The following is a 48,996-nucleotide window of genomic DNA, read 5'->3' on the forward strand; positions in this document are numbered from 1 at the left end:
CCACCCGGCAAAAACGTCGCAAAAGCCGCCTCCGGGCGGCTTTTTTAATGGCGAAATCTGGAGAGTGGCACGCAAAAGTGGTATAACAAATCATTCGCCGTACCCTGCCTGGAGCGCATATGGAAATCACCGAATCACGTCGTTTATATCAACAACTTGCCGCCGAGCTGAAAGATCGCATCGAGCAAGGGGTCTATCTTGTCGGTGATAAACTTCCCGCTGAGCGTTTTATTGCGGATGAAAAAAGCGTCAGCCGCACGGTGGTCCGCGAAGCCATCATCATGCTGGAAGTTGAAGGGTATGTTGAGGTACGCAAAGGTTCCGGTATTCACGTGATTTCCAGCCAGGCGAAACACTCCCCCACGCCGGACGAAAGTCTGGAATTTGCCAGCTACGGTCCGTTTGAGCTTCTCCAGGCTCGCCAGCTGATTGAAAGCAATATCGCAGAATTCGCAGCGACGCAGGTCACCAAGCAGGACATCATGAAGCTGATGGAAATCCAGGATCATGCGCGTAAAGAAAAATGTTTCCGCGATTCCGAATGGGACCTGCAATTCCACGTCCAGGTCGCCCTTGCGACTCAAAACACGGCGCTGGCGGCAATCGTTGAAAAAATGTGGACTCAGCGCGTTCACAACCCGTACTGGAAGAAACTGCACGATCACATTGATTCCCGCACGGTAGACAACTGGTGTGACGACCACGACCAGATTCTTAAGGCCCTGATTCGTAAAGATCCGCATGCGGCGAAACTGGCAATGTGGCAGCATCTGGAGAACACTAAACAGATGCTTTTTAATGAAACGAGTGATGACTTTGAATTTAACGCTGACCGCTATCTTTTTGCTGATAATCCGGTGGTTCACCTCGATACCGCGACCAATGTCGCAAAATAACCTCCTGAACTGCTGGCAGGCGCACCGCCGCGCCTTCCGGCCAGACAGGGTAAGAAAACCTCTATAGTGTCAGCCTTTGTAAAATCTCTCGCTCCCCTCCGTGGCTTACGCCAAAATCGTGTTTCCCCTCAAATTCTGTGACGCAGAACGTCGGGCTTTGTTACAATTGGATTCACTTCGTTATTTTGTAAGTTAGTGCTTGCTAACCAGCCAATTAACAGGGAACAGTGTTGGCCACACATCATTGTGTCCGCGAGCGACCATAATGAAATCATAACAATGTCGCCGTGCTGTTTTCCCGTATGACAGGCGTGACGTTAACCGATTTCCAGGAACACTGAATGGAACTTTTGACCCAACTACTGAACGCCCTCTGGGCTCAGGATTTCGAAACGCTGGCCAACCCGTCCATGATTGGCATGCTCTACTTTGTGTTATTTATGATCCTGTTCCTTGAGAACGGCCTGCTGCCTGCTGCCTTTTTACCGGGCGACAGCCTGCTGGTGCTGGTTGGGGTGCTCTGTGCAAAAGGGGCGATGGCTTTCCCACAAACGGTTCTGCTGTTGACCATTGCCGCCAGCCTGGGTTGCTGGGTGAGTTATATTCAGGGGCGATGGCTGGGCAACACGCGAATCGTTCAGAACTGGCTTTCGCATCTTCCGGCACATTATCACCAGCGAGCGCACCACCTTTTCCATAAGCACGGGCTCTCCGCCTTGCTGATTGGCCGCTTTATCGCATTCGTACGCACCCTGCTGCCGACCATTGCGGGCTTGTCCGGCCTGAGCAGCGCGCGCTTCCAGTTCTTTAACTGGATGAGCGGCCTGCTGTGGGTTCTGATCCTGACCACGCTCGGCTATGCGCTCGGTAAAACGCCGGTCTTTATGAAATATGAAGACCAGCTGATGTCTTGCCTGATGCTGCTGCCCGTCGTCCTGCTGGTGTTTGGCCTGGTCGGTTCACTGGTCGTACTGTGGAAAAAGAAATACGGAGCCAGGGGTTAACGATGGTTATCTCCCCGCTCGCGCTGCGCCGCTTCTCTTACGCCATCGTCGCGCTAATGATGTTCAGCGCTCTCATCCTGCTATGGTCTGCCCTACAGCACCAGGAGTCGACGCTGACTATCCGTCCTGTGAGTCAAGGAACCAGCGTGCCGGATGGTTTTTCCATCTGGCATCATCTGGACGCTAACGGGATCCGCTTTAAGAGCATCACGCCGCAAGACGATGTGCTGCTGATAAAATTTGACTCCAGTGCGCAAAGCGCCGCGGCGAAAGCGGTGCTGGACCGCACGTTGCCGCAGGGTTACATCATCGCGCAACAGGATGATGACAGCCACGTAGCCTCCTGGATGTCACGGTTACGCGACACGTCGCATCGATTTGGCTAACGACTAATATTCCGAATATTTTCACCCACTTTGGTGAAACTCCCGTTTACTTACTATGCTTAAGTACGCGGAGCACCCCTCAGATGTTCTCCGCATAGTTCTGGAACACGGCTTACGCCGTAACACAATGGAAGGTTTCTATAATGAAATACCGCATCACCCTGGCTCTGGCCCTTTTTTCTTTAAGCACAGCTTCCTTCGCTATGTCTCTTTGTCAGGAGAAAGAACAGGATATTCAACGCGAAATCAGTTATGCCGAAAAGCATAACAATCAGCACCGGATCGACGGACTGAAAAAAGCGTTGAGCGAAGTGAAAGACAATTGTACGGACAGCAAGCTGCGTGCCGATCATCAGGAAAAAATCGCTGAACAGAAGGACGAGATAGCCGAGCGCCGTCAAGACCTGCAAGAAGCGAAAGAGAAAGGTGATGCGGAAAAAATTGCCAAGCGCGAGAGGAAGTTGCAAGAGGCGCAGGACGAACTGAAAGCGCTGGAAGCTCGCGATTATTGAGTTAACGGAAATCTCAACAGGAGAGAATCATGTCAAAAGATACAACTTCAGAACATCTGCGCGCTGAGCTGAAATCCCTGGCGGACACCCTGGAAGAGGTGCTGAACTCTTCTGCCGATAAATCGAAAGAAGAAGTCAGCAAACTGCGCAGCAAAGCGGAGCAGGCACTGAAAGAGAGCCGTTACCGTCTGGGTGAAACCGGTGATGCACTGGCGAAACAGACCCGCGAAGCGGCTGCGCGCGCAGACGAATATGTACGTGACAATCCATGGACAGGCGTTGGTATTGGTGCCGCAGTGGGTGTGGTGCTGGGTGTCCTGCTGACGCGTCGTTGATTATGGAAGATCCACGTCACGCACAAGGGCCTGCTAAAAACGTCCTCGGCATCGGCCAGCGTATTCTTACGACGCTGGTCGGGATTGCCGAAACGCGCGTCCGGCTTGCGGTAGTGGAACTGGAAGAGGAGAAAGCCAATCTCTTCCAGATGCTGCTCATGCTTGGGCTTACGATGCTCTTTGCCGCGTTTGGTCTGATGAGCCTGATGGTGTTAATCATCTGGGCTATCGATCCACAGTATCGGCTGAACGCGATGATTGCGACTACCGTGGTTCTGCTGGTGGCGGCGCTGATAGGCGGTATCTGGACCCTGCATAAAGCGCGCACGTCGACCTTCCTGCGCCATACTCGCCAGGAGCTGGCCAACGACCGCGCCCTGCTGGAGGATGATAAGTCGTGAGCGACAAAGCCGAACGTCAAAAGCGGAAAGCGTATCTGCTGAGCCAGATCCAGCAGCAGCGGCTGGACCTGTCCGCCAGCCGTCGCGACTGGCTGGAGCTGACCCAGCGTTACGATCGCGGCTGGAATACTCTTCTGAGCCTGCGTTCGTGGGCGCTGGTGGGTAGCAGCGTGATGGCGATCTGGACGATTCGTCATCCAAACATGCTGATTCGCTGGGCACGCCGTGGCTTTGGTGTCTGGAGCGCATGGCGTCTGGTGAAAGCAACGATTCGTCAGCAGCAGCTGCGCTAGCCTTCTCGCCGGGTGGCACTGCGCTTACCCGGCCTACGGTAAAAAAGTAGGCCGGGTAAGGCGTAGCCGTCACCCGGCAAAATCTCTCTATGCTCCCTTACTCAATATCTTTGAAAAAGATTGACAGTTTTCCTTGCTAACAATTGCCATCCGCCCCGTTTACACTCCTCTCCATCGACAGCAAAGACGCGGTATCTACCCGAATTTGCACGCAAATAACGTTTAGCCGCTGATGTGGTTTCCTGGAGAGTAAAATGAAAAAATTAGAAGATGTTGGTGTATTGGTAGCGCGTATTCTGATGCCTGTGCTGTTCATCACCGCAGGCTGGGGCAAGATTACCGGCTATGCGGGCACTCAGCAGTATATGGAAGCGATGGGCGTGCCGGGTTTCCTGCTGCCACTGACCATCCTGCTTGAGTTCGGCGGCGGCCTGGCAGTGCTGTTCGGTTTCCTGACCCGCACCACGGCGCTGTTCACCGCAGGCTTTACCCTGCTGACCGCGTTCATCTTCCACAGCAACTTTGCGGAAGGCGTGAACTCCCTGATGTTCATGAAAAACCTGACCATCGCGGGTGGCTTCCTGCTGCTGGCTATCACGGGTCCGGGCGCCTACAGCATCGACCGTCTTCTGAATAAGAAGTGGTAAGCACGCTATACTGATTACATTCAAAGCGAGGAGACATATCCTCGCTTTTGCTATCTGACGGAGGAGAAAAAAATGGGACAACTCGTAGACGGCGTCTGGCAGGATGTCTGGTATGACACCAAATCCACCGGTGGACGCTTTAAGCGCTCTGTTTCGGCCTTCCGTAACTGGCTGACCGCCGACGGCGCACCCGGCCCGAGTGGCGAAGGGGGCTTTGCGGCGGAGAAAGATCGTTATCATCTGTATGTTTCTCTCGCCTGTCCGTGGGCGCACCGCACGCTGATTGTGCGCAAACTTAAAGGTCTCGAATCGCTAATTCCGGTTTCGGTGGTCAACCCGCTGATGCTGGAAAACGGCTGGACGTTCGACAGTGACTTCCCGGCCGCGACGGGTGATGAGCTTTATCATCACGATTTCCTGTATCAGCTCTATCTGCGCGCCGATCCGCACTACACCGGACGCGTAACGGTGCCTGTGCTGTGGGACAAGAAAAACCAGACGATCGTCAGCAATGAATCCGCTGAAATCATTCGCATGTTCAATACCGCGTTTGACGCGCACGGCGCCCGCGCCGGGGATTACTATCCGGTTGAGCTGCGCGAGAAAATTGACGAGCTGAACGGCTGGATCTACGACAACGTCAACAACGGCGTCTATAAAGCCGGTTTTGCCACCAGTCAGGAAGCGTACGACGAAGCGGTCGGCAACGTGTTTGGATCCCTGGAACGTCTGGAGCAGATCCTCGGCCAGCATCGTTATTTAGCGGGCGATCGCCTCACCGAAGCAGACATCCGCCTGTGGACGACGCTGATCCGCTTCGATCCGGTGTATGTCACCCACTTCAAGTGCGACAAGCATCGCATCAGCGATTATCTGAACCTGCACGGTTTCCTGCGCGACATCTATCAGATGCCGGGTATTGCGGAGACGGTCAATTTTGACCATATTCGCACCCATTATTTCCGCAGTCATAAGACCATCAACCCAACGGGCATTATCTCCATTGGTCCGTGGCAGGTTCTGGATGAACCACACGGGCGCGACGTGCGTTTCGGATAATTATTTAGGGAATCAATTGATTCCCTTTTTTAATTCACGGCATACATCTATCCTTACCTCGATCGCTTAGAAAACAAGTGATTGACTGACTAAGAGGCAAGGAAAAATGGACTGGTATTTAAAAGTACTGCGCAACTACGTTGGATTTGGTGGCCGTGCCCGCCGTAAAGAGTACTGGATGTTCGTTCTGGTGAACTTCGTCCTGATTATGGTGCTGGGTATTGTGGACAAAATCCTCGGCTGGGAACGCGAGGGGGGCGAAGGCATTCTCACCACCATTTATGGTGTGTTGGTTCTGCTGCCTTCATGGGCCGTACTGTTTCGTCGTCTTCACGACACCGATCGTTCGGCGTGGTGGCTGCTGTTGCTGTTGATCCCGCTTATCGGCTGGATCGTCATTTTGATTTTCAACTGTCAGAGCGGAACGCCGGGAGAAAACCGCTTTGGTCCGGATCCGAAGATCTGCGCATAAAAAAAAGCCCGGTGGCGCTTCGCTTACCGGGCCTACAAATTACGATTTTATTTATTATATTGCGTGAAAAGCTTCGGAATTTCGCGTAAACACCACGATTTGGCTTCGCCCATGCTGTCACGACGCCACGCCATAATAATATCCACTTCGCTGGTGTATTCCGGGCTGACAACGCGCAGCCGTCCCTCTGCAATGTCCTTTTCGACGAACGGATACGGCATGGTCGCCACGCCCAGCCCCGCCAGCAGCGCCTGACGCTTATCTTCCAGCGACGTCACCGTCAGACGCGGCTGTTTATCCAGCAACTGCACCGTTAACACCGGGCGCTCGCGCGCGGTATCCGCCACCGCCACGCCGCGGTATTTCACGCGCGTGACCTCAGAGAGCGGTTCCGGCTCCTGATGGATCGGGTGACCCGGCGCAGCGACGTAGACGTTCATCACGCTGTACAGTTTGCGCGAGTTAATTTCTGACGATGAGCGGAAATGCATATCCGGCGCAATGACGATATCCGCCCTGCCCGTCTCAAGACGCTCCCACGCCCCGGCCAGTACCTCGGTGATGATCGACAGCTGGGTATTGGCTTTCGCGGCCAGTCTGTCCACCAGCGGGAACAGCGCCTCGGTGGGCACCAGCGCTTCGGTCACTAACGTCAGATGGGTTTCCCAGCCGCGGGCCAGCGCTTCGGCATCGGTCGTCAGTTTATCCGCCGCTTCCAGCAATACGCGGCCGCGCTCCAGCAGCATCCGCCCAACGTTGGTGAATTTTGTTCGATGACCGGAGCGATCGAAGAGCACAACATCCAGCTCCTCCTCCAGCTTTTGCATGGTATAGCTCAGCGCAGACGGAACGCGCCCCAGTTCATCTGCCGCCGCGGCAAAACTGCCGCGCCTGTCAATCGCGTCCATGACGCGAAGCGCCTCAAGCGTCAATGCTCTCTCTTTAGCCATCTCGTTCTCATTCAGGAAATTTGAACATACCGGGCAGAATATCTGGCTAACAATGCAGCGTCCATACCTTTACCATTGATTTAGTGTAAAGAGAGGTCAAGTTTATGATTACGACAAGAACAGCGAAACAGTGCGGACAAGCCGATTTCGGTTGGTTGCAGGCCCGCTACACCTTTTCCTTTGGACACTACTTTGACCCTAAACTTCTCGGTTACGCTTCACTGCGCGTATTGAACCAGGAAGTGCTCGCCCCGGGCGCGTCCTTCCAGCCGCGCACGTACCCGAAAGTCGATATCCTGAACCTGATCCTGGAAGGCGAGGCAGAATACCGCGATAGCGAGGGCAATCATGTCCAGGCGAAGGCTGGCGAGGCGCTGTTAATTTCCACGCAGCCGGGTATTAGCTATAGCGAGCATAACCTCAGCAAAGACAAAACGCTGACCCGCATGCAGCTGTGGCTGGATGCCTGTCCGGAGCGGGAAAATCCGCTGGTGCAAAAAATCGATCTGAAGGGCGATAAACAGCAGCTGATTGCCTCGCCAGACGGCAGCAAAGGCAGCCTGCAGTTACGCCAGCAGGTGTGGCTGCACCATATCGAACTGAAAAAAGGTGAACAGGCAAGCTTCCAGCTTCATGGCCCGCGCGCCTATCTGCAGTCCATTCACGGAACGGTGCATGCGGTGACGCACGCGGAAGAGAAAGAGGCGCTCACCTGCGGCGACGGCGCGTTTATTCGTGATGAAGCGAATATCACCCTGGTGGCGGATACGCCGCTGCGCGCGCTGCTGATTGATTTGCCGGTTTAAAGAACAGACTCGCCCCTCACCCTAGCCCTCTCCCCAAAGGGGAGAGGGAACGATCGAGCCCTCGCCCCTATGGGGAGAGGGGTTGGGGTGAGGGGAAATTTTTACACCTTACTCGCCATAATCTCAATAATCTGCCGGTCCGTTGCCTGCATCGAGCGGCACGCCAGCGCGCACAGGTTCGCGATCGACTGCTCCACGTCGTGGGCCACAATCCCCTCGTTGCCCGTCACGGCAGTATCATCCAGCGCCATCATCACGGCTTTCCAGGCGCTGGTGACGCTGGTCGAGACCTTCATTGCGCAACTGTTAGACGCCCCGTCACAGATCATCCCGCTGACGTCGCCGATCATACTGCCGATCGCCATGGCAATAGTCTGGTAAGATCCGCCCATCAGCCACGCCATCCCTGCGGCGGCCCCCATTCCGGCCGTTGTCGCCGCGCACAACGCGGACAAGCGCGGAAGCTGGTAATGGATATAGATCGCCGACAGGTGCGAGAGCATCAGCGCCCGCGCCAGCCGTTCGTCATCGGCCTGAACGTGCTCAGCCACCACCACCACCGGCATGGTGGCGGTGATGCCCTGATTCCCTGAACCCGAGTTGCTCATCGCCGGCAGTGTCGCGCCCCCCATGCGGGCATCCGAGGCTGCGCTGGTGCGGATAACAATGTCTGAACCCAGATCCTGCGCCATCCATCCGCGTGTGCGCTGTTTATTGAGCGTCGCACCAATATGCAACCCCCAGTTGCCACGTAAACCTTCGCGGGAGAGCGCATCGTTCAGCCGTCCCGCATCGAGGATAAAGCGGATCGCGTCGAACGGCACCTGTTCCACAAACTCAAGGATCTGCGACAGCGTGGTGGTCGAGAGCACCGCCAGCGGATCGTCGCTGTTCTGGCTCTGATTATCGTCAAGCCTGAAGCGCGTTTCGCCCTGACAAACTACCTCCACCACGCGAGTGTGCCCGCCAGCGATGGTCACCATCGCCGAGGATTCACCGACGTAAACGCAGGCACGTGAATAGAGGATCTCATCGCACGGCTCCTGCAATTTTACCTGCACCAGACCCGCGTTCAGCAGTGCTTTGGCGCGCGTTAGCGCCTCGGACGACGCGTCTTTCAACACCTCCAGCCCGGCGTGTGCATTACCGCCTGTCGCCCCCAGCGCGGCCGCGATGGGTAAACCGACCATACCGGTACCGGGCACCGTTACGCCAAGCCCGTTTTTCATCAGGTTCGGCGATACCCACGCCTCGATACGCGTCACCTCACCGTCAAGCTGTCCGGCAGCCATCGCGCACGCCAGCGCCAGCGAGACGGGTTCGGTACAGCCCAGCGCAGGCTTTACCTCTTCCTGCACCGCGCGAATAAAATGGTTCCATAAAGGATTAATTTGCTCAGACATCGTTACGACCTTATTTAACCTCATGAGAAGGCGAGGAAAGGAGAAACACAAAGCAGCAGCCCGGTAATCACAATAATCACCAGCGATACGCCTTTATATTTATGAAGTGCGGGCACTTTGTAGACCAGCCACGCCGGAATTAAGCAGCCCACCATCCCGAAAATAGGGCTACAGATGGAAGTGAAGCTCAGCACCGGCGCGTTTAACACAATCGCGCTCCAGGCCAGCAGGATGGCGAACAGCATAATCCCGCGCTGGACGGCATTTTCATTGATTTTCTCCGCCGGCATTTTGCGGCGCAGGATGTTCATCACAATGCCCTGCGTCGCCTCACGAAAGCCGAGATAGACGCCAAAGAACGCGGTCATCACAGCGAAAATATTGAGGATTACGCTGACAATTTTGACCCAGCCCGCGCCGTCACCGCTGATAAACTGTGCTGCGATTGCCAGGGCGGAAATATTCTGCTCGTAGGCTTTTACCGCCTCGTCGTGCCCCATCGCCAGGGTGAAGGAGACAGCGTAGAAAAAGACCGTCACAAACAGCACGCCAAAGGCGATATTCATTGCCCGCAGCGCTTTATGACGCGCCACCTCAACGGATTTTTCCCTTGAACGATAGGAAATCACCATCGGGCTTAATGTCTGAATAAACAGAATGGAGGTTAAGGTGAAAGGCAGCGTAATAATGGCGTTTTTAATCAGCAGCCCCATTGGCGGCAGCATGCCGACGTTGGCTAAATGCCAGAGGCCAATCATCGAAAGCCCCAGCGCCGCCACCACAAATAATTTGGTCAGCACCATCAGGCTGGAGACTTTAAACAGCAGCTTTTCACCGCGCGACGAAATGGCGACCAGAATGCAGATCAGGAATAAGCCGTAGAACGGATTTTCCGAGAGCAAACCGTCGGTTACGCCGAAGGTGTGTAAATAGGATGCGCTGTCGTTGGTAATGGCCGTCGAATAGACAAACATCCAGATCACCAGCATCACGAAATAAAGTGCACCCAATAAGATGCCCCAGTTTTTGCCTAAATATCCGCTAATAACGCTCGGATAGTCTTTACATTCCGGTGATTCCGCCAGCGTATTAATAAACAGGCGCTGGAACAGGTACATGGCCGGATAACCAATTATCGACGAGAGTAAAAATACCCATAGCCCCATTAATCCAACCTGCACCGGAAGAAAAACAATGCCCGCGCCGATAGCCATCCCAATACTCATGATGACCCAGCCCGTATCGGTGCTGTCGAATTTAATCGCCTCTCGCCATTCGCTTTCGCTCATTCCCGCCCGCCTTGCCGCAGGGGAATCACTCACAATCACACTGCTGTTTGTTGCCATATTCATTGGGCACTCGCTTATTTTGTAGGGTAACGATTTGTTTTTATAAGGTTCCGATCGCCAGCGATTGCGAGTCAGAGGGTGCAGGTGTGAGTTATTGGTATGGGGAGATCATATCCGGAGCGCGGGAGAAAAAAGTCACAACTTTTATAGGGATTTCCTAAGGCAAGAGGAAAATATTACTTCGGGATAGCAGAAAAGAGAGAGAGTTTTCTAAAATTGACGGTGTTCACAAAATTAAAAGCCTCCTCATCTGAGGAGGCTGAAGATGGGGCCTGTGTTAGATCGCCTGCGTAAACGTCCTCGAAATCACGTCCTGCTGCTGCTCGCGGGTCAGAGCGTTAAACCGCACCGCATAGCCTGAAACGCGGATCGTCAGGTTCGGATAGTTCTCCGGATGGGCGATGGCATCCAGCAGCATCTCCCGGTTCATCACGTTGACGTTCAGGTGCTGCCCGCCCTCAATGGTCGCTTCGTGGTGGAAGTACCCGTCCAGCAGCCCGACAAGGTTGGTTTTGCGCACCAGCTCGTCCTTGCCCAGTGCCTGCGGCACGATGGAGAAGGTGTAGGAGATCCCGTCTTTGGCATAGGTGAACGGCAGCTTGGCGACCGAGGTCAACGACGCCACCGCCCCTTTTCTGTCGCGCCCGTGCATCGGGTTGGCGCCAGGCGCAAACGGTGTACCGCCGCGACGTCCGTCCGGCGTGTTGCCGGTCTTCTGCCCGTAAACCACATTGGAGGTGATGGTCAGGATCGACTGCGTCGGCACGGCGTTGCGGTACGTCGGCAGCGCCTGGATTTTCTTCATAAAGCGCTCAACCAGATCGCAGGCGATACTGTCCACGCGATCGTCGTTGTTGCCGTATTGCGGATAGTCGCCTTCGATGACGAAATCGACCGCCAGACCGGTGTGGTCGCGCACCGGTTTTACCGTGGCGTATTTGATGGCCGACAGGGAATCCGCCGCCACCGACAGCCCGGCAATGCCGCAGGCCATGGTGCGGTAAACGTCCCGGTCGTGCAGCGCCATCAGCGAGGCTTCGTAGCTGTATTTATCATGCATGTAGTGAATGAGATTCAGCGCACTGATGTACTGCACTGCCAGCCAGTCCATGAAGTGATCGAGGCTCGCCATTACGGTGTCGTAATCCAGTACCTCATCCAGCAGCGGCTCGGTTTTCGGCCCCACCTGGATCTTCAGCTTCTCATCCACCCCGCCGTTAATCGCGTACAGCAGCGTTTTCGCCAGGTTGGCGCGTGCGCCGAAGAACTGCATCTGCTTGCCGATCACCATCGGACTGACGCAGCAGGCAATGGCGTAGTCGTCGCTGTTAAAGTCGGCACGCATCAGATCATCGTTCTCGTATTGCAGCGAGGAGGTGACGATCGAGACCTGCGCGGCGTATTTCTTGAACGCGATCGGCAGCTGTTCGGACCAGAGGATCGTCAGGTTTGGCTCCGGCGCAGGCCCCATGGTGTGCAGGGTATGCAGATAGCGGAAGCTGTTTTTGGTCACCAGCGTACGGCCATCCAGCCCCATGCCGCCAATCACTTCCGTGGCCCAGATCGGATCGCCGGAGAAGAGCGTGTCGAACTCCGGCGTGCGCAGGAAGCGCACCATGCGGATCTTCATGATGAAGTGGTCGATCAGCTCCTGGGCCTGCACCTCGTTCAGCCTTCCTGCCTGCATGTCGCGTTCAATGTAGATATCGAGGAACGAGGCCGTGCGCCCCAGCGACATCGCCCCGCCGTTCTGGGATTTCACTGCGGCAAGGTAGGCAAAGTAGACCCACTGCACCGCTTCCTGCGCATTCATCGCCGGACGTGAAATATCAAAGCCATAGTTCGCCGCCATCTGCTGGATCTGGAGCAACGCACGTTTATGCTCCGCCAGCTCCTCGCGCAGGCGGATCGTGGCCTCCAGATCGTCTCCGCGCTCCAGTTTCCCCTGGAGATCGGCGAACTGAAGTTCCCGCTCGCGCACCAGATAGCTGATGCCGTACAGCGCCACGCGGCGGTAGTCGCCGATGATGCGTCCACGCCCGTAGCCGTCCGGCAGACCGGTGAGCACGCCGGATTTTCGACAGCGCATCATCTCCGGGGAATAAACGTCAAATACGCCCTGGTTGTGGGTTTTGCGCAGGTCGGTGAAGAGATATTCAAACTGCGGATCCATCTCGCGACCGTAGGCTTCGAATGAGCTGCGGATCATATTGATCCCGCCGTACGGATGCAGGGCCCGCTTGAGCGGCTTGTCGGTTTGCAGGCCGACGATCGTCTCCAGCTCCTGGTCAATATAGCCCGGCCCGTGCGAGGTAATGGTGGTGGCGATGTTGGTGTCAAAATCCACCGGAGCGTGGGTGGCATTCTCCTGGCGAATGCCGACCATCACCTTCTGCCACAGCGCCGTCGTTGCTGGCGTCGCCTGCGCGAGGAAAGCTTCATCGCCTTCATAAGGGGTGTAGTTATGCTGAATAAAATCGCGCACGTTAACGGCGTTTTTCCATTCTTCACCGCAAAACCCGGCCCATGCGTCGCTGTAAGGCGCGACGCCCGTATCGATTGTTACTTTCATCAGATTCTCGCTTTATCAGGCGTAAGCCGCAGCCGGGGTGACCTTCCCAAGACGGAGGGCGTCCAGCGCGATCATTTTTTCTTCATTGGTAGGGATCACCGCGCAGGCCGCGCGTGACGACTCGGTGGAGATCACGCCCTCACCCGCGCTGCCCGGCAGGGCATTTTTGGACTCGTCGAGGATGATGCCAAACACCTTCAGGTGCTCCACCACCAGCGCGCGTATGAGCACAGAGTTCTCACCGATCCCGCCGGTAAACACCACGCCATCCAGACGGTGCAAGGACGCGGCATGACCGGCGATATGCCGCGCTATGCGGTGGACAAAGGTCTTTATCGCCAGCCGCGCCCGCTCGTTGCCGTCATGCCAGGCTTTCTCCAGCACGCGCAAATCGGAGGAGATGCCGGAGAGCCCCAGCAACCCGGACTCTTTATTGACCACGCGCTCCAGATCCTCGAACGTCTGGCCGGTCTGCCGGGCAATCCACGCCATCGCGCCAAAATCTACGTCGCCACAGCGCGTGCCCATCACCAGTCCTTCAAGCGGCGTCATCCCCATGGACGTGTCCACGCTTACGCCGTTACGCACCGCGCAAATGGACGCCCCGTTGCCGAGATGGGCAATCACCAGGCCGCTGTCTTCGGCGGAGAGCCCGAGAAGCGCGTGCGCCTGCGCCGCCACGTAGCGGTGAGAGGTGCCGTGGAAGCCGTAGCGGCGCACGCCCAGCTCTTCAAAATAGCGGTACGGCAAGCCGTACAGATACGCCTGCGGCGCCATGGTCTGGTGGAAGCTGGTATCAAATACCGCCACCTGCTGCACGCCGGGGAACAGGCGCCCGGCGGCTTCCACGCCGCTCAGGTTGGCGTAGTTATGCAGCGGCGCCAGCGGGGAGACCTGGCGGATCTGCTCCATCACCTCTTCCGTGATCAGGGTCGACTCGCTGAAGAGATCGCCGCCGTGGGCAATGCGATGGCCAATCAAAGCCACGCTGCCCATCAGGTCGCGCTTCTCCAGCTCCAGGGCGATGGCGGCCAGCGCCCCTTCGTAGTCCTGATGAGCCAGTCTGACTGGCTCACCCCCATTCACGGAAATAAAGGCTTTTTCTGTGTTGATGCCGTCCGCAATGCCCGTCAGCAGGGCATCGCAGCCTGCGGCGTCCAGCACCGAAAACTTAACAGAGGACGATCCGCAGTTAATGACCAGTACTACCGGAAACTCAATCATGGTATGGCTCCGCTCTTCCTGAGCTTTGGTTTAAAACAGTTTGTACACGATGTTCAGAATGGTCAGCAGGCCGACCACGGTTACGAAGATGTTCTCGGTCCGGCCTTTGTATTTCGCCAGCGCCGGTGCTTTGCGGATGGCGTACATCGGCAGCAGGCACAGCAGAGAGGCGATAATTGGCGCGCCCATGGCTTCAATAAGGTCCAGAATGTTCGGGTTGGCATAGGCCACAATCCAGGTGGAGCCCATGATGAAGACCATGCTGATGGTGTTCAGCTTGCCCACGGAGACGTTCTTCTTGTCGCCCTTGTAGCCGAACTTAACGATCAGGCCGTTCAGCCCCTCCAGCGTGCCCAGGTAGTGACCGAAGAAGGATTTAAAGATAGCGACCAGCGCGATGATGGACGCGCCGTACTCCAGCACCGTGGCGAACGTGGATTTACTGCCTGACATCGACGCGAAGTGGTTCGCCAGGTAAGAGAGCACCGGAATGTTCTGCGCTTTGGCGTCCGCCATGTTCTGCGGAGAGAGCGTAAACAGGCAGCTAAAGGCGAAGAACATCACCACCGCCACCATCAGCAGGCTGGCGCGACCGATGATTTTGGAACATTTCTGCTCGGTGAATTCTTTACCAAACTCCGGCTCGTACTCTTCGCGCTTGGAGACCACAAACGAGGAGACGATAGGCGAGAAGTTGAAGGAGAAGACCATAATGGAAATCCCCAGCCACACCGTGACAAGAATGCCGTCATGACCGGTGAAGGCGATATCGCTCAGGTTAACCTGGTCGATCACCGCTGAGTTCCAGTACGGGATCAGCGAGAGAGAAATCAGCACCAGGCTGGCGATGAACGGGAACACCAGGTAGCTCATCACCTTCACCATCAGGTCTTTACCGAACCAGATCACAAAGGCCATCAGCAGCAGCAGGAACAACGCTACCACGCCGCGGTTCAGGGCAGGCATCTGGAGCTGGTTTTCCCAGAAGGTCATAAAGGTGTTGGTAATGGTGACGCCGTAAATCCACAGCAGCGGGCAAATAGCAAAGAAGTAGAGGAAGGTGATCACCACCCCGCCGGTCTTACCAAAATGCTCCTCCACCGTTTCGGTGATGTTGCCGGAGACGTTACTGCCGGACAAACACAGACGCGCCAGCGCGCGGTGGCAGTAAAAGGCAATGGGGAACGCCAGAACCAGCATCAGCAGAATAGGGATCAACCCCCCAAAGCCTGCGCGGATGGGGAAGAACAGCACGCCAGCGCCAATGGCGGTACCAAACAGGCCGAGCGTCCAGGTGGTATCCGATTTACGCCAGGAGGACGTTTTTGTCTGGCCAACGATAATGCTTTCTGTGTTGCTCATAGGTCACCTTTATGCGTCAACGAAGCCGGTAATTTGGGAAACACGGGAGAGATCAATATTGCCACCGGAAATAATGCAGACGGTTTTACGGCCCTGAATATAGTGGTCCAGCTTGCCGCTTAATAACGCCGCGCACGCCAGCGCGCCAGCACCTTCCGTAACCACTTTATTTCGCTGAATAAGCGCGATCATGCTGTTGCGAATCTCGTCTTCGCTGACCAGCACAATGTCGTCAACCAGTTCACGAACGATTTCGAAGGTTAAATTACCCGGGCGAGACACGTCGCAGCCGTCCGCTAATGTGCCGGTAATGCGGTGGTTCGTTATTTCACCGGTCTGATACGACGCCGCCATTCCGTGCACGTTTTCAGACTGCACGCCGATAATATTGATAGTTGGGTTGATGGATTTAATTGCTGTCGCAATACCGGCAATTAAACCACCACCGCCGATGGGAACAATCACGTTATCCACGTCGTATAAATCTTCGAGGATTTCCAGGCCGATGGTGCCCTGACCGGCGATCACTTTCGGATCGTCGTAAGGCGGGATAAATATGCGCCCTTCCATCTCGACGATTTCGCTCACTTTGGCGATAGTGTCGTTAAAGTTCTCGCCGTGCAGCACCACTTCGGCGGAGTAGTCGCGCGTGGCGGCCACCTTGGATTTCGGCGCGCCCATAGGCATTACCACTTTGCCGTCGATGCCGAGCATGGCGCAGGAGAGCGACACCCCCTGCGCGTGGTTCCCTGCGGAACAGGCCACCACGCCCTTGCGTTTTTCCGCATCGGTCAGCGAGCTTAATTTATTAAACGCCCCACGTATTTTAAACGAACCGGTACGCTGCATATTTTCAAATTTCAGGAATATCTCACCCTTACACCGTTCGCTCAGATAATTTGAACGCGGCATACCGGTTTTATAGATCTTTCCCGCCAGTCTTTTTCTGGCGTCCTGAATATCTTCAATGGTCACCGGGAGATCGTAAGTAATGTGCATAATATCCTCGTTATAATAATTCATTGTTTTCAGGCAAAGTCAGGGTATCAGAGCGTTAAAAATCGTCGCTCCGGGTGTTTTAAATCATCATTATTTCTATCGTCGTTTTTCGATATTCATCGACGAATATTGTTTTGCCAGTTCAACTAATACTGACGCCGATTTTTTAATACTGTAATTTTTTGACCACACGGCGGCATAACGCGCCACGGGTAATGCATCTTCCACCGGCAGGACAATAAACTGGTCCGAGCCGAATGGGGCAATCATGTCACGGGGGATCACCGTCAGGTAATCGGCATTGAGGACAAGGTTATAGATGGTGACGACGGAATCGGTCTGGACGATGTTTTCAATGCTGATGTGGTTGTCTTGCAGGGTGGTCAGGAGTTCGTTGTAGTAGCCCATATCGGTTTGCGGCATCACCCACTGCTCATGCGTGAGCGATGCCAGTCTGGTCGGGCCGGTGCACGTTCGTGATTTACTCGCCACCAGCACAAACTCGGATTCAAACAGTGGCTCAACGTGAAGATCCTGAAGCTGCATCCCGTCGCTCAGCGTGCCGATGGCGAAATCCAGCCGGCCATCGCGAATGGCGGGCAGGAATGAAGAGAGCTGCGCTTCATACATTGAGACGCGCGCTTTCGGGAACACTTCCTTGAATTTTTTGATCATCCCGGACAGGAAGGTGAAGCCAATCAGCGACGGATAGCCGAAGGAGACGTCCATGACGGTACTGAAACTGAGGCTGTTGATCTCGCTCACCATGTTTTTCATTTCGCGGGTGATCGACTCAGCGTAGGACAGCAGCACCTGACCGGCGGCAGTGAGTTTTACGCCGGTGTTTTTACGCACCATCACTTCCACCCCAAAGTAAGATTCGATGTCGCTGATGATTTTGCTGACGGCAGGTTGCGTCAGCCCCAGTTGTCTTGCAGCAGAACCTATAGAGCCACTTTTGATGACTTCCTGAAATACCACGAGGTGCTGTGTTTTCGGTAGAATAATAGTATTCATAATATTCTGCGCTTATTTCCCTATGACGCAGCGGATTCTACCCAATATTGTTTCAAGGGGTATGTGCTGTTACTCACAATTTGCCAGGATGCCCTTTTTACAACCACATTTAAAATCGATTTATAATCTTATCATTCAAACAGTTAGACAGCTAAAAATACGCAATTACGCTGATATTGATCAACAAAATCCGCGGTAATAAATTTATTTTATGGCAATAACCAGCATGAATTTTTTTGCCTTAACAATATTAATAAAGACTATCTTTCAGGCAATTAAAGGTTAATAAACCATCATTATTCTTTTAAAACATTTTTGTGGTTTATCAACTTTATCAGGAATGTTTTCTCAGCTTCCGGTTAAAGAGTGGGATATATCACACATTCACCAGAAGAATGTTTTTAGATTCAATATTAAATTATCAAATGAATAACATTCAGCATCACTGAGTCAACATTCACAACATCTGTTCAACACTAAAATTTTCTAATTTTATAGCGTTAAATTTTGTGATTACGATCATGCGCAGCAGATGAAAGGAACGCATAATCGGTAAAGCAGTGAAATGTGCTTGGCGTCGCAAAATTGAGAATTGATGTCGTTTGGCGCTTCGCTGACCCGGCATGCAACCTTCAGAAAACAAAAACCCCGCCGAAGCGGGGTTTCGTAAGAAGTTGAAGCTGACCGATAAGCCGGGTTCTGTCGTGGACAGTCATTCATCTAGGCCAGCAATCGCTCACTGGCTCAAGCAGCCTACCCGGGTTCAGTACGGGCCGTACCATGTGAACCCCTATTTGGCCTTGCTCCGGGTGGAGTTTACCGTGCCACGGACTGTTACCAGCCGCGCGGTGCGCTCTTACCGCACCCTTTCACCCTTACCTGATCCCGCTTACGCGGGCCATCGGCGGTTTGCTCTCTGTTGCACTGGTCGTGGGTTTCCCCCCCAGGCGTTACCTGGCACCCTGCCCTGTGGAGCCCGGACTTTCCTCCCCTCCGCCCGTCTCCCCCGAAAGGGACGACGACGAAGCGGCGACTGTCTGGTCAGCTTCGGCGCGCAGTATAGAGGGTTTGCGCGCCGCTGTCACCCCTGGCTACGCATGCCTACCTGCAATGTGGCCGCGATATTCCGCGAGGCGCGGTAAATGTTGTCATACGCTCCCTGGAACGCCTCTTCCAGTGAACCGATGCGGGTCAGTACGCTGAACACCGCGTCGATGCCGTACTGATGCACCACACCCACATCCTGCGTCAGACTTCCGGCAATCCCGATCACCGGCTTATGGTATTTTTTGGCGACGCTCGCCACACCGACGGGCACTTTGCCATTAATGCTCTGGCTGTCGATGCGCCCTTCCCCGGTCAGCACCCACGTGCAGTCGTGAATATGTTCTTCAAGATTGAGCGCCTGAGTGACAATCTCGATGCCGCTTTTCAGCTCAGCACCCAGGAAGGCCATCAGCGCTGCGCCCATGCCGCCCGCGGCGCCAGCCCCCGGAACCCGGTTGACGTCAATGAGCAGCGATTTTTTGATCACCCCGGCGTAGTGGCTAAGACTGGCGTCGAGTTCGAGGATCATCTCCTCCGTGGCGCCTTTTTGCGGGCCAAAGATACGCGACGCGCCGCTTTCACCGACCAACGGATTCGTCACGTCACAGGCGACGCGGATTGCGCATCCCTGAAGACGCGGATCGAGATCGGAAATATCAATCCGGTTAAGCGCCATCAGGCTGCCGCCGCCGTAGCCGATCTCCGTCCCGTTCGCATCCGTAAACTTCGCGCCCAGCGCCTGCATCATACCCGCGCCCCCATCGTTGGTTGCGCTCCCGCCGATACCGATAATGATGTTGCGCGCGCCTTTATCCAGCGCGCGGAGGATCAGCTCCCCCGTCCCGCGCGACGTCGTGACCAGCGGGTTACGCTGCGCGGGAGGAACAAGTACCAGGCCGCTGGCGGCGGCCATCTCGATAAACGCGGTGGTACCGTCGCCCGAGATCCCCCAGCTGGCCTTCACCTTTTCCCCTAACGGGCCGGTGACGACAGCCTGCTGCCAGGTGCCCTGCGTCGCGGCGATCATCGCTTCAACCGTACCTTCTCCGCCGTCAGCAACGGGAACAGACACGTAATGAGCGTCGGGGAAAATTTCCCGAAATCCTTTTTCTATCGCCTGCGCCACCTCAGTGGCAGACAGGCTTTCTTTATAAGAGTCTGGCGCGATTACGATTTTCATAGTTGTATGCCTGAGCCGTAGGCCCGGTAAGCGTAACGCCACCGGGCGGGACGTCATTAGCGAGCAATTTCAACCTTCGCCAGCTTTTCGTAATAGCACGCTAACGCGCTGTGATCGGCGGTGCCCAGACCGTCCGCACGCAGCGCCTGCATCATCTCCATGACGGCGGCAGTCAGCGGCAACTGTGCGCCCACGCCGTGGGAGGTATCCAGCGCATTCGCCAGATCTTTAATGTGCAGATCGATGCGGAAGCCCGGCTTGAAGTTACGATCCATCACCATCGGTGCCTTGGCATCCAGCACGGTGCTGCCCGCAAGACCACCGCGAATGGCCTGATAGACCAGATCCGGATTAACGCCCGCTTTGGTGGCCAGCGTCAGTGCTTCGGACATGGCCGCGATGTTCAACGCCACAATCACCTGGTTTGCCAGCTTGGTGACGTTGCCTGCGCCAATTTCACCGGTATGCACCACGGAGCCAGCCATGGCTTTCATCAGGTCGTAGTATTTGTCGAACACGGCTTTATCGCCCCCCACCATTACCGACAGAGTACCGTCGATGGCTTTCGGTTCGCCGCCGCTGACCGGCGCATCCAGCATCTCCACGCCTTTCGCTTTCAGCGCCTCGCTGATTTCGCGGCTCGCCAGCGGCGCGATAGAACTCATGTCGATCACCACCAGACCCGGCTTCGCGCCGTCGATAATGCCGTTCTCACCCAGCGCCACCTCTTTCACGTGCGGGGAGTTTGGCAGCATGGTGATAATGACATCGCACTGCTCGGCGATCGCTTTTGCAGTTGTCGCCGTTTCTGCGCCAGCCGCAATCACTTCTGCCACCGCGTCTGAATTACGATCTAAAACCACCAGTGAGTAACCTGCTTTGATGAGGTTTTTGCTCATTGGTTTGCCCATGATACCCAGGCCAATAAAACCCACTTTCAGCGTCATAATCTGTTTCCTCAATGATGGTTATTTTTTAAAAGCGTCCGCTAATTTCTGCGTGGCGGCGCGGAATACGCCGAGGTCGCTGCCGACGGCGACAAACGTTGCGCCCCACTCCAGGTAGCGGCGGGCATCGGCTTCCACCGGCGCCAGAATGCCGCACGGTTTACCGTGCGCTTTGGCACGGGCAAAAATGTGCTGGATTGCCCGCTGCACGTCCGGGTGGCTGGCGTTGCCCAGATGACCAAAGGCGGCCGCCAGATCGCTCGGGCCGACGAAAATACCGTCGACACCTTCGGTCGCGGCAATGGCGTCGACGTTATCGACCCCCTGCTGGCTCTCGATCTGAACCAGAATGGTGATGTTCTTGTTGGACTGGGCGAAATAGTCCGGCACGGTGCCAAACATGTTGGCGCGGTGCGAGACAGACACGCCGCGGATCCCTTCCGGCGGATAGCGGGTGGCAGCTACGGCCAGCACCGCTTCTTCTTCCGTTTCAACAAACGGGATCAGGAAGTTGTAGAAGCCGATATCCAGCAGACGCTTGATGATCACCGGCTCGTTGGTAGGTACACGCACCACCGGCGCGCTGTGGCTGCCTTTCAGCGCCATCAGCTGCGGAATAAACGTGTTGATATCGTTTGGCGCATGTTCGCCGTCCAGCACCAGCCAGTCGAATCCGGCCAGGCCCAGCACTTCGGTGCTGATGGGGTTGGCCAGCGCAGACCAGCAGCCAATCTGAATCTGATGCGCCGCAAGGGCCGCTTTAAATTTATTCGGGAAGATGTCGTTACTCATTACGTATACCTTTTTTAATTCCGCAGTTTTAGCCAGTAGCTTTTCTTATTTATTCCGACTCAGCGTCAGCGTTAAATTTATTTACTGACTGAATTTTGGCGTTATAAAATCGTCATTCAGTATAATCGTCACCACCCGGCAGCACATTGTCTCAATGCTCAATTATCCAACGGGGTTAGCACGCTTTTTTGAGCATATGCCCAATGCAGTGGGCGCTGATGCACAGAATCAACGATTAGTGTTTCGGGAGCGATCGCGATCACATTCTCACTTTTCCTCTCCTGACATTCTTTATTTCCTCAATAAGAAACGATTAACCATCTGGCTATATTTAGTATCAGATATTTTGCTGGAGATGAGTGAACAATGGCCGATATTGAAATTCGACAGGCGGCGCCGACGGCGTTCTATATAAAAGTGCACGATACCGATAACGTGGCGATTATTGTCAACGACAATGGCTTAAAAGCGGGTACCCGCTTTCCGGACGGGCTGGAGCTGATTGAGCACATTCCGCAGGGGCATAAAGTCGCACTGGTCGATATCCCGGCGCAGGGCGAAATCGTGCGCTACGGCGAAGTCATCGGCTATGCGGTGCGCGCTATCCCGCAGGGTAGCTGGATTGAGGAGTCGCTGGTTGAGCTGCCCACCGCCCCGCCGCTGGAGACGTTGCCGCTGGCTACCCGCGTCCCTGAGCCGTTACCTCCGCTGGAGGGTTATACCTTCGAAGGTTACCGCAACGCGGATGGCAGCGTGGGAACCAAAAACCTGCTTGGCATCACCACCAGCGTGCATTGCGTGGCGGGTGTCGTGGATTACGTGGTGAAAATTATTGAGCGCGATCTGCTGCCGAAATACCCCAACGTTGACGGCGTGGTGGGTCTTAACCACCTGTACGGCTGCGGCGTGGCGATCAACGCGCCCGCAGCGGTCGTGCCGATCCGCACGATCCACAATATCGCCCTTAACCCGAACTTTGGCGGCGAGGTGATGGTGATTGGCCTCGGCTGTGAAAAATTGCAGCCAGAACGCCTGTTGCAGGGTACTGAGGATGTGAAAGCCATTCCGGTTGACGAGGCCAGTATTGTGCGTCTTCAGGATGAACACCATGTCGGCTTCAGATCGATGGTCGACGACATTTTACAGGTGGCAGAGCGCCATCTGGAGAAGCTGAACAAACGCCAGCGTGAAACCTGCCCGGCCTCTGAACTGGTGGTTGGGACACAGTGTGGCGGCAGCGATGCGTTTTCCGGCGTCACCGCTAACCCGGCGGTAGGTTATGCCTCCGATCTGTTCGTGCGCTGCGGCGCCACGGTGATGTTCTCTGAAGTCACCGAAGTGCGTGATGCTATCCACCTGCTCACGCCGCGCGCCGTCAACGAAGAGGTGGGCAAACGCCTGCTGGAAGAGATGGCCTGGTACGATAACTATCTCGACATGGGCAAAACCGACCGCAGCGCCAACCCGTCGCCGGGTAACAAGAAAGGCGGCCTGGCGAACGTGGTGGAAAAGGCCCTCGGGTCGATTGCCAAATCCGGCCAGAGCGCGATTGTGGAAGTGCTCTCACCTGGCCAGCGACCAACCAAACGCGGTCTGATCTACGCGGCAACGCCTGCCAGTGATTTCGTGTGCGGCACCCAGCAGGTAGCATCCGGCATTACGGTACAGGTCTTTACCACCGGACGCGGCACGCCGTACGGCCTGATGGCGGTACCGGTGATCAAAATGGCGACCCGCACCGAGCTGGCAAACCGCTGGTATGACTTAATGGATATCAACGCGGGCACCATCGCCACCGGGGAAGAGAGTATTGAAGAGGTGGGCTGGAAGCTGTTCCACTTCATTCTGGATGTGGCAAGCGGGCGGAAGAAAACCTTCTCCGATCAATGGGGATTGCATAACTCGCTGGCGGTGTTTAACCCGGCACCGGTGACGTGATGGCCCCTCACCCTGCCCTCTCCCCACCGGGGAGAGGGTAAAAAAACCGCACCGAGCAGTCCCCTCTCCCCTATGGGGAGAGGGTTAGGGTGAGGGGAAAAGCCTCTTTAGACCAGCACCACATCGATCCCGCTTTTGCGTAACCCTTCCAGGCTTTCCGCCGGAATACCTTCATCAACGATAATCATGTCGATCCGCTGAGTATCAATGATTTTATGCAGGCTTGAACGGTTAAACTTGCTGGAATCAGTGACAACGATAATACGCTCCGCCACCTCGCACATTTTCCGGTTCAGACGGGCTTCATCCTCGTTGTGCGTACTCACCCCCCGATCGAGATCGATGGCATCGACGCCCAGGAACAGCAGGTCAAAATGGTAATTCTGTAAGGACTGCTCCGCCTGGTCACCATAGAAGGACTGCGACTGACGGCGCAAGTGCCCGCCGGTCATCAGCAGCTCTACGCCCTCCGCTTCCAGCAGCGCGTTTGCCACGTTCATCCCGTTGGTCATGGCAATGACATCGGTATGCTGGCGCAGCATGCGGGCAATTTCAAAGGTTGTGGTGCCGGAGTCCAGAATAATGCGATGACCCGGCTTCACCAGTTCAGCCGCCGCCTGCGCGATGCTGCGCTTCACAGCCGTATTAAGGGAACTTTTGTCCTCAACGGACGGCTCCACGCCGGGGGCATTGCCTTCGCAAATCAGCGCGCCGCCGTAAGCGCGAACGGCAATCCCCTGCTTTTCCAGAAAGGCCAGATCGTTACGGATCGTCACCGTCGACACGCCGTATAAAAGAGAAAGATCGTTAACCTGCACGCTTCCCTGCGCCCGCAACCGCTGAATGATCTGCTCTCGCCTTTCACTGGTGCCGGTGATGCGCTTCTCTGCGGATGAATCGGTGCTGCTCATACGAGCTCCTTAGTAAATAAACTTTCGTTTCATTTCGTTTTGCTTATTAACGCCTTTCTTTTGAGGGAATGCAAGCCCTGTATGGTGAGCAGACGCAAGCTTAACCGCCGCTGAAACCTTTCATTATGTTTCTTTTGTGAAACAGATCGGAAAACTATTATCTTTCGTTTTATTTTTACCCCACCATAATGCAGTATCAAATGAAACAAAACGAAAGATGAATACCAACACCATCCGAAATGGAGAGGAAAGTGAAACATCTGACAGAAATGGTGGAACAACATAAACGGGGGAATACAAACGGGATTTACGCCGTCTGTTCCGCACATCCATTGGTACTTGAAGCTGCAATTCGTTACGCCCATTCACAACAGACGCCTCTGCTGATTGAAGCCACCTCAAACCAGGTGGATCAGTTTGGCGGCTATACCGGTATGACGCCCGCCGATTTTTATGGGTTTGTCTGCAATCTGGCGGGATCCCTCGGTTTCCCCACCTCACAGCTGATCCTTGGCGGCGATCATTTAGGTCCAAACCGCTGGCAAAACCTGCCAGCTTTGCAGGCGATGGCGAACGCCGACGATCTGATCAGAAGCTACGTGGCGGCCGGATTTAAAAAAATTCACCTCGATTGCAGCATGTCCTGCGAAGACGATCCGGTTCCTTTAACCGATGCAATCGTTGCCGGGCGTGCCGCTCGGCTGGCTAAAATTGCCGAAACCACCTGTCTCGAGCAATTTGGCGTAGCGGATCTGGTCTACGTTATCGGCACGGAAGTTCCGGTTCCCGGTGGGGCACACGAAACGCTGACCGAGCTTGAGGTCACCACACCAGAGGCGGCACGTGCCACGCTTGAGGCACACCGCCACGCATTCGAGAAGGAAGGGTTAAGCGACATCTGGCCGCGCATTATTGGCCTGGTGGTTCAGCCTGGCGTTGAGTTCGACCATGCGCACGTTTGTGACTATCAACCGCATAAAGCCGTCGCACTGAGCAAGATGGTTGAAGCCTACGACACGCTCGTATTTGAAGCACACTCTACCGATTACCAGACGCCGCAGGCGCTGCGCCAGTTGGTGAAAGATCACTTCGCCATTCTGAAAGTCGGCCCTGCGCTAACCTTCGCGCTGCGCGAAGCGCTGTTCTCACTGGCTGCAATTGAAGAAGAGCTTTTGCCGGCAAAAGCCTGCTCAGGACTGCGTCACGTCCTGGAAAACGTGATGCTCGATCGCCCGGAATACTGGCAAAGCCACTATCACGGCGACGGCAATGCCCGTCGCCTGGCCCGCGGTTACAGCTATTCCGACCGCGTGCGCTATTACTGGCCAGACAGCCAGATTGACGAGGCTTTTGAGCGACTGGTACGCAACCTGGCGGATGAACCGATCCCGCTGCCGCTGATCAGCCAGTATCTGCCGTTGCAGTACAGCAAAGTTCGCGAGGGTGCTCTCAGGTCCACACCACGGGAGCTCATTCTCGACCACATTCAGGACATACTCCAGCAGTACCATGCCGCCTGCGAAGGCGTAACGACTCAACACGCATAATTAAAAAGAGGAAAACGCTATGCCAAACATTGTCTTATGCCGCATTGATGAACGCCTGATCCACGGTCAGGTGGGCGTACAGTGGGTGGGGTTTGCGGGGGCGAACCTGGTGCTGGTGGCAAATGACGAGGTTGCAGACGATCCGGTTCAGCAAAACCTGATGGAGATGGTGCTTGCGGAAGGCATCGCCGTGCGTTTCTGGTCCCTGCAAAAAGTGATCGACAACATTCATCGCGCCGCCGATCGGCAGAAAATTCTGCTGGTTTGTAAAACACCGGCTGATTTTTTAACGCTGGTCGAGGGCGGCGTGCCCATCACCCGTATCAACGTCGGAAATATGCATTACGCCAGTGGCAAACAGCAAATTGCCAAAACGGTATCTGTAGACGCGAACGATATCGCCGCGTTTAACGGCCTGAAGGCGGCCGGAGTGGAATGCTTCGTTCAGGGCGTTCCAACAGAGACTGCTTTGGATCTCTTTAAACTGCTCTGAGGGATTCACAATGGAAATCAGTCTGTTGCAGGCTTTCGCGCTGGGGCTTCTCGCCTTTATCGCGGGCCTGGATATGTTTAACGGCTTAACACACATGCACCGTCCGGTGGTGCTCGGGCCACTGGTTGGCCTGATTCTGGGCGATCTGCACACCGGAATTCTGACCGGCGGTACGTTAGAACTGGTCTGGATGGGTCTCGCGCCGCTGGCGGGTGCGCAGCCGCCAAACGTGATTATCGGCACCATCGTTGGCACCACATTTGCCATTACCACAGGCGTGAAACCGGATGTCGCGGTTGGGGTCGCCGTGCCGTTTGCCGTGGCGGTTCAGATGGGGATCACTTTCCTCTTCTCGGTGATGTCCGGCGTGATGTCCCGCTGCGATCGCATGGCGGCTAACGCAGACACCCGTGGTATTGAACGGGTCAACTATCTGGCACTGCTGGCGCTCGGCGTCTTCTACTTCCTGTGTGCGTTTCTGCCCATCTACTTCGGGGCTGAACACGCGAAAACCGCCATTGATGTCCTGCCGGAACGTCTGATCGACGGTCTGGGCGTCGCGGGCGGCATCATGCCAGCGATCGGCTTCGCCGTGCTGCTGAAGATCATGATGAAAAACGTCTACATCCCTTACTTCATTATCGGCTTTGTCGCCGCGGCCTGGCTGAAACTGCCGGTGCTGGCGATTGCCGCGGCTGCGCTGGCGATGGCGCTGATCGACCTGCTGCGCAAATCGCCTGAACCGACGGCGCCTGCGGCCCAGAAAGAGGAATTTGAAGATGGCATCTAATCCAACCACCCTGCCGGGCGTGTCTGAAAGTGAAGAGACGCTGCTGACCGGCGTGAATGAAAACGTCTACGAAGACCAGAGTATTGGCGCTGAGCTAACGAAAAAGGATATTAACCGTGTCGCCTGGCGTTCCATGCTGCTACAGGCCTCGTTCAACTACGAGCGAATGCAGGCCTCCGGCTGGCTGTATGGGCTACTGCCCGCGCTGAAAAAGATCCACACCAATAAGCGGGACCTGGCGCGCGCCATGAAAGGCCATATGGGCTTCTTTAACACCCACCCGTTCCTGGTGACCTTCGTCATCGGCATTATTCTGGCAATGGAGCGTTCCAAGCAGGATGTGAACAGCATCCAGAGCACTAAAATTGCCGTCGGTGCACCGCTCGGTGGCATTGGTGACGCCATGTTCTGGCTAACCCTGCTGCCTATTTGCGGGGGGATTGGCGCCAGCCTGGCGCTACAGGGATCCATTCTTGGCGCCGTGGTCTTTATCGTGCTGTTTAACGTGGTGCATCTCGGCCTGCGTTTTGGTCTGGCGCACTATGCCTACCGGATGGGGGTCGCCGCGATCCCGCTGATCAAGGCCAACACCAAAAAGGTTGGTCATGCTGCGTCCATTGTCGGGATGACGGTGATTGGTGCGCTGGTGGCAACCTATGTGCGCCTGAATACCACACTCGAGATTAAAGCCGGGGATGCGGTCGTCAAACTGCAAACCGACGTGATCGACAAACTGATGCCCGCCTTTCTGCCGCTGGTCTACACCCTGACCATGTTCTGGCTGGTACGCCGTGGCTGGAGCCCGCTGCGCCTGATTGGTATCACCGTGGTGCTGGGCGTTGTCGGTAAATTCTGTCACTTCCTGTAAAAGCAAAGAGGTTGCGATGTTAGGCATTATTTTGACGGGTCATGGCGGTTTTGCCAGCGGGCTGGAACAGGCGATGAAGCAAATCCTCGGCGAACAGCCGCAGTTTATCGCCATCGATTTTCCGGAAAGCTCCACCACTGCGCGGCTGACCGCGCAGCTTGAGCAGGCAGTGAATGATTTGGACGCAGAGCACGATATCGTGTTTCTCACCGATCTTCTCGGCGGTACGCCGTTTCGTGTGGCCTCTACCCTCGCGATGCAACACCCCGGCAGCGAAGTGATCACCGGCACCAATCTCCAGCTTTTGCTGGAGATGGTTCTGGAGCGCGACGGGTTAAGCAGTGAAGCATTTCGTTTGCAGGCGCTGGAGTGCGGCCATCGCGGCCTGACCAGCCTGGTGGATGAGCTTGCACGCTGTCGCGAGGAAGCGCCCGCCGAGGAAGGGATATGAGCCAGCTGCTGCGCGCGCGTCGTCTGCTTACCGGGCAGGGCTGGCTGGATGACCATCAGTTGCGCATGGATAGAGGCGTCATCACCGCCATCGAGCCGATTCCGGCAGGGGTTAACACCCGCGAGGCAGACCTGCTTTGCCCGGCATACATTGATATCCACGTCCACGGCGGCGCGGGTGTGGATGTGATGGATGATGCCCCCGACGTGCTGGACCGGTTAGCCATGCATAAAGCGCGTGAAGGCGTGGGGGCGTTTCTGCCTACCACCGTCACCGCTCCGCTGGAGGCGATCCATAGCGCGTTACGGCGCATTGCCCGACGCTGTCATGTCGGTGGCCCCGGTGCGCAGGTCCTGGGCAGCTATCTGGAAGGCCCGTACTTTACGCCGCAGAACAAAGGGGCACATCCGCAAGGACTGTTTCGCGAACTGGATCTCGCGGAACTTGATGATCTGATTGCGGTTTCGCAGAACACGCTGCGGGTAGTGGCGCTTGCTCCGGAAAAAGCGGAAGCCCTGAAGGCGATCCATCACCTCAAGCAAAAAGCGATACGCGTCATGCTGGGCCACAGCGCCGCTACATACGCGCAAACCCTGGCCGCATTTGATGCAGGCGCAGCCGGGCTGGTGCACTGCTACAACGGCATGACGGGGTTACACCACCGGGAGCCCGGCATGGTTGGCGCTGGCCTTACGGACCCACGCGCGTGGCTGGAGCTTATTGCCGACGGGCATCACGTTCATCCTGGAGCCATGCGGCTGTGTTGTTGCTGCGCGAAGGATCGTACGGTGCTGATTACCGATGCCATGCAGGCGGCGGGTATGCCTGATGGGGGCTATACGTTGTGTGGTGAAAGTGTCGAGATGCAGGGCGGCGTTGTCCGCACGGCCTCAGGCGGGCTGGCGGGCAGCACGCTCGCGCTGGATGCCGCCGTGCGAAATATGGTGGAGCATACGGGGGTCGCCCCAGAGCAAGCTATCCATATGGCTTCACTGCATCCCGCCCGTCTGCTCGGTATGGATCACTTGCTGGGATCGTTAGCGCCTGGCAAACGCGCCAATATTATTGCACTGGATGCGGGTTTACACCTCCGGCAGATTTGGATCCAGGGTCAGGCTCTTTCCCTGTAGCCCTTTCACAGTGTGCCCTGTTGGCCTTACGGAAGACGATCGTAAGGCCTTTCTTTTCCTTTCCTTGATTTTCTCCTTTCCTTTCGCGATCACACTTTTCGTTTTATTTCTTTTACGCCATTGAACTTTTGATTTCTTTTCTATAGATTTTATTTAACAGCTAAAGTGAACAAGTGAAACGAAACGAAAGATAGCGACACGTTTGCCAGCGTCTGATGTGGAATTCACACGACTAAGGACTGAGTTATGCCACAAACCACTACCGCCGCCACCGGCACCTGGACCGAAAAAGAGATCCGCCAGCAGCCAGCCAGCTGGCTTCGCTCGCTCAACAATATTGATAACCTGCGCGCGTCGATCGACAGTTTTCTGACACCACTGTTGCGCAAGCCCGATCTGCGGATCGTTCTGACCGGCGCGGGCACGTCCGCTTTTATCGGCGACATCATTGCGCCATGGCTTGCCAGCCACACGGGGAAAAACATCACCGCGATACCTACGACCGATCTGGTCACCAACCCGATGGATTATTTCAGCCCTGCGCACCCGCTGCTTCTGGTCTCTTTCGCCCGTTCTGGCAATAGCCCGGAGAGCGTCGCCGCCGTTGAGCTGGCGAATCAGTTCGTACCGGAGTGCTACCACCTGTCGATCACCTGTAATGAAGCGGGCAGCCTGTACCAGAATGCCGTCGACAGCGATAACGCCTGCGCTCTGCTCATGCCAGCCGAAACGCACGATCGCGGGTTCGCGATGACAAGCAGCATCACCACCATGATGGCGAGCTGCCTGGCGGTATTCGCACCGGAAACGATCAACAGCAAAACGTTCCGGAACGTGTCCGATCGCTGTCAGGCGATCCTCACATCGCTTGGCGATTTCAGCCCCGGCGTCTTTGGTAACGAACCGTGGAAACGCATTGTTTATCTGGGCAGCGGTGGATTACAGGGCGCCGCACGGGAGTCTGCGCTGAAAGTGCTGGAGCTGACCGCCGGCAAACTGGCGGCATTCTACGATTCGCCAACGGGTTTCCGTCACGGGCCTAAGTCGCTGGTGGACAGCGAAACGCTGGTCGTCGTGTTTGTCTCCAGCCATCCGTACACGCGTCAGTACGATCTGGATCTGCTCGCCGAGCTGCGTCGCGATCGTCAGGCTATGCGGGTAGTAGCCATTGCAGCCGAAACGGATCCGGTCATTGAAGCTGGCCCGCATATCCTGCTGCCGCCTTCTCGTTCATTTAACGATATGGAGCAGGCGTTCTGCTTCCTGATGTACGCCCAGGTCTTCGCACTGACCCAGTCTCTGCACGTTGGCAATACGCCAGATACGCCATCCGCCAGCGGTACGGTTAACCGTGTGGTCCAGGGCGTCGTTATTCATCCGTGGCAGGCTTAAGAGGACAGGCTCATGAGTATTATTTCCACCAAATATCTTTTGCAGGACGCACAGGCAAAGGGCTATGCCGTTCCGGCCTTTAACATTCATAACGCCGAGACGATCCAGGCGATCCTCGAAGTCTGTAGCGAAATGCGATCCCCGGTGATCCTCGCGGGTACGCCGGGGACGTTTAAACATATTGCGCTGGAAGAGATCTACGCCCTGTGCAGCGCATATTCCCTTACTTATGACATGCCGCTGGCGCTACACCTCGATCACCACGAATCGCTGGATGACATTCGCCGCAAAGTCCATGCCGGCGTACGTAGCGCAATGATCGACGGTAGCCATTACCCCTTCGAACAAAACGTCAAGCTGGTGAAATCGGTCGTCGATTTCTGTCACCTCAACGACTGTAGCGTCGAGGCCGAACTGGGCCGACTGGGTGGAATGGAAGATGACATGAGCGTCGACGCCGAAAGCGCGTTCCTGACCGACCCGCAGGAAGCAAAACGCTTTGTCGAACTGACAGGCGTGGACAGCCTCGCCGTTGCCATCGGAACCGCGCACGGCCTCTATACCAAACGCCCAAAAATCGACTTCCAGCGGCTGGCCGAGATCCGCGAGGTAGTGACAGTGCCGCTGGTACTGCACGGTGCGAGCGATGTTCCGGATGAGGATGTGCGCCGCACCATTGAGCTGGGCGTCTGCAAAGTTAACGTCGCAACAGAGCTGAAAATCGCCTTCTCTGACGCAGTCAAAGCCTGGTTTGCCGAGAACCCACAGGGCAACGATCCGCGCTTCTACATGCGCGTCGGCATGGATGCCATGAAAGAGGTGGTCAGAAGCAAAATCACCGTTTGCGGCTCGGCGAACCGGCTGCTGCTTCCGGCTGAAGCCTGAACCCATCGCGCATAACGTTAGTACCTAAAAAATAACTATAAGCCTCGCAAATATGAAGGCGCGTCCTTAAGCCGGACAGCGCCTTCCATTATCCTAAAAATCCGAGGAGTCCCTACATGACACAGGAAAAGTCGTTTAAATCGAAAGCGTGGGAGTTTTTCCAGAGCCTGGGAAAGACGTTTATGTTCCCGGTTTCGCTATTGGCCTTTATGGGGTTGTTGTTAGGTATCGGTAGTTCTGTCACCAGCCCTTCCACCATCAAAAGTTTTCCCTTTCTGGGCGGCGAGTTAACGCAGCTCACCTTTGGTTTTATCGCCATGGTCGGCGGCTTTGCATTTACCTATCTGCCGCTGATGTTTGCCATGGCGATCCCAATGGGCCTTGCCAGGCGTAATAAAGCGGTGGGCGCTTTTGCCGGATTCGTTGGTTACATGCTGATGAACATGAGCATCAACTACTACCTGACCGCCACCCACCAGCTTGCGGATGCCGCCACCATGAGACAGGTGGGACAATCCATCGTGCTTGGCATTCAAACGCTGGAGATGGGCGTGCTCGGCGGCATTGTGGTAGGGGTGATCACCTACTTCCTGCACGAACGCTTCCAGGACACGGTGCTGCACGACGCATTTGCCTTCTTTAGCGGCATTCGTTTTGTTCCGATTGTTACCGCCCTCACCCTGTCGCTGGTCGGCCTGGTCATCCCCCTGCTGTGGGAATATGTGGCAATGGGCATTGCCGGGATTGGTCATATCATCCAGAGCACCAGCGTCTTTGGGCCGTTCCTGTATGGCGTGGGCGTGCTGCTACTCAAACCTTTTGGCCTGCATCACATTCTGCTGGCGATGGTGCGCTTCACCCCGGCGGGCGGCATTGAGATGGTTAACGGCCAGGAAGTGGCCGGTGCGCTGAACATTTTCTACGCCGAGCTGAAAGCGGGTCTGCCGTTTAGCCCGCACGTTACGGCATTTTTATCGCAAGGGTTTATGCCGACCTTTATCTTCGGCCTGCCTGCCGTGGCTTACGCTATCTACCGCACCGCGCGCCCGGAAAACCGTCCGGTGATTAAAGGGCTGCTGCTTTCAGGCGTGCTGGTTTCAGTTGTCACGGGTATTTCAGAGCCGATTGAGTTCCTGTTCCTGTTTATTGCCCCTGTGCTTTACGCGTTTCATATCGTTATGTCTGGCCTGGCGCTGATGGTGATGGCGCTGCTCGGCGTCACCATCGGCAACACTGACGGCGGTATTCTGGATCTGCTGATCTTCGGCGTCATGCAGGGGATGTCGACCAAATGGTATCTGCTGTTCCCGGTGGGTATTGCCTGGTTTGCTATCTACTTCTTCGTCTTCCGCTGGTACATCCTCAAGCACGATATAAAAACGCCAGGCCGTGAGGTTGACGCGCAGGGTGCGCTCCAGGCGGTGGAAGCCAATACCCGGGCACGTGGAAAATCAAAATACGATCATGGGCTTATTCTTCGCGCGCTTGGCGGTAAAGAGAATATTGAGTCGCTCGACAACTGCATTACCCGCTTACGTCTGGTGGTGAAAGATATGGGGCTTATCGACCAGCAGGCGCTGAAGGCCGCTGGCGCCTTGTCAGTCGTGGTGCTTGATGCCCACAGTGTTCAGGTGATCATCGGCCCGCAGGTGCAGAGCGTCAAATCCGGCATTGAAGCCTTAATTTAACAGGGGGTCGTTGTGTTTGATTTCGACAGAATCATTGAGCGTAAAAGCGATAAATGCCGTAAATGGGATCATGCGTTTGTGTGTTCGCGTTTCGGTGATGTCCCGGAGGGATTTATCCCGCTGTGGATAGCAGACATGGATTTCACCTCGCCACCCGCCGTGATTGAAGGCTTTCAGCGCATCGTGGAGCATGGCACCTTCGGTTACACCTGGTGCTTCGACGAATTCTACGATGCGGTCATCGCCTTCCAGCGCACCCGTCATCAGGTTGAGGTGCATAAGTCATGGATCACCCTGACCTACGGCACCGTTTCTACGCTGCACTATACGGTTCAGGCGTTCTGCAATCCCGGCGACTGCGTGATGATGAACACCCCGGTGTATGACCCGTTTGCGATGGCGACACAGCGACAGGGCGTGCGGGTGCTTGCAAATCCGCTGAGCGTGAAGGAAAACCGCTATCAGCTGGATTTTAATCTGATTGAAGTTCAGCTCAAAACTCACCGTCCAAAACTGTGGTTTTTCTGCTCGCCGCATAACCCCTCGGGCCGCATCTGGCGCGCGGATGAGATACGCCAGGTGTCCGATCTCTGTAAGCGCTACGGCACGATTCTGGTGGTTGATGAGGTTCACGCCGAGCACATTCTGGACGGTACATTCGTCAGCTGTCTGACTTCGGGCTGTGCCGCCCAGGACAACCTGATTGTGCTGACCTCCCCCAATAAAGCCTTCAACCTTGGCGGGCTAAAAACATCCTACTCAATGATTCCAGACGATTCGCTGCGCCAGCGTTTCCGCCAGCAGTTGGAGAAGAACTCCATTACCTCGCCGAATATCTTCGGCGTGTGGGGGATTATTCTGGCCTATCAGCAAGGTCTGCCATGGCTCGACGCGCTGAATGGTTATCTGCGCGGCAATGCCCGCTACCTTGCGGATGCCATCCAGACCCACTTCCCTGCATGGAAGATGATGAGCCCGGAGTCGTCGTATCTCGCCTGGATAGACGTCAGTGCGGACGATCGCAGTGCGACGGCGCTAACCCAACATTTCGCCAAACAGGCTGGCGTGGTCATCGAAGATGGCAGCCACTACGTACAAAACGGCGAAAACTACCTGCGTATTAACTTCGGCACCCAGCGCTACTGGCTGGAACAGTCCATCAACCGAATGCTGAAGCATTACTGATAAGGATCTTACCCCGATGAAAACAAGGCTCACTCTCTCGCTGCTGGCTCTCTGTGTTTCTCATGGCGCGGCGGCAGCAAACTACGCGCTCAGTAACAACAATATTGCCCTTTCGTTTGATGATGCAAATGCAACGGTAGTGGTAACGGACAGCAAAGCTAACCATCCGCTCACGCCACAGGAGTTGTTCTTTCTGACACTGCCGGATGAAACAAAAATCCACACCGCTGATTTCAAAATCAAGCACGTCGAAAAGCAGGGCAACGCGATAGTCATCGACTTTACGCATCCGGATTTTAACGTAACGGTGAAACTGAACCTGGTGAAGGGAAAATACGCCAGCATCGGCTACACCATCGCCGCCGTCGGGCAGCCGCGGGACGTAGCGAAAATGACCTTCTTCCCGACGAAGAAGCAGTCTCAGGCACCTTACGTTGACGGGGCGATTAACAGCTCGCCAATCGTGGCCGACTCGTTCTTCATCCTGCCAGACAAACCGATTGTGAATACTTACGCTTATGAAGCCACCACGAACCTCAACGTGGAGCTGAAAACGCCAATTCTGCCTGAGACACCGGTCAGTTTTACCACCTGGTTCGGCACTTTCCCGGAAACTAATCAGCTGCGGCGCAGCGTAAACCAGTTTATCGATGCCGTGCGCCCGCGGCCTTATAAGCCTTATCTGCACTACAACAGCTGGATGGACATTGGCTTCTTTACTCCTTACTCCGAGCAGGATGTCATTGGGCGGATGGACGAATGGAATAAAGAATTTATTGCCGGACGCGGGGTGGCGCTGGACGCGTTCCTGCTGGACGATGGCTGGGACGATCGCACCGGACGCTGGCTGTTTGGCCCGGCATTCAGCAACGGTTTTGGCAAAGTCAGGGAAAAAGCCGATAGCCTGCATAGCTCGGTTGGGCTGTGGCTTTCACCGTGGGGCGGTTACAACAAGCCGCGCGATATTCGCGTCTCGCATGCAAAAGAGTATGGTTTCGAAACCGTAGACGGCAAGCTGGCGCTGTCGGGGCCGAACTACTTTAAAAACTTTAACGATCAGATCATTAAGCTGATCAAAAACGAGCACATTACCTCGTTCAAGCTCGACGGAATGGGTAACGCCAATTCGCATATCAAGGGCAGCCCATTTGCATCGGATTTTGACGCGTCCATTGCCCTGCTGCACAACATGCGCAGCGCAAACCCGAACCTGTTTATCAACCTGACCACCGGGACCGACGCGAGCCCGTCCTGGCTGTTCTATGCTGATTCAATCTGGCGTCAGGGCGATGATATCAACCTGTACGGTCCCGGCACGCCAGTGCAGCAGTGGATGACCTACCGGGATGCCGAAACTTATCGCTCCATCGTACGCAAAGGCCCGCTGTTCCCGCTGAACTCCCTGATGTACCACGGGATCGTCAGTGCAGAGAACGCTTACTATGGACTGGAGAAAGTACAAACGGACGGTGATTTTGCCGATCAGGTCTGGAGCTACTTCGCGACCGGAACTCAACTTCAGGAGCTGTACATCACGCCGTCCATGCTTAACAAGGCGAAGTGGGACACCCTGGCACAGGCGGCGAAGTGGTCGCGTGAGAATGCCAGCGTGCTGGTGGATACGCACTGGATTGGCGGTGACCCAACTTCGCTTGAGGTTTACGGCTGGGCCTCATGGAGTAAAGACAAAGCGATTTTTGGTTTACGCAACCCGTCGGATAAGCCGCAACGTTACTACCTGGATTTAACCAAAGATTTTGAGATCCCGGCAGGAGAGCGCTCGCAGTTTACCCTGAAAGCCGTGTACGGCAGTAATTCGACCGTACCAGAGGAGTATAAAAACGCTGTGGTGATTACGCTGCAACCGCTGGAAACGCTGGTGTTTGAGGCGATGCCGGGAAAATAGTGAGGCTTTGACACGGTGTAGGCCGGGTAAGGCGAAGCCGCCACCCGGCAAAACAGGCGGCAGGGGCTTACTCCCCCTGCTGCTCCAGCGCATATTTATACAGCGCATTTTTCTTCACGCCGTGGATCTCCGCCGCCAGCGCCGCCGCTTTTTTCAGGGGGAGTTCAGCCTGTAGCAGGGCCAGCGTACGCAGCGCATCGGCAGGCAGGGCGTCTTCCTGCGCTTTATGCCCTTCGACAATCAGCACCATTTCGCCCTTGCGGCGGTTCTCATCCTCTTTCACCCATGCCAGCAGTTCGCCAACCGGCGCGCCGTGAATGGTTTCCCAGGTTTTGGTCAGCTCGCGCGCCAGCACCACGTAGCGGGATTCGCCCCAGACGGTAACCATATCCTCCAGGCTTTCCAGCAGGCGGTGGGTTGATTCGTAAAAAATCAGGGTACGCGGCTCTGCTTCCAGATCCTTTAACACGTCGCGACGGCCTTTGGATTTAGCAGGCAGGAAACCTTCGTAGCAGAAACGATCGGACGGCAGGCCCGCCGCACTTAATGCGGCAATAGCAGCACACGGCCCCGGCAGCGGCACAACGCGGATCCCTGCTTCACGGCAGGTGCGCACCAGATGGTAACCCGGATCGTTGATAAGCGGCGTACCCGCATCGGAGACCAGCGCGATGTTCTGCCCTTCTTTCAGCTTCGCCACCAGCGTTTCGGCTTTTTGTTGCTCATTGTGATCGTGCAGGGCAAACAGACGGGCGTTAATGGCAAAGTGCTGCAGCAGTAAACCGGTATGACGGGTGTCTTCAGCAGCAATTAAATCAACAGCTTGCAATACAGTGAGTGCACGTTGGGTAATATCAGACAAATTCCCGATAGGAGTAGGTACAATATAAAGCTGGCCTTGAGAATTATCTGCCGTTTCGTGTTGTTTCATTGTTTCGTCCGTATTGCCGATTTAATATTGAGCATTGCGTAAAAAAATCACTGGATACAGTATGGTACCGTTAACGTTTCTTCGTAAAAAAGCCGCGCACAGCGTGCCCCTCCTGCTGGCAGCTCTGATCTTTACAGGCTGCGGCACTCAGGCACCCGACCAGAGCACTGCTCATATGCAGGGATCCGCTCAGGCTGATTCTGGCTTTTATCTGCAACAAATGTCGCAGAGTTCAAATGATACCAGGATCAACTGGCAATTACTCGCCATTCGTGCACTGCTGAAGGAAGGAAAAACCCAGCAGGCCGCCGAGCTGTTCAGCCAGCTGCCGCAGGATCTTAACGACGATCAGCGCCATGAGCAGACGCTGCTGTCGGCAGAACTGAAGGTCGCTCAGAAAGATTTCGACGGCGCGAAGAAGATCCTGGGCACTATCGAACTGAGCGCGCTGGATAAGAATCAGCAGGCCCGTTTCTGGCAGGCCGGTATCACCGCTGAGCAGGGTCGCCCCTCCCTGACGCTTCTCCGCGCGCTGATTGCCCAGGAGCCTCTGCTCGCGGGTGCGGACAAGCAGAAAAATATTGACGCAACCTGGCAGGCACTCGCCTCCATGACCCAGGATCAGGCCAGAGCGCTGGTGATCAACGCCGATGAAAATGTCCTGCAAGGCTGGCTGGATCTGCAACAGATGTGGTTCAACAACCGCAGCGATCCGAACATGCTGAAAGCCGGCATTACCGACTGGCAAAAGCGCTACCCGCAAAACCCGGGAGCAAAAATGCTGCCAACGCAGCTGGTGAACGTGCAAAACTTTAAGCCCGCCTCCACCAGCAAAATCGCCCTGCTGCTGCCGTTAAACGGCCAGGCAGCGGTGTTTGGCCGCGCCATTCAGCAAGGTTTTGAAGCCGCGAAAAACGGCACTACCGCCGTCACCGGCAGCGCCGTTCCGGCGCAGGCAGCACAGGCGGCGAATGTGAATGACGTCGTCAGTCCGTCAGCCGCCGAAACCAGCGACCTGACCACCCCGCAAACCCCTGCCCAGGGCACCATGCAGAATCCGGTTACCGCCCCAACGACGCAACCCGCTACCTCAGCGCCTGCGGCAACACAGGCCCCGGCTGAAACCCCGGCGCCCGCGACGGCAGAACAACCTCAGCCGCAAACCGCGCAGCCGGAACAGCAGCCAGCAGCCCAGCCGCAGGCTGTGGCCACCACCAGCGCTGACCCTGGTGCAGAGTTGAAAATCTACGACACCAGCGCCCAGCCGCTTGACCAGGTGCTGGCGCAGGTTCAGCAGGACGGGGCCAGCATCGTTGTCGGCCCGCTGTTGAAAAACAACGTGGAAGCGCTGATGAAGAGCAACACCACGCTGAACGTGCTTGCGCTTAACCAGCCTGAGCAGGTTCAGAACCGCGCCAATATCTGTTACTTCGCCCTCTCTCCGGAGGATGAAGCCCGCGATGCGGCCCGTCATATTCACGAGCAGGGCAAGCAGGCGCCGCTGCTGCTGATCCCACGCAGCACGCTGGGCGACCGCGTTGCCAACGCCTTTGCGCAAGAGTGGCAGACCCTTGGCGGTGGCGTGGTGTTGCAGCAGAAATTTGGCTCAGCTTCCGAACTGAGAGCGGGCGTGAACGGCGGGGCAGGTATTGCCCTCAACGGTAGCCCGGTATCCGCCAGCCTGCCGCAGCAGCAGAGCGTCACCATCGGCGGTCTGACGATCCCAGCCCCCCCTACCGACGCGCAAATCAGCGGCGGCGGTAAAGTGGATTCGGCATACATCGTCGCTACGCCGGAAGAGATCGCCTTTATCAAACCAATGATCGCCATGCGTAACGGCAGCCAGAGCGGCGCAACGCTCTACGCCAGCTCCCGCAGCGCACAGGGTACCGCAGGCCCGGATTTCCGTCTGGAAATGGAAGGACTGCAATACAGCGAGATCCCTATGCTGGCAGGCAGCAACCCGCTGTTGATGCAGCAGGCGCTGGGCGCGGTGCGCAATGATTATTCCCTGGCGCGTCTGTACGCGATGGGCGTCGATGCCTGGGCGCTGGCAAACCACTTTACCCAGATGCGCCAGGTACCGGGCTTTGAGCTTAACGGGAATACCGGCGATCTGACCGCCGATCAGGATTGTGTGATTAACAGGAAGTTATCATGGCTCAAATACCAGCAGGGGCAGATCGTCCCGGCCAGTTAAGCCGCAAAGAGACCGGCGACGCGTGGGAGCTAAAAGCGCGCCGCTGGCTTGAAGGCAAAGGACTGCGCTTTGTCGCCGCCAACGTTCGCGGGCGCGGCGGCGAGATTGACCTGATTATGAAAGACGGTCAAACCATCGTGTTTGTTGAAGTACGCTACCGACAGTCGTCCCGTTTTGGCGGTGCTGCCGCCAGCGTGACGCTCGCCAAACAACAAAAATTATTACAGACTGCCCACTTGTGGCTTGCCCGCCATAATGGGAGTTTTGATACTGTGGATTGCCGTTTCGATGTGGTAGCCTTCACCGGAAATGCGATCGACTGGCTTAAAAACGCGTTTGGCGAAGACGCATAAATAAGATTTTAAAGGGATACCGTGCTCGAACGAATAAAAGTGTGCTTCACAGAAAGCATTCAAACGCAGATTGCCGCAGCGGAAGCCCTTCCGGACGCGATCTCGCGTGCAGCGATGACGCTGGTTCAGTCGCTGCTCAACGGCAACAAAATCCTCTGTTGTGGCAATGGCACGTCCGCCGCCAACGCACAGCATTTTGCTGCCAGCATGATCAATCGCTTCGAAACCGAGCGACCGAGTTTACCAGCCATTGCACTAAACACCGATAACGTGGTCTTAACTGCGATTGCCAACGATCGTCTGCATGACGAAATTTACGCCAAGCAGGTGCGCGCCTTAGGCCATGCCGGAGACGTGCTGCTGGCGATCTCCACGCGCGGTAACAGCCGGGATATCGTTAAGGCGGTTGAAGCGGCAGTAACCCGGGACATGACGATTGTCGCCCTGACCGGTTACGACGGCGGTGAGCTGGCTGGCCTGCTGGGGCCGCAGGATGTGGAGATCCGCATTCCTTCGCACCGTAGCGCCCGCATCCAGGAGATGCATATGCTCACGGTGAACTGCTTATGCGATCTGATCGATAACACGCTTTTCCCTCACCAGGATGATTAAGGAGTTCTCATGAAGGTTTTATCGGCCCTTGCAGTCGTGATGTCTGCATTACTGCTTCAGGGATGCATCGCTGCCGCTGTAGTCGGTACCGCAGCGGTCGGCACCAAAGCAGCGACCGATCCGCGTACCGTTGGGACGCAGGTGGATGACGGTACGCTTGAGCTGCGCGTAAACAGTGCGCTGTCGAAAGACGAACAGATCAAGAAGGAAGCACGCATTAACGTGACGGCTTATCAGGGTAAAGTTCTGCTGGCAGGCCAGGCGCCAACCCCTGAACTCGCCTCGCGCGCCAAACAGATCGCGATGGGCGTAGAAGGTACGGCGGAAGTGTTTAACGAGATCCGCCAGGGCCAGCCGATTGGTCTCGGCACCGCGTCATCTGATACCTGGATCACCACCAAAGTGCGTTCCCAGCTGCTGGGTACCGACCAGGTGAAATCCTCAAACGTGAAAGTAACCACTGAGAACGGCGAAGTGTTCCTGCTGGGCCTGGTGACAGAACGTGAAGGGAAAGCGGCGGCGGATATCGCCAGCCGGGTGAGCGGCGTGAAGCACGTCACCACAGCCTTTACTTATATCAAGTAATTCACACCTGACTGTAAGCCCGGTAAGCGCCAGCGCCACCGGGCTTTCTTTCACACCAGCGCCATACTCCCCACAATCACTCCGCTCAACGCCACCAGCCCCGCCGTCAGCCACAGCGCTTTCGCCGGGAATGACTTACGCAGCATGATCAGCGACGGCAGGCTCACCGCCGGCAGCGTGATGAGCAGCGCCAGCGCCGGTGCGGTACCCATGCCAGCCATCATCATGGTCTGAATAATCGGGATCTCCGCCGCGGTTGGGATCACAAACAGGCAACCGGCCACCGCCATCGCAATCACCCACATCAGCGTGTTGTCGATAGCGCCATCCGCATGCGGGAACAGCCAGACGCGCGCCGCCCCGAGCACCAGTACGGCCAGGATATAGACCGGGATTGTGCTCCAGAAAAGCTGCCACAGCGCTTTGCCCCAGCGAGCTAAGAAACTGCCCTGCGGATCGCTGAGGTCCAGCTCAACGGAGGCAGGCCCGGCCTCGTTGTCTTTCACCAGGTGCTGCACCAGCGTAGCGACAAGCACCACCGTCAGCAGGCCAGCCGCCAGACGGATAAACGCGAAATGCCAGCCGAGAACGAAGCCCATAAACACCAGCGTTGCCGGGTTCAGCAGGGGGTTACCCATCCAGAAGGCAAGCGCGCCGCCCATCGACACGCGCTGTCGGCGCATACCCGCCGCCACCGGTGCAGCGCAGCAGGAGCACATCATGCCCGGCAGGGAGAAAATCGTTCCCAGCAGCGTGCCCTGCAGGCGCGGTTGTCCCAGGGTTTTTATCAGCCAGTTACGCGGGATAAGTACCTGAATCAGCGAGCCCAGCAATACGCCCAATACCGCCGCTTTCCAGACGGCAAGAAAATAGACCATTGCGTAATCCCACGCCGCGCGAAGCGGGCTGGAATCGGCCTGCGCGAGAATCGATTTACCGATGCTGTGGGTGTCGGCGGCGGTGAAGGCTTTACCGTAGTACGGCTGCCATTTCACATACCAGAGGCCAATGATGACCACGAGAAAGAAGAGTGCGGGCTTCCACCACTGAACAGGTGTTGCCGCCTGAGATGAAGACTGACCAGTCATACCATTCCCCGGAAGGTGTTATTTAATAAGCCGGGGAAGTTTACGCCTCGCCCTGCGCGATTTCACGCAGTTTTGCCGAAGGGATAATATTAACCCCCTCTTGCGACGGAGCCAGTGCCTCTTTCAGCATCGCCTGCGCGACATCCCGCGCCTCGATGGACTTCCAGTTACCGGGCAGGATGCGAAACAGCGGAGCGAAAAAAGACTCGTTAAAACGCCGTTCGTCGCGGTGGCCCATCAGCATGGAAGGCCGTACGATGGTCAGGCGCTCCCATTGCTGCGCGATTAACGCCTCTTCCATTTTGCCCTTCACCTGGTTGTAAAAAAACGGCGAGCCTGCGTTCGCGCCGTGCGCGCTGACCACCAGGAAATGCTTAGCACCCAGCTTCTTGGCCGTCAGGGCGGTATCTACCACCAGCGTGTAATCTGCATGGACAAAGGCTTCTTTACTGCCCGCTTCCCGTCGGGTGGTGCCAAGGCAGCAAAAGGCGATATCAATGGGATCCTGCACCTGCGCCAGCGCGTCGGTAAGCTGGGGATCGTGCGGGTTATAGACGCCGGTGATATCCAACAGCGGGCGACGCGTCGGGGCGGCGATATAGTTGATATGCCGATCCTGGATCAGCAGCCGCAGCAGATGTCCACCCACCAGCCCGGTTGCGCCGGTAATCAGTACCTGACTCATCTTGTCCCCTTTACAGAATTGTCCGTTTGCGATCTGGGCCTGCTCTACCACACTTAAAAGTCTGTTACCGGTAAGTATTTACCACAAACGGGAAAAAAACAGTCTGAAGCGAAAACAACGGAGGAAGCATGGGTAAAAAAATCGCAGTCTTGATTACCGACGAGTTTGACGATTCAGAATTTACGTCGCCAGCAGAGGCATTCCGCAAGGCGGGCCACGAGGTGGTCACCATCGAAAAAGAAGCGGGTAAAACCGTGAAGGGCCACAAGGGTGAAGCCAGCGTGACCATTGACGAATCCATTGATAACGTCAGCCCGTCGGATTTCGACGCCCTGCTGTTACCGGGCGGCCATTCACCGGATTCCCTGCGCGGGGACGAGCGTTTCGTCACCTTTACCCGTGACTTCGTCGGCACCGGTAAACCGGTGTTTGCCATTTGCCACGGTCCGCAGCTGCTGATCAGCGCCGAGGTGGTACGCGGGCGTAAGCTCACCGCGGTGAAACCGATCGTTATCGATCTGAAAAACGCCGGTGCCGAGTTCTACGATCAGGAAGTGGTGAACGATAACGATCAGCTGATCACCAGCCGTACGCCGGACGATCTTCCAGCGTTTAACCGCGAAGCGCTACGCCTGCTCGGTGCGTAACCAGTGCAGCTTCTTGCCAAAGCCCAGGGTGTTGTCGGTAAATTTCAGCTCATCGAGGCGGATTTCCCACACCGGGGCTTTTAGCGCTGCGGCCACCGGGAAGCGGCGCGTATAGCGTTTACGCTGGGCGTCGCTTTCCTCACCTTCCAGGCGACGAATTTCGCCTTTGAACTGGACCCCGCGGATCAGCGCAACGGTTTTAGGCTGACCATTTACCGTGCCCGCCACTTTTGCCTGTTGGCCCGTCATCTGCGCATGCCGCGTTTTGTCTTCGCTCATCACGTAAAAGGCCACGCGCTCGGGATCGTAGTAATAAAAGGCATTTGCGCACCACATCTCCTCGTCTTTACAGACGCACCAGGTCACAACATGCTGCTTTGCCAGCCAGCGGTTAATGGCGGCCAGTGTTTCCATTTTCGCTCTCTCTCATGCTATGGTGCGTTCACCTTAACATACTGAATCTGTTTACCGTGTGCTGGTTTCTCTATCTTGTCCGAACCGCTGATAACGCACTCTACACCGGGATCACTACCGATGTGGCACGGCGTTTTTTACAACATCAAACGGGAAAAGGGGCGAAAGCACTGCGGGGGAAAGGTGAACTTCAGTTGGCGTTTTCAGCCGCCGTGGGCGACAGATCCCTGGCGCTCAGGCTGGAATACCGCATCAAGCAGCTGACGAAGCGCCAGAAAGAGCGTCTCGTCAACGGGGACGGCTCTTTCGAGGCGCTACGCGAAAGCCTGCTTAAAAACGATTGAAATGATCGTGGTACTCCACCAGACCGGTAACGCCGTCGAGCGAATCGTCCGCCAGAGGATGTACCAGGAAAGATGTTTCCGTGCCTGGCCAGTGGCAGCGCAGATCGTATCTGGACGCTGGCTCAAAGCCTAAACGCTCGTAGAACGCCGGATCGCCCAGAACGACGACAGCGGCATAGCCGAATTCATTCAGGGAATCCAGCCCTTCATAGACCAGCTGGCGTGCCAGGCCCTGTCCACGGTAGTTTTCATCCACCGCCAGCGGCGCCATGCCGACCCACTGTAACTCTTCGCCCTGCACAATCACCGGACTGAACGCCACGTAGCCGACCACCTGCCCCTCATCGTCGGTGGCAACCAGGCCCAGCGTAATCAGGCCATCTTCGCGAAGATCGTGAACCAGTTGAGCTTCGGCGTCGCCTGCAAAAGAGCGGCGTAACAACGCATCGATACCCGGCGCATCAATCCCAATTTCGACTCGAATCAGCATGGTTCACCTACTGAAGTGTGTTTACTGTCCGGCGGGGTTTTTAGCCCGGCCTCAACGAAATCTGCCATTTGCATCAACATCATACGCAGTGCGTTCGGCATCTGCTCCAGCTCAATGGCATCCATTAAATTTTTGACGTACAGACCGAGCTCCGTGTCGCCTTCAATCACCAGACGACGCTGGAAGAAGAGGGTGTCCGGATCCTGTTTGCGCGCGGCGATCATCAGCAGATCGCTGGCATCCGCGCTAAAGCTGACATCCGCCTCGGCGGTTTCACGGACGATAAGCCGATCGTTCTCTACGGAAGTAAACCAGCGCAACCCGATATCGCGTACTTCAATCTTTAACCAGCGGCCTTCCAGAAACTCAAGCTCACCGTCCTGTAGCGCCTGGCGGAACTGCCAGCTCAGTACCTGTTCCAGCACCTGGCGTTTAAGCGCGAACGGCGCCAGTTTTACCGGCACGCTCAGCATTGATGGGCCAAATTGTACGAGACGTGAACGCAGTTTATCCAGCACGAGCTTTACTCCCTGATAGCTATAGTCCTGCTATTTTGCCATATCCCGACAAGAAGATAGCGGCGTAAATCAACAAACCGTTGTCCGGTATACCTCATTATTGGTGCCATCAATACGCCATTAGCTGCCTTAAATCAAAAATTGTCGCGTATGGGTTAATTAAAATCCCAGCTCGTTAACATTTTTTACGATCCCTGCGATCGACAACATCGGGATAAATTATGGAGCTGCTCTGCCCTGCCGGAAACCTTCCGGCGCTTAAGGCGGCCATCGAAAATGGGGCCGATGCGGTCTATATCGGGCTGAAAGATGATACCAATGCCCGCCATTTTGCGGGTCTTAACTTTACGGAGAAAAAGCTTCAGGAAGCCGTTAACTTCGTTCACCAGCACCGGCGCAAACTGCACATCGCCATCAATACCTTTGCCCATCCTGATGGCTACGCCCGCTGGCAGCGCGCCGTGGATATGGCGGCCCAGCTGGGCGCCGATGCGTTGATCCTGGCCGACCTCGCTATGCTTGAGTATGCGGCAGAACGTTATCCGCATATTGAGCGCCACGTCTCTGTTCAGGCATCGGCCACCAATGAAGAGGCCGTGCGTTTTTATCATCGACACTTTGACGTGGCTCGCGTGGTGCTGCCGCGCGTGCTCTCTATTCATCAGGTTAAGCAACTGGCGCGCGTCACGCCAGTGCCGCTGGAGGTTTTTGCCTTCGGCAGCCTGTGCATCATGGCCGAAGGCCGCTGCTATCTTTCTTCCTATCTTACCGGGGAATCGCCAAATACCGTCGGTGCCTGCTCGCCTGCCCGCTTCGTTCGCTGGCAGCAAACGCCGCAGGGACTGGAGTCGCGCCTGAATGATGTGTTAATCGACCGCTATCAGGACGGTGAAAACGCGGGCTACCCGACGCTGTGCAAAGGCCGCTATCTGGTGGACGGCGAGCGCTACCACGCGCTGGAGGAGCCCACTAGCCTCAACACGCTGGAGCTGCTGCCGGAACTGCTGGCCGCCAACATTGCCTCGGTGAAAATCGAAGGCCGCCAGCGTAGCCCGGCCTACGTGAGCCAGGTGGCGAAGGTGTGGCGTCAGGCCATCGACCGCTGCATGGCGGACCCGCAAAACTACGCCCCGCAGGCGGCCTGGATGGAGACGCTCGGCGCGATGTCCGAAGGCACGCAAACCACGCTCGGCGCGTATCACCGTAAATGGCAGTGAGATAATCATGAAATATTCATTAGGGCCGGTGCTTTACTACTGGCCAAAAGAGACGCTGGAAGTTTTTTACCAGCAGGCGGCTAACAGCAGCGCCGATGTGATTTACCTCGGCGAAGCGGTGTGCAGCAAGCGCCGCGCCACCAAAGTGGGCGACTGGCTGGATATGGCGAAAAGCCTGGCCGGCAGCGGCAAGCAGGTGGTGCTCTCGACGCTGGCGCTGGTGCAGGCGTCCTCTGAACTGGGCGAGCTGAAGCGCTACGTCGAAAACGGTGAGTTCCTGCTGGAGGCGAGCGACCTGGGCGTGGTGAACATGTGCGCCGAGCGTAAGCTGCCGTTTGTCGCCGGACATGCGCTGAACTGCTATAACGCGGTGACCTTGCGCCTGCTGCTCAAACAGGGGATGACACGCTGGTGCATGCCGGTTGAGCTCTCCCGCGACTGGCTGGTCAACCTGCTAAATCAGTGTGACGAGCTGGGCATTCGCAATCAGTTTGAAGTCGAAGTGCTGAGCTACGGCCATCTGCCGCTGGCCTACTCTGCCCGCTGCTTCACCGCGCGTTCCGAAGATCGCCCGAAAGACGAGTGTGAAACCTGCTGCATTAAGTACCCGAACGGACGCAGCATGCTGTCACAGGAGAATCAGCAGGTGTTTGTCCTCAACGGCATTCAGACTATGAGCGGTTACGTCTATAACCTCGGCAACGAGCTGGCGTCAATGCATGGGCTGGTGGATATGGTGCGTCTTTCGCCGCTCGATACCGGCGTGTTCACCATGCTGGACGCCTTCCGTGCCAACGAAAACGGCGCCTCGCCGCTGCCGCTGACGGCAAACAGCGACTGCAACGGTTACTGGAAACGTCTCGCCGGGCTGGAATTGCAGGGGTAAAAAAGCTCACTTTGTTAACAACGGTTATCATTTTTTAATGCAGTATTAAAGATTGACCGTCGACAAAGTGAGCTGTTATGACTGACAAAACCATTCCGTTTTCGGTGCTGGATCTGGCACCGATTCCACAAGGCTCCTCGGCAAGAGAAGCCTTTTCGCACTCTCTGGATCTGGCTCAGCTTGCCGAAAAACGTGGCTATCACCGCTACTGGCTGGCGGAGCATCATAATATGGTGGGCATCGCCAGCGCCGCCACCTCAGTACTGATTGGCTATCTGGCGGCGAATACCACTACTTTGCACCTTGGCTCCGGTGGCGTGATGCTGCCGAACCATGCCCCGCTGGTGATTGCCGAGCAGTTTGGCACCCTGAATACACTCTACCCCGGTCGCATTGATTTGGGTCTTGGCCGCGCGCCGGGCAGCGACCAGCCGACCATGCGCGCCCTGCGTCGCCATATGAGCGGCGATATCGACAACTTCCCGCGTGATGTAGCGGAGCTGGTAGACTGGTTCGATGCGAGCGATCCTAACCCGCACGTGCGCCCGGTGCCGGGCTACGGCGAGAAAATCCCGGTGTGGCTGTTAGGCTCAAGTCTGTACAGCGCACAGCTTGCCGCACAGCTGGGGCTGCCGTTCGCGTTCGCTTCCCACTTCGCACCGGATATGCTGCATCAGGCTCTGCATCTCTACCGCACAAACTTCAAGCCTTCCGAGCGTCTTGAGAAGCCGTATGCGATGGTGTGCATCAATATCATTGCCGCCGACAGCAACCGCGACGCGGAATTCCTGTTTACCTCCATGCAGCAGGCGTTTGTGAAGCTGCGTCGCGGCGAGACGGGCCAGTTGCCACCACCGGTAGAAAATATGCATCAGCTGTGGTCGGCCTCCGAGCAGTATGGCGTGCAGCAGGCCCTGAGCATGTCGCTGGTGGGTGATAAGGCGAAGGTGCGTCACGGTCTGGAGGCAGTGCTACGAGAAACGCAGGCGGATGAAATTATGGTCAACGGCCAGATTTTCGATCATCAGGCGCGTCTGCATTCATTTGATCTGGCGATGCAGGTGAAAGAGGAGTTGGTGGGGTAGTTTTTTGCCGGATGGCGGCTTCGCCTTATCCGGCCTACGCGATCCCTGTAGGCCCGGTAAGCGTAGTGTATGACCGGATACATAGGTAACAGATCAGACCGGGA

Annotated in this window: 50 protein-coding genes and 1 other RNA gene; 32 read left to right on the plus strand and 19 right to left on the minus strand. The window is 56.1% G+C overall.

Features of this window, described 5'->3' with window-relative positions:
- The first annotated feature begins 119 nt into the window (after positions 1-119).
- From exuR to ACOT0L_RS21750, 10 genes are all read left to right on the plus strand, one after another.
- On the plus strand, positions 120-896 hold the full coding sequence (exuR, locus tag ACOT0L_RS21705; RefSeq protein ID WP_023298695.1) for a transcriptional regulator ExuR: 777 nt from the start codon (positions 120-122) through the stop codon (positions 894-896).
- 341 nt (positions 897-1,237) lie between these two features.
- The gene (gene yqjA, locus ACOT0L_RS21710; RefSeq protein WP_022649475.1) at positions 1,238-1,900 is read left to right on the plus strand and encodes a DedA family general envelope maintenance protein YqjA; all 663 of its coding nucleotides are present in this window, start codon (positions 1,238-1,240) and stop codon (positions 1,898-1,900) included.
- A gap of 2 nt (positions 1,901-1,902) precedes the next feature.
- Positions 1,903-2,286 (plus strand): EnvZ/OmpR regulon moderator MzrA, encoded by a 384-nt coding sequence (gene mzrA, locus ACOT0L_RS21715; protein WP_022649476.1) that lies wholly within the window; start codon positions 1,903-1,905, stop codon positions 2,284-2,286.
- Positions 2,287-2,429: 143 nt separating this feature from the next.
- Positions 2,430-2,798, plus strand: coding sequence for a DUF1090 domain-containing protein (locus ACOT0L_RS21720; protein WP_017382428.1), 369 nt, complete (start codon positions 2,430-2,432; stop codon positions 2,796-2,798).
- Positions 2,799-2,827: 29 nt separating this feature from the next.
- The gene (locus ACOT0L_RS21725) at positions 2,828-3,133 is read left to right on the plus strand and encodes a DUF883 family protein (RefSeq protein WP_008503141.1); all 306 of its coding nucleotides are present in this window, start codon (positions 2,828-2,830) and stop codon (positions 3,131-3,133) included.
- Between the two features lie 2 nt (positions 3,134-3,135).
- Complete coding sequence (locus ACOT0L_RS21730) at positions 3,136-3,534, plus strand: phage holin family protein (RefSeq protein WP_003862647.1); 399 nt, start codon at positions 3,136-3,138, stop codon at positions 3,532-3,534.
- Positions 3,531-3,827 (plus strand): YqjK-like family protein, encoded by a 297-nt coding sequence (locus ACOT0L_RS21735; RefSeq protein ID WP_022649477.1) that lies wholly within the window; start codon positions 3,531-3,533, stop codon positions 3,825-3,827. The genes ACOT0L_RS21730 and ACOT0L_RS21735 overlap by 4 nt, the downstream gene beginning before the upstream one ends.
- A 254-nt stretch (positions 3,828-4,081) precedes the next feature.
- Positions 4,082-4,474, plus strand: a complete 393-nt coding sequence (locus ACOT0L_RS21740; protein WP_006812075.1) for a DoxX family protein — start codon at positions 4,082-4,084, stop codon at positions 4,472-4,474.
- A 72-nt stretch (positions 4,475-4,546) separates the two neighbouring features.
- Positions 4,547-5,533, plus strand: coding sequence for a glutathione S-transferase family protein (locus tag ACOT0L_RS21745; protein WP_063135867.1), 987 nt, complete (start codon positions 4,547-4,549; stop codon positions 5,531-5,533).
- Between the two features lie 106 nt (positions 5,534-5,639).
- Entirely contained in the window at positions 5,640-6,005 is a 366-nt protein-coding gene (locus ACOT0L_RS21750) for a DUF805 domain-containing protein (RefSeq protein ID WP_022649479.1), read from the plus strand.
- Between the two features lie 47 nt (positions 6,006-6,052).
- Here ACOT0L_RS21750 and yhaJ read toward each other — a convergent pair whose 3' ends face one another.
- Complete coding sequence (gene yhaJ / locus ACOT0L_RS21755; protein ID WP_022649480.1) at positions 6,053-6,955, minus strand: DNA-binding transcriptional regulator YhaJ; 903 nt, start codon at positions 6,953-6,955, stop codon at positions 6,053-6,055.
- Positions 6,956-7,059: 104 nt separating this feature from the next.
- Between yhaJ and ACOT0L_RS21760 the strand changes: the two genes are divergently transcribed.
- Entirely contained in the window at positions 7,060-7,761 is a 702-nt protein-coding gene (locus tag ACOT0L_RS21760; RefSeq protein WP_022649481.1) for a pirin family protein, read from the plus strand.
- Positions 7,762-7,862: 101 nt separating this feature from the next.
- Here ACOT0L_RS21760 and ACOT0L_RS21765 read toward each other — a convergent pair whose 3' ends face one another.
- From ACOT0L_RS21765 to garL, 11 genes are all read right to left on the minus strand, one after another.
- The gene (locus ACOT0L_RS21765; RefSeq protein ID WP_022649482.1) at positions 7,863-9,164 is read right to left on the minus strand and encodes a serine dehydratase subunit alpha family protein; all 1,302 of its coding nucleotides are present in this window, start codon (positions 9,162-9,164) and stop codon (positions 7,863-7,865) included.
- A 20-nt stretch (positions 9,165-9,184) separates the two neighbouring features.
- Complete coding sequence (locus ACOT0L_RS21770) at positions 9,185-10,516, minus strand: amino acid permease (RefSeq protein WP_022649483.1); 1,332 nt, start codon at positions 10,514-10,516, stop codon at positions 9,185-9,187.
- 274 nt (positions 10,517-10,790) lie between these two features.
- Complete coding sequence (pflB, locus tag ACOT0L_RS21775) at positions 10,791-13,085, minus strand: formate C-acetyltransferase (protein ID WP_126504253.1); 2,295 nt, start codon at positions 13,083-13,085, stop codon at positions 10,791-10,793.
- A gap of 15 nt (positions 13,086-13,100) precedes the next feature.
- Positions 13,101-14,309 carry a propionate kinase gene (gene tdcD, locus ACOT0L_RS21780; protein WP_126504251.1) on the minus strand — a complete coding sequence of 403 codons (1,209 nt, stop codon included), beginning with the start codon at positions 14,307-14,309 and terminating at the stop codon, positions 13,101-13,103.
- Between the two features lie 30 nt (positions 14,310-14,339).
- On the minus strand, positions 14,340-15,671 hold the full coding sequence (tdcC, locus tag ACOT0L_RS21785) for a threonine/serine transporter TdcC (protein ID WP_022649486.1): 1,332 nt from the start codon (positions 15,669-15,671) through the stop codon (positions 14,340-14,342).
- A 9-nt stretch (positions 15,672-15,680) separates the two neighbouring features.
- Entirely contained in the window at positions 15,681-16,670 is a 990-nt protein-coding gene (gene tdcB, locus ACOT0L_RS21790) for a bifunctional threonine ammonia-lyase/L-serine ammonia-lyase TdcB (RefSeq protein WP_032626468.1), read from the minus strand.
- A gap of 96 nt (positions 16,671-16,766) precedes the next feature.
- Positions 16,767-17,687: a transcriptional regulator TdcA gene (gene tdcA / locus ACOT0L_RS21795; protein ID WP_126504249.1), complete on the minus strand. Its 921-nt coding sequence runs from the start codon at positions 17,685-17,687 to the stop codon at positions 16,767-16,769.
- A 672-nt stretch (positions 17,688-18,359) separates the two neighbouring features.
- Positions 18,360-18,736: RNase P RNA component class A (gene rnpB, locus ACOT0L_RS21800), an RNA gene on the minus strand.
- Positions 18,737-18,768: 32 nt separating this feature from the next.
- Entirely contained in the window at positions 18,769-19,914 is a 1,146-nt protein-coding gene (gene garK / locus ACOT0L_RS21805) for a glycerate 2-kinase (protein ID WP_126504247.1), read from the minus strand.
- A 56-nt stretch (positions 19,915-19,970) separates the two neighbouring features.
- Entirely contained in the window at positions 19,971-20,861 is an 891-nt protein-coding gene (gene garR / locus ACOT0L_RS21810; protein WP_022649490.1) for a 2-hydroxy-3-oxopropionate reductase, read from the minus strand.
- Between the two features lie 21 nt (positions 20,862-20,882).
- Complete coding sequence (gene garL, locus ACOT0L_RS21815) at positions 20,883-21,653, minus strand: 2-dehydro-3-deoxyglucarate aldolase (protein ID WP_003862676.1); 771 nt, start codon at positions 21,651-21,653, stop codon at positions 20,883-20,885.
- Between the two features lie 366 nt (positions 21,654-22,019).
- On the opposite strand from garL, the gene garD reads away from it, so the two are divergent.
- Complete coding sequence (gene garD, locus ACOT0L_RS21820; protein WP_023298704.1) at positions 22,020-23,591, plus strand: galactarate dehydratase; 1,572 nt, start codon at positions 22,020-22,022, stop codon at positions 23,589-23,591.
- Between the two features lie 107 nt (positions 23,592-23,698).
- Here garD and ACOT0L_RS21825 read toward each other — a convergent pair whose 3' ends face one another.
- Positions 23,699-24,502, minus strand: coding sequence for a DeoR family transcriptional regulator (locus tag ACOT0L_RS21825; RefSeq protein ID WP_015571958.1), 804 nt, complete (start codon positions 24,500-24,502; stop codon positions 23,699-23,701).
- 239 nt (positions 24,503-24,741) lie between these two features.
- On the opposite strand from ACOT0L_RS21825, the gene kbaZ reads away from it, so the two are divergent.
- The 11 genes from kbaZ (at position 24,742) to ACOT0L_RS21880 (ending at position 36,837) form a co-directional block, all read left to right on the plus strand.
- Entirely contained in the window at positions 24,742-26,049 is a 1,308-nt protein-coding gene (gene kbaZ / locus ACOT0L_RS21830; protein ID WP_032677146.1) for a tagatose-bisphosphate aldolase subunit KbaZ, read from the plus strand.
- Between the two features lie 19 nt (positions 26,050-26,068).
- On the plus strand, positions 26,069-26,542 hold the full coding sequence (agaV, locus tag ACOT0L_RS21835; RefSeq protein WP_003861728.1) for a PTS N-acetylgalactosamine transporter subunit IIB: 474 nt from the start codon (positions 26,069-26,071) through the stop codon (positions 26,540-26,542).
- Between the two features lie 10 nt (positions 26,543-26,552).
- Positions 26,553-27,332: a PTS N-acetylgalactosamine transporter subunit IIC gene (gene agaW, locus ACOT0L_RS21840; protein ID WP_003861730.1), complete on the plus strand. Its 780-nt coding sequence runs from the start codon at positions 26,553-26,555 to the stop codon at positions 27,330-27,332.
- A complete protein-coding gene (agaE, locus tag ACOT0L_RS21845; protein ID WP_022649494.1) occupies positions 27,322-28,200 on the plus strand; it encodes a PTS N-acetylgalactosamine transporter subunit IID in 879 nt (292 codons plus the stop codon). Before agaW ends, agaE begins: the two co-directional genes overlap by 11 nt.
- A gap of 16 nt (positions 28,201-28,216) precedes the next feature.
- Complete coding sequence (agaF, locus tag ACOT0L_RS21850; RefSeq protein ID WP_032626392.1) at positions 28,217-28,651, plus strand: PTS galactosamine/N-acetylgalactosamine transporter subunit IIA; 435 nt, start codon at positions 28,217-28,219, stop codon at positions 28,649-28,651.
- Entirely contained in the window at positions 28,648-29,781 is a 1,134-nt protein-coding gene (nagA, locus tag ACOT0L_RS21855) for an N-acetylglucosamine-6-phosphate deacetylase (RefSeq protein WP_063147853.1), read from the plus strand. Before agaF ends, nagA begins: the two co-directional genes overlap by 4 nt.
- A 246-nt stretch (positions 29,782-30,027) precedes the next feature.
- On the plus strand, positions 30,028-31,173 hold the full coding sequence (locus ACOT0L_RS21860; RefSeq protein WP_126504245.1) for an SIS domain-containing protein: 1,146 nt from the start codon (positions 30,028-30,030) through the stop codon (positions 31,171-31,173).
- Positions 31,174-31,185: 12 nt separating this feature from the next.
- Complete coding sequence (gene kbaY, locus ACOT0L_RS21865; RefSeq protein WP_108367872.1) at positions 31,186-32,058, plus strand: tagatose-bisphosphate aldolase subunit KbaY; 873 nt, start codon at positions 31,186-31,188, stop codon at positions 32,056-32,058.
- Positions 32,059-32,174: 116 nt separating this feature from the next.
- On the plus strand, positions 32,175-33,746 hold the full coding sequence (gene malX, locus ACOT0L_RS21870; RefSeq protein WP_022649499.1) for a maltose/glucose-specific PTS transporter subunit IIBC: 1,572 nt from the start codon (positions 32,175-32,177) through the stop codon (positions 33,744-33,746).
- Between the two features lie 12 nt (positions 33,747-33,758).
- Positions 33,759-34,931, plus strand: coding sequence for a MalY/PatB family protein (locus ACOT0L_RS21875; RefSeq protein WP_126504243.1), 1,173 nt, complete (start codon positions 33,759-33,761; stop codon positions 34,929-34,931).
- A gap of 16 nt (positions 34,932-34,947) precedes the next feature.
- Positions 34,948-36,837, plus strand: coding sequence for an enterotoxin (locus ACOT0L_RS21880; protein WP_126291458.1), 1,890 nt, complete (start codon positions 34,948-34,950; stop codon positions 36,835-36,837).
- A 67-nt stretch (positions 36,838-36,904) separates the two neighbouring features.
- Here the strand turns inward: ACOT0L_RS21880 and rsmI are convergent, their stop codons facing one another.
- Positions 36,905-37,768: a 16S rRNA (cytidine(1402)-2'-O)-methyltransferase gene (rsmI, locus tag ACOT0L_RS21885; RefSeq protein ID WP_063146524.1), complete on the minus strand. Its 864-nt coding sequence runs from the start codon at positions 37,766-37,768 to the stop codon at positions 36,905-36,907.
- A 61-nt stretch (positions 37,769-37,829) separates the two neighbouring features.
- Here rsmI and ACOT0L_RS21890 point away from each other — a divergent pair, with 61 nt between their 5' ends.
- The 4 genes from ACOT0L_RS21890 to dolP are packed head-to-tail and all read left to right on the plus strand — an operon-like array spanning position 37,830 to position 41,518.
- The gene (locus ACOT0L_RS21890) at positions 37,830-39,968 is read left to right on the plus strand and encodes a penicillin-binding protein activator (protein ID WP_126504241.1); all 2,139 of its coding nucleotides are present in this window, start codon (positions 37,830-37,832) and stop codon (positions 39,966-39,968) included.
- On the plus strand, positions 39,926-40,321 hold the full coding sequence (locus ACOT0L_RS21895) for a YraN family protein (protein WP_022649504.1): 396 nt from the start codon (positions 39,926-39,928) through the stop codon (positions 40,319-40,321). The genes ACOT0L_RS21890 and ACOT0L_RS21895 overlap by 43 nt, the downstream gene beginning before the upstream one ends.
- 21 nt (positions 40,322-40,342) lie before the next feature.
- Positions 40,343-40,933: a DnaA initiator-associating protein DiaA gene (gene diaA, locus ACOT0L_RS21900; protein ID WP_003861754.1), complete on the plus strand. Its 591-nt coding sequence runs from the start codon at positions 40,343-40,345 to the stop codon at positions 40,931-40,933.
- A 9-nt stretch (positions 40,934-40,942) separates the two neighbouring features.
- On the plus strand, positions 40,943-41,518 hold the full coding sequence (gene dolP / locus ACOT0L_RS21905) for a division/outer membrane stress-associated lipid-binding lipoprotein (protein ID WP_022649505.1): 576 nt from the start codon (positions 40,943-40,945) through the stop codon (positions 41,516-41,518).
- 50 nt (positions 41,519-41,568) lie between these two features.
- On the opposite strand, the gene ACOT0L_RS21910 is transcribed toward dolP, so the two are convergent.
- Positions 41,569-42,606 carry a permease gene (locus ACOT0L_RS21910; RefSeq protein WP_023307055.1) on the minus strand — a complete coding sequence of 346 codons (1,038 nt, stop codon included), beginning with the start codon at positions 42,604-42,606 and terminating at the stop codon, positions 41,569-41,571.
- Positions 42,607-42,646: 40 nt separating this feature from the next.
- Positions 42,647-43,291 carry an NAD(P)H-binding protein gene (locus ACOT0L_RS21915; protein WP_022649507.1) on the minus strand — a complete coding sequence of 215 codons (645 nt, stop codon included), beginning with the start codon at positions 43,289-43,291 and terminating at the stop codon, positions 42,647-42,649.
- Between the two features lie 128 nt (positions 43,292-43,419).
- Here ACOT0L_RS21915 and ACOT0L_RS21920 point away from each other — a divergent pair, with 128 nt between their 5' ends.
- Positions 43,420-43,938: a type 1 glutamine amidotransferase domain-containing protein gene (locus tag ACOT0L_RS21920; RefSeq protein WP_421637272.1), complete on the plus strand. Its 519-nt coding sequence runs from the start codon at positions 43,420-43,422 to the stop codon at positions 43,936-43,938.
- Here the strand turns inward: ACOT0L_RS21920 and ACOT0L_RS21925 are convergent.
- Positions 43,918-44,352, minus strand: coding sequence for a YhbP family protein (locus ACOT0L_RS21925; protein ID WP_022649508.1), 435 nt, complete (start codon positions 44,350-44,352; stop codon positions 43,918-43,920). The two genes, ACOT0L_RS21920 and ACOT0L_RS21925, sit on opposite strands and share 21 nt — an antisense overlap.
- A gap of 14 nt (positions 44,353-44,366) precedes the next feature.
- On the opposite strand from ACOT0L_RS21925, the gene ACOT0L_RS21930 reads away from it, so the two are divergent.
- Positions 44,367-44,696 (plus strand): GIY-YIG nuclease family protein, encoded by a 330-nt coding sequence (locus ACOT0L_RS21930; protein ID WP_003861768.1) that lies wholly within the window; start codon positions 44,367-44,369, stop codon positions 44,694-44,696.
- Here ACOT0L_RS21930 and ACOT0L_RS21935 read toward each other — a convergent pair.
- On the minus strand, positions 44,683-45,186 hold the full coding sequence (locus ACOT0L_RS21935) for a GNAT family N-acetyltransferase (protein WP_022649509.1): 504 nt from the start codon (positions 45,184-45,186) through the stop codon (positions 44,683-44,685). The two genes, ACOT0L_RS21930 and ACOT0L_RS21935, sit on opposite strands and share 14 nt — an antisense overlap.
- Positions 45,180-45,704, minus strand: coding sequence for a ubiquinone anaerobic biosynthesis accessory factor UbiT (gene ubiT, locus ACOT0L_RS21940; RefSeq protein ID WP_023307057.1), 525 nt, complete (start codon positions 45,702-45,704; stop codon positions 45,180-45,182). Before ubiT ends, ACOT0L_RS21935 begins: the two co-directional genes overlap by 7 nt.
- 221 nt (positions 45,705-45,925) lie before the next feature.
- Between ubiT and ubiU the strand changes: the two genes are divergently transcribed.
- The 3 genes from ubiU (at position 45,926) to ACOT0L_RS21955 (ending at position 48,892) form a co-directional block, all read left to right on the plus strand.
- A complete protein-coding gene (gene ubiU / locus ACOT0L_RS21945) occupies positions 45,926-46,921 on the plus strand; it encodes a ubiquinone anaerobic biosynthesis protein UbiU (RefSeq protein WP_003861773.1) in 996 nt (331 codons plus the stop codon).
- Positions 46,922-46,928: 7 nt separating this feature from the next.
- The gene (locus tag ACOT0L_RS21950; RefSeq protein WP_023307058.1) at positions 46,929-47,807 is read left to right on the plus strand and encodes a U32 family peptidase; all 879 of its coding nucleotides are present in this window, start codon (positions 46,929-46,931) and stop codon (positions 47,805-47,807) included.
- 77 nt (positions 47,808-47,884) lie between these two features.
- Positions 47,885-48,892, plus strand: coding sequence for a luciferase-like monooxygenase (locus ACOT0L_RS21955; protein WP_022649512.1), 1,008 nt, complete (start codon positions 47,885-47,887; stop codon positions 48,890-48,892).
- Positions 48,893-48,996: the final 104 nt, after the last annotated feature.

The organism is Enterobacter cloacae complex sp. XAL002 (genome assembly GCF_049236805.1).
GTDB lineage: Bacteria > Pseudomonadota > Gammaproteobacteria > Enterobacterales > Enterobacteriaceae > Enterobacter > Enterobacter intestinihominis.

Coding starts and splice junctions, on each gene's coding strand:
- agaW (WP_003861730.1), top strand. CDS start 26,553: ATGGAAATCAGTCTGTTGCAGGCTTTCGCGCTGGGGCTTCTCGCCTTT.
- malX (WP_022649499.1), top strand. CDS start 32,175: ATGACACAGGAAAAGTCGTTTAAATCGAAAGCGTGGGAGTTTTTCCAG.
- agaF (WP_032626392.1), top strand. CDS start 28,217: ATGTTAGGCATTATTTTGACGGGTCATGGCGGTTTTGCCAGCGGGCTG.
- garR (WP_022649490.1), bottom strand. CDS start 20,861: ATGACGCTGAAAGTGGGTTTTATTGGCCTGGGTATCATGGGCAAACCA.
- garK (WP_126504247.1), bottom strand. CDS start 19,914: ATGAAAATCGTAATCGCGCCAGACTCTTATAAAGAAAGCCTGTCTGCC.
- ACOT0L_RS21765 (WP_022649482.1), bottom strand. CDS start 9,164: ATGTCTGAGCAAATTAATCCTTTATGGAACCATTTTATTCGCGCGGTG.
- dolP (WP_022649505.1), top strand. CDS start 40,943: ATGAAGGTTTTATCGGCCCTTGCAGTCGTGATGTCTGCATTACTGCTT.
- nagA (WP_063147853.1), top strand. CDS start 28,648: ATGAGCCAGCTGCTGCGCGCGCGTCGTCTGCTTACCGGGCAGGGCTGG.
- rsmI (WP_063146524.1), bottom strand. CDS start 37,768: ATGAAACAACACGAAACGGCAGATAATTCTCAAGGCCAGCTTTATATT.
- ACOT0L_RS21895 (WP_022649504.1), top strand. CDS start 39,926: ATGGCTCAAATACCAGCAGGGGCAGATCGTCCCGGCCAGTTAAGCCGC.
- ACOT0L_RS21770 (WP_022649483.1), bottom strand. CDS start 10,516: ATGAATATGGCAACAAACAGCAGTGTGATTGTGAGTGATTCCCCTGCG.
- ACOT0L_RS21910 (WP_023307055.1), bottom strand. CDS start 42,606: ATGACTGGTCAGTCTTCATCTCAGGCGGCAACACCTGTTCAGTGGTGG.
- kbaZ (WP_032677146.1), top strand. CDS start 24,742: ATGGAGAGGAAAGTGAAACATCTGACAGAAATGGTGGAACAACATAAA.
- ACOT0L_RS21720 (WP_017382428.1), top strand. CDS start 2,430: ATGAAATACCGCATCACCCTGGCTCTGGCCCTTTTTTCTTTAAGCACA.
- ACOT0L_RS21880 (WP_126291458.1), top strand. CDS start 34,948: ATGAAAACAAGGCTCACTCTCTCGCTGCTGGCTCTCTGTGTTTCTCAT.
- garD (WP_023298704.1), top strand. CDS start 22,020: ATGGCCGATATTGAAATTCGACAGGCGGCGCCGACGGCGTTCTATATA.
- tdcD (WP_126504251.1), bottom strand. CDS start 14,309: ATGATTGAGTTTCCGGTAGTACTGGTCATTAACTGCGGATCGTCCTCT.
- ACOT0L_RS21915 (WP_022649507.1), bottom strand. CDS start 43,291: ATGAGTCAGGTACTGATTACCGGCGCAACCGGGCTGGTGGGTGGACAT.
- ACOT0L_RS21745 (WP_063135867.1), top strand. CDS start 4,547: ATGGGACAACTCGTAGACGGCGTCTGGCAGGATGTCTGGTATGACACC.
- tdcA (WP_126504249.1), bottom strand. CDS start 17,687: ATGAATACTATTATTCTACCGAAAACACAGCACCTCGTGGTATTTCAG.
- ACOT0L_RS21950 (WP_023307058.1), top strand. CDS start 46,929: ATGAAATATTCATTAGGGCCGGTGCTTTACTACTGGCCAAAAGAGACG.
- agaV (WP_003861728.1), top strand. CDS start 26,069: ATGCCAAACATTGTCTTATGCCGCATTGATGAACGCCTGATCCACGGT.
- exuR (WP_023298695.1), top strand. CDS start 120: ATGGAAATCACCGAATCACGTCGTTTATATCAACAACTTGCCGCCGAG.
- ACOT0L_RS21725 (WP_008503141.1), top strand. CDS start 2,828: ATGTCAAAAGATACAACTTCAGAACATCTGCGCGCTGAGCTGAAATCC.
- kbaY (WP_108367872.1), top strand. CDS start 31,186: ATGAGTATTATTTCCACCAAATATCTTTTGCAGGACGCACAGGCAAAG.
- ACOT0L_RS21730 (WP_003862647.1), top strand. CDS start 3,136: ATGGAAGATCCACGTCACGCACAAGGGCCTGCTAAAAACGTCCTCGGC.
- ACOT0L_RS21920 (WP_421637272.1), top strand. CDS start 43,420: ATGGGTAAAAAAATCGCAGTCTTGATTACCGACGAGTTTGACGATTCA.
- ACOT0L_RS21955 (WP_022649512.1), top strand. CDS start 47,885: ATGACTGACAAAACCATTCCGTTTTCGGTGCTGGATCTGGCACCGATT.
- ACOT0L_RS21925 (WP_022649508.1), bottom strand. CDS start 44,352: ATGGAAACACTGGCCGCCATTAACCGCTGGCTGGCAAAGCAGCATGTT.
- ACOT0L_RS21750 (WP_022649479.1), top strand. CDS start 5,640: ATGGACTGGTATTTAAAAGTACTGCGCAACTACGTTGGATTTGGTGGC.
- yqjA (WP_022649475.1), top strand. CDS start 1,238: ATGGAACTTTTGACCCAACTACTGAACGCCCTCTGGGCTCAGGATTTC.
- agaE (WP_022649494.1), top strand. CDS start 27,322: ATGGCATCTAATCCAACCACCCTGCCGGGCGTGTCTGAAAGTGAAGAG.
- ACOT0L_RS21935 (WP_022649509.1), bottom strand. CDS start 45,186: ATGCTGATTCGAGTCGAAATTGGGATTGATGCGCCGGGTATCGATGCG.
- pflB (WP_126504253.1), bottom strand. CDS start 13,085: ATGAAAGTAACAATCGATACGGGCGTCGCGCCTTACAGCGACGCATGG.
- ACOT0L_RS21860 (WP_126504245.1), top strand. CDS start 30,028: ATGCCACAAACCACTACCGCCGCCACCGGCACCTGGACCGAAAAAGAG.
- tdcB (WP_032626468.1), bottom strand. CDS start 16,670: ATGCACATTACTTACGATCTCCCGGTGACCATTGAAGATATTCAGGAC.
- garL (WP_003862676.1), bottom strand. CDS start 21,653: ATGAGTAACGACATCTTCCCGAATAAATTTAAAGCGGCCCTTGCGGCG.
- tdcC (WP_022649486.1), bottom strand. CDS start 15,671: ATGAGCAACACAGAAAGCATTATCGTTGGCCAGACAAAAACGTCCTCC.
- mzrA (WP_022649476.1), top strand. CDS start 1,903: ATGGTTATCTCCCCGCTCGCGCTGCGCCGCTTCTCTTACGCCATCGTC.
- ACOT0L_RS21825 (WP_015571958.1), bottom strand. CDS start 24,502: ATGAGCAGCACCGATTCATCCGCAGAGAAGCGCATCACCGGCACCAGT.
- ACOT0L_RS21760 (WP_022649481.1), top strand. CDS start 7,060: ATGATTACGACAAGAACAGCGAAACAGTGCGGACAAGCCGATTTCGGT.
- yhaJ (WP_022649480.1), bottom strand. CDS start 6,955: ATGGCTAAAGAGAGAGCATTGACGCTTGAGGCGCTTCGCGTCATGGAC.
- ubiU (WP_003861773.1), top strand. CDS start 45,926: ATGGAGCTGCTCTGCCCTGCCGGAAACCTTCCGGCGCTTAAGGCGGCC.
- ACOT0L_RS21930 (WP_003861768.1), top strand. CDS start 44,367: ATGCTATGGTGCGTTCACCTTAACATACTGAATCTGTTTACCGTGTGC.
- ACOT0L_RS21740 (WP_006812075.1), top strand. CDS start 4,082: ATGAAAAAATTAGAAGATGTTGGTGTATTGGTAGCGCGTATTCTGATG.
- ACOT0L_RS21890 (WP_126504241.1), top strand. CDS start 37,830: ATGGTACCGTTAACGTTTCTTCGTAAAAAAGCCGCGCACAGCGTGCCC.